At 76.2% G+C, this 55,598-nt stretch carries 50 protein-coding genes, 5 pseudogenes and 1 riboswitch (1 of these 56 running past the window's edge); of the genes and pseudogenes, 26 read left to right on the plus strand and 29 right to left on the minus strand.

Features of this window, described 5'->3' with window-relative positions:
• The first annotated feature begins 157 nt into the window (after positions 1-157).
• From ACIRS1_RS29875 to ACIRS1_RS29900, 6 genes and pseudogenes are all read left to right on the plus strand, one after another.
• Positions 158-481, plus strand: a complete 324-nt coding sequence (locus ACIRS1_RS29875) for an STAS domain-containing protein (RefSeq protein WP_402845130.1) — start codon at positions 158-160, stop codon at positions 479-481.
• 100 nt (positions 482-581) lie between these two features.
• Positions 582-713 (plus strand): annotated as a pseudogene (locus ACIRS1_RS29880) (ANTAR domain-containing protein); the annotation flags it as partial.
• A 191-nt stretch (positions 714-904) separates the two neighbouring features.
• Positions 905-1,306: pseudogene (locus ACIRS1_RS29885) on the plus strand (GAF domain-containing protein); the annotation flags it as partial.
• Positions 1,307-1,480: 174 nt separating this feature from the next.
• Complete coding sequence (locus ACIRS1_RS29890; protein WP_402845277.1) at positions 1,481-2,899, plus strand: PP2C family protein-serine/threonine phosphatase; 1,419 nt, start codon at positions 1,481-1,483, stop codon at positions 2,897-2,899.
• A 75-nt stretch (positions 2,900-2,974) separates the two neighbouring features.
• Positions 2,975-3,322, plus strand: a complete 348-nt coding sequence (locus ACIRS1_RS29895) for a hypothetical protein (RefSeq protein WP_402845132.1) — start codon at positions 2,975-2,977, stop codon at positions 3,320-3,322.
• Entirely contained in the window at positions 3,319-4,359 is a 1,041-nt protein-coding gene (locus ACIRS1_RS29900) for an iron-containing redox enzyme family protein (protein WP_402845134.1), read from the plus strand. Before ACIRS1_RS29895 ends, ACIRS1_RS29900 begins: the two co-directional genes overlap by 4 nt.
• On the opposite strand, the gene ACIRS1_RS29905 is transcribed toward ACIRS1_RS29900, so the two are convergent.
• From ACIRS1_RS29905 to ACIRS1_RS29915, 3 genes are all read right to left on the minus strand, one after another.
• Entirely contained in the window at positions 4,288-4,614 is a 327-nt protein-coding gene (locus ACIRS1_RS29905) for a CDGSH iron-sulfur domain-containing protein (protein WP_402845136.1), read from the minus strand. The genes ACIRS1_RS29900 and ACIRS1_RS29905 overlap by 72 nt on opposite strands.
• Positions 4,598-5,254, minus strand: coding sequence for a HemK2/MTQ2 family protein methyltransferase (locus ACIRS1_RS29910; RefSeq protein ID WP_402845138.1), 657 nt, complete (start codon positions 5,252-5,254; stop codon positions 4,598-4,600). The genes ACIRS1_RS29905 and ACIRS1_RS29910 overlap by 17 nt, the downstream gene beginning before the upstream one ends.
• Positions 5,255-5,332: 78 nt before the next feature.
• A complete protein-coding gene (locus ACIRS1_RS29915; protein WP_402845139.1) occupies positions 5,333-6,220 on the minus strand; it encodes a Rieske 2Fe-2S domain-containing protein in 888 nt (295 codons plus the stop codon).
• Positions 6,221-6,460: 240 nt separating this feature from the next.
• On the opposite strand from ACIRS1_RS29915, the gene ACIRS1_RS29920 reads away from it, so the two are divergent.
• From ACIRS1_RS29920 to ACIRS1_RS29930, 3 genes are all read left to right on the plus strand, one after another.
• Positions 6,461-7,048, plus strand: coding sequence for a GAF domain-containing protein (locus ACIRS1_RS29920; protein WP_402845141.1), 588 nt, complete (start codon positions 6,461-6,463; stop codon positions 7,046-7,048).
• Positions 7,045-7,188 (plus strand): hypothetical protein, encoded by a 144-nt coding sequence (locus ACIRS1_RS29925; protein WP_402845143.1) that lies wholly within the window; start codon positions 7,045-7,047, stop codon positions 7,186-7,188. Before ACIRS1_RS29920 ends, ACIRS1_RS29925 begins: the two co-directional genes overlap by 4 nt.
• 77 nt (positions 7,189-7,265) lie before the next feature.
• Positions 7,266-7,991, plus strand: a complete 726-nt coding sequence (locus ACIRS1_RS29930) for a GAF and ANTAR domain-containing protein (RefSeq protein WP_402845145.1) — start codon at positions 7,266-7,268, stop codon at positions 7,989-7,991.
• 40 nt (positions 7,992-8,031) lie between these two features.
• Here the strand turns inward: ACIRS1_RS29930 and ACIRS1_RS29935 are convergent, their stop codons facing one another.
• The 3 genes from ACIRS1_RS29935 to ACIRS1_RS29945 all read right to left on the minus strand — a co-directional run bounded on the left by ACIRS1_RS29935 (position 8,032) and on the right by ACIRS1_RS29945 (position 10,978).
• Complete coding sequence (locus ACIRS1_RS29935) at positions 8,032-8,676, minus strand: HAD-IIIA family hydrolase (protein WP_402845147.1); 645 nt, start codon at positions 8,674-8,676, stop codon at positions 8,032-8,034.
• Positions 8,677-8,757: 81 nt separating this feature from the next.
• Positions 8,758-9,318, minus strand: a complete 561-nt coding sequence (locus ACIRS1_RS29940) for a hemerythrin domain-containing protein (protein ID WP_402845149.1) — start codon at positions 9,316-9,318, stop codon at positions 8,758-8,760.
• Between the two features lie 115 nt (positions 9,319-9,433).
• Positions 9,434-10,978, minus strand: a complete 1,545-nt coding sequence (locus ACIRS1_RS29945) for a cryptochrome/photolyase family protein (protein ID WP_402845151.1) — start codon at positions 10,976-10,978, stop codon at positions 9,434-9,436.
• A gap of 242 nt (positions 10,979-11,220) precedes the next feature.
• Here ACIRS1_RS29945 and ACIRS1_RS29950 point away from each other — a divergent pair, with 242 nt between their 5' ends.
• Positions 11,221-11,706: a DUF427 domain-containing protein gene (locus ACIRS1_RS29950; RefSeq protein WP_402845152.1), complete on the plus strand. Its 486-nt coding sequence runs from the start codon at positions 11,221-11,223 to the stop codon at positions 11,704-11,706.
• Positions 11,707-11,783: 77 nt separating this feature from the next.
• Here the strand turns inward: ACIRS1_RS29950 and ACIRS1_RS29955 are convergent, their stop codons facing one another.
• Positions 11,784-13,334: an MFS transporter gene (locus ACIRS1_RS29955; RefSeq protein ID WP_402845153.1), complete on the minus strand. Its 1,551-nt coding sequence runs from the start codon at positions 13,332-13,334 to the stop codon at positions 11,784-11,786.
• A 107-nt stretch (positions 13,335-13,441) separates the two neighbouring features.
• On the opposite strand from ACIRS1_RS29955, the gene ACIRS1_RS29960 reads away from it, so the two are divergent.
• From ACIRS1_RS29960 to ACIRS1_RS29970, 3 genes are all read left to right on the plus strand, one after another.
• On the plus strand, positions 13,442-14,107 hold the full coding sequence (locus tag ACIRS1_RS29960) for a TetR/AcrR family transcriptional regulator (RefSeq protein ID WP_402845155.1): 666 nt from the start codon (positions 13,442-13,444) through the stop codon (positions 14,105-14,107).
• A gap of 136 nt (positions 14,108-14,243) precedes the next feature.
• Complete coding sequence (locus tag ACIRS1_RS29965) at positions 14,244-14,906, plus strand: TMEM175 family protein (protein WP_402845157.1); 663 nt, start codon at positions 14,244-14,246, stop codon at positions 14,904-14,906.
• A gap of 186 nt (positions 14,907-15,092) precedes the next feature.
• Complete coding sequence (locus ACIRS1_RS29970) at positions 15,093-18,110, plus strand: hypothetical protein (protein WP_402845159.1); 3,018 nt, start codon at positions 15,093-15,095, stop codon at positions 18,108-18,110.
• A 117-nt stretch (positions 18,111-18,227) separates the two neighbouring features.
• On the opposite strand, the gene ACIRS1_RS29975 is transcribed toward ACIRS1_RS29970, so the two are convergent.
• Positions 18,228-18,992, minus strand: a complete 765-nt coding sequence (locus ACIRS1_RS29975; protein ID WP_402845279.1) for a TioE family transcriptional regulator — start codon at positions 18,990-18,992, stop codon at positions 18,228-18,230.
• 59 nt (positions 18,993-19,051) lie between these two features.
• Here ACIRS1_RS29975 and ACIRS1_RS29980 point away from each other — a divergent pair, with 59 nt between their 5' ends.
• Both ACIRS1_RS29980 and ACIRS1_RS29985 read left to right on the plus strand, forming a co-directional pair.
• Positions 19,052-20,266 (plus strand): erythromycin esterase family protein, encoded by a 1,215-nt coding sequence (locus ACIRS1_RS29980; RefSeq protein WP_402845161.1) that lies wholly within the window; start codon positions 19,052-19,054, stop codon positions 20,264-20,266.
• A gap of 146 nt (positions 20,267-20,412) precedes the next feature.
• On the plus strand, positions 20,413-21,357 hold the full coding sequence (locus ACIRS1_RS29985; protein ID WP_402845162.1) for a GNAT family N-acetyltransferase: 945 nt from the start codon (positions 20,413-20,415) through the stop codon (positions 21,355-21,357).
• Between the two features lie 34 nt (positions 21,358-21,391).
• On the opposite strand, the gene ACIRS1_RS29990 is transcribed toward ACIRS1_RS29985, so the two are convergent.
• The 5 genes and pseudogenes from ACIRS1_RS29990 to ACIRS1_RS30010 all read right to left on the minus strand — a co-directional run bounded on the left by ACIRS1_RS29990 (position 21,392) and on the right by ACIRS1_RS30010 (position 27,734).
• Positions 21,392-21,598 carry a response regulator transcription factor gene (locus tag ACIRS1_RS29990; RefSeq protein ID WP_402845280.1) on the minus strand — a complete coding sequence of 69 codons (207 nt, stop codon included), beginning with the start codon at positions 21,596-21,598 and terminating at the stop codon, positions 21,392-21,394.
• Positions 21,599-21,827: 229 nt separating this feature from the next.
• Positions 21,828-22,280: pseudogene (locus ACIRS1_RS29995) on the minus strand (AAA family ATPase); the annotation flags it as partial.
• A gap of 175 nt (positions 22,281-22,455) precedes the next feature.
• Entirely contained in the window at positions 22,456-24,540 is a 2,085-nt protein-coding gene (locus ACIRS1_RS30000; protein ID WP_402845164.1) for a HelD family protein, read from the minus strand.
• Positions 24,541-24,802: 262 nt separating this feature from the next.
• Positions 24,803-26,122, minus strand: a complete 1,320-nt coding sequence (locus ACIRS1_RS30005) for a lipase family protein (RefSeq protein ID WP_402845166.1) — start codon at positions 26,120-26,122, stop codon at positions 24,803-24,805.
• A 181-nt stretch (positions 26,123-26,303) separates the two neighbouring features.
• Positions 26,304-27,734 carry a condensation domain-containing protein gene (locus ACIRS1_RS30010; RefSeq protein WP_402845168.1) on the minus strand — a complete coding sequence of 477 codons (1,431 nt, stop codon included), beginning with the start codon at positions 27,732-27,734 and terminating at the stop codon, positions 26,304-26,306.
• A 422-nt stretch (positions 27,735-28,156) separates the two neighbouring features.
• Positions 28,157-28,360, plus strand: a riboswitch (cobalamin riboswitch).
• A gap of 178 nt (positions 28,361-28,538) precedes the next feature.
• On the opposite strand from ACIRS1_RS30010, the gene metE reads away from it, so the two are divergent.
• The gene (gene metE / locus ACIRS1_RS30015; RefSeq protein WP_402845170.1) at positions 28,539-30,854 is read left to right on the plus strand and encodes a 5-methyltetrahydropteroyltriglutamate--homocysteine S-methyltransferase; all 2,316 of its coding nucleotides are present in this window, start codon (positions 28,539-28,541) and stop codon (positions 30,852-30,854) included.
• Between the two features lie 274 nt (positions 30,855-31,128).
• Positions 31,129-32,037 (plus strand): hypothetical protein, encoded by a 909-nt coding sequence (locus tag ACIRS1_RS30020; RefSeq protein ID WP_402845171.1) that lies wholly within the window; start codon positions 31,129-31,131, stop codon positions 32,035-32,037.
• 43 nt (positions 32,038-32,080) lie between these two features.
• Here the strand turns inward: ACIRS1_RS30020 and ACIRS1_RS30025 are convergent, their stop codons facing one another.
• The 5 genes from ACIRS1_RS30025 to ACIRS1_RS30045 all read right to left on the minus strand — a co-directional run bounded on the left by ACIRS1_RS30025 (position 32,081) and on the right by ACIRS1_RS30045 (position 36,477).
• The gene (locus ACIRS1_RS30025; protein WP_402845173.1) at positions 32,081-32,701 is read right to left on the minus strand and encodes an L-threonylcarbamoyladenylate synthase; all 621 of its coding nucleotides are present in this window, start codon (positions 32,699-32,701) and stop codon (positions 32,081-32,083) included.
• 72 nt (positions 32,702-32,773) lie between these two features.
• Positions 32,774-33,742 carry an SDR family NAD(P)-dependent oxidoreductase gene (locus ACIRS1_RS30030; RefSeq protein WP_402845174.1) on the minus strand — a complete coding sequence of 323 codons (969 nt, stop codon included), beginning with the start codon at positions 33,740-33,742 and terminating at the stop codon, positions 32,774-32,776.
• Positions 33,743-33,851: 109 nt separating this feature from the next.
• Positions 33,852-34,475: a serine aminopeptidase domain-containing protein gene (locus tag ACIRS1_RS30035; protein WP_402845176.1), complete on the minus strand. Its 624-nt coding sequence runs from the start codon at positions 34,473-34,475 to the stop codon at positions 33,852-33,854.
• 101 nt (positions 34,476-34,576) lie between these two features.
• A complete protein-coding gene (locus ACIRS1_RS30040) occupies positions 34,577-36,184 on the minus strand; it encodes a molybdopterin-dependent oxidoreductase (protein WP_402845178.1) in 1,608 nt (535 codons plus the stop codon).
• Positions 36,185-36,258: 74 nt separating this feature from the next.
• Positions 36,259-36,477 (minus strand): DUF6480 family protein, encoded by a 219-nt coding sequence (locus ACIRS1_RS30045; protein WP_360221128.1) that lies wholly within the window; start codon positions 36,475-36,477, stop codon positions 36,259-36,261.
• A gap of 342 nt (positions 36,478-36,819) precedes the next feature.
• Here ACIRS1_RS30045 and ACIRS1_RS30050 point away from each other — a divergent pair, with 342 nt between their 5' ends.
• A complete protein-coding gene (locus tag ACIRS1_RS30050; protein ID WP_402845180.1) occupies positions 36,820-37,677 on the plus strand; it encodes an S-methyl-5'-thioadenosine phosphorylase in 858 nt (285 codons plus the stop codon).
• On the opposite strand, the gene ACIRS1_RS30055 is transcribed toward ACIRS1_RS30050, so the two are convergent.
• Together ACIRS1_RS30055 and ACIRS1_RS30060 are read right to left on the minus strand one after the other, a co-directional pair.
• Positions 37,643-38,077 carry a hypothetical protein gene (locus tag ACIRS1_RS30055; RefSeq protein WP_402845182.1) on the minus strand — a complete coding sequence of 145 codons (435 nt, stop codon included), beginning with the start codon at positions 38,075-38,077 and terminating at the stop codon, positions 37,643-37,645. The genes ACIRS1_RS30050 and ACIRS1_RS30055 overlap by 35 nt on opposite strands.
• Positions 38,074-39,189 (minus strand): molybdopterin-dependent oxidoreductase, encoded by a 1,116-nt coding sequence (locus ACIRS1_RS30060; protein ID WP_387903130.1) that lies wholly within the window; start codon positions 39,187-39,189, stop codon positions 38,074-38,076. The genes ACIRS1_RS30055 and ACIRS1_RS30060 overlap by 4 nt, the downstream gene beginning before the upstream one ends.
• A gap of 195 nt (positions 39,190-39,384) precedes the next feature.
• On the opposite strand from ACIRS1_RS30060, the gene ACIRS1_RS30065 reads away from it, so the two are divergent.
• The 3 genes from ACIRS1_RS30065 to ACIRS1_RS30075 all read left to right on the plus strand — a co-directional run bounded on the left by ACIRS1_RS30065 (position 39,385) and on the right by ACIRS1_RS30075 (position 42,104).
• Positions 39,385-40,722 carry a glycosyltransferase 87 family protein gene (locus tag ACIRS1_RS30065; RefSeq protein WP_402845184.1) on the plus strand — a complete coding sequence of 446 codons (1,338 nt, stop codon included), beginning with the start codon at positions 39,385-39,387 and terminating at the stop codon, positions 40,720-40,722.
• A 64-nt stretch (positions 40,723-40,786) separates the two neighbouring features.
• Positions 40,787-41,500 (plus strand): molybdopterin-dependent oxidoreductase, encoded by a 714-nt coding sequence (locus ACIRS1_RS30070; protein ID WP_360221140.1) that lies wholly within the window; start codon positions 40,787-40,789, stop codon positions 41,498-41,500.
• Positions 41,484-42,104: a cytochrome b/b6 domain-containing protein gene (locus ACIRS1_RS30075; RefSeq protein WP_402845187.1), complete on the plus strand. Its 621-nt coding sequence runs from the start codon at positions 41,484-41,486 to the stop codon at positions 42,102-42,104. Before ACIRS1_RS30070 ends, ACIRS1_RS30075 begins: the two co-directional genes overlap by 17 nt.
• A gap of 38 nt (positions 42,105-42,142) precedes the next feature.
• On the opposite strand, the gene ACIRS1_RS30080 is transcribed toward ACIRS1_RS30075, so the two are convergent.
• The 3 genes and pseudogenes from ACIRS1_RS30080 to ACIRS1_RS30090 all read right to left on the minus strand — a co-directional run.
• Positions 42,143-42,847 carry an SAM-dependent methyltransferase gene (locus tag ACIRS1_RS30080; RefSeq protein WP_402845188.1) on the minus strand — a complete coding sequence of 235 codons (705 nt, stop codon included), beginning with the start codon at positions 42,845-42,847 and terminating at the stop codon, positions 42,143-42,145.
• Entirely contained in the window at positions 42,844-43,494 is a 651-nt protein-coding gene (locus tag ACIRS1_RS30085; RefSeq protein ID WP_402845283.1) for a DUF2064 domain-containing protein, read from the minus strand. The genes ACIRS1_RS30080 and ACIRS1_RS30085 overlap by 4 nt, the downstream gene beginning before the upstream one ends.
• Positions 43,474-44,178, minus strand: a pseudogene (locus tag ACIRS1_RS30090) (glycosyltransferase family 2 protein); the annotation flags it as partial. The gene ACIRS1_RS30085 and the pseudogene ACIRS1_RS30090, both read right to left, overlap by 21 nt.
• 273 nt (positions 44,179-44,451) lie before the next feature.
• Here ACIRS1_RS30090 and ACIRS1_RS30095 point away from each other — a divergent pair.
• Both ACIRS1_RS30095 and ACIRS1_RS30100 read left to right on the plus strand, forming a co-directional pair.
• Entirely contained in the window at positions 44,452-45,279 is an 828-nt protein-coding gene (locus ACIRS1_RS30095; protein ID WP_402845189.1) for a response regulator transcription factor, read from the plus strand.
• Positions 45,276-46,412: a HAMP domain-containing sensor histidine kinase gene (locus tag ACIRS1_RS30100; RefSeq protein WP_360221149.1), complete on the plus strand. Its 1,137-nt coding sequence runs from the start codon at positions 45,276-45,278 to the stop codon at positions 46,410-46,412. The genes ACIRS1_RS30095 and ACIRS1_RS30100 overlap by 4 nt, the downstream gene beginning before the upstream one ends.
• 70 nt (positions 46,413-46,482) lie before the next feature.
• Here ACIRS1_RS30100 and ACIRS1_RS30105 read toward each other — a convergent pair whose 3' ends face one another.
• Complete coding sequence (locus tag ACIRS1_RS30105; RefSeq protein WP_402845192.1) at positions 46,483-47,538, minus strand: NAD-dependent epimerase/dehydratase family protein; 1,056 nt, start codon at positions 47,536-47,538, stop codon at positions 46,483-46,485.
• Between the two features lie 593 nt (positions 47,539-48,131).
• Here ACIRS1_RS30105 and ACIRS1_RS30110 point away from each other — a divergent pair.
• Positions 48,132-48,716 carry a sigma-70 family RNA polymerase sigma factor gene (locus tag ACIRS1_RS30110; protein WP_402845194.1) on the plus strand — a complete coding sequence of 195 codons (585 nt, stop codon included), beginning with the start codon at positions 48,132-48,134 and terminating at the stop codon, positions 48,714-48,716.
• The gene (locus tag ACIRS1_RS30115; protein ID WP_402845195.1) at positions 48,713-49,462 is read left to right on the plus strand and encodes an anti-sigma factor domain-containing protein; all 750 of its coding nucleotides are present in this window, start codon (positions 48,713-48,715) and stop codon (positions 49,460-49,462) included. Before ACIRS1_RS30110 ends, ACIRS1_RS30115 begins: the two co-directional genes overlap by 4 nt.
• A 95-nt stretch (positions 49,463-49,557) precedes the next feature.
• Here the strand turns inward: ACIRS1_RS30115 and ACIRS1_RS30120 are convergent, their stop codons facing one another.
• The 5 genes and pseudogenes from ACIRS1_RS30120 to ACIRS1_RS30140 form a co-directional block, all read right to left on the minus strand.
• A complete protein-coding gene (locus tag ACIRS1_RS30120; protein ID WP_387902985.1) occupies positions 49,558-50,382 on the minus strand; it encodes a DUF1295 domain-containing protein in 825 nt (274 codons plus the stop codon).
• Complete coding sequence (locus tag ACIRS1_RS30125; RefSeq protein ID WP_402845198.1) at positions 50,379-51,689, minus strand: class I SAM-dependent methyltransferase; 1,311 nt, start codon at positions 51,687-51,689, stop codon at positions 50,379-50,381. Before ACIRS1_RS30125 ends, ACIRS1_RS30120 begins: the two co-directional genes overlap by 4 nt.
• 185 nt (positions 51,690-51,874) lie before the next feature.
• Positions 51,875-52,591 (minus strand): annotated as a pseudogene (locus tag ACIRS1_RS30130) (DUF1365 domain-containing protein); the annotation flags it as partial.
• A gap of 5 nt (positions 52,592-52,596) precedes the next feature.
• On the minus strand, positions 52,597-53,859 hold the full coding sequence (locus ACIRS1_RS30135; RefSeq protein WP_402845284.1) for an NAD(P)/FAD-dependent oxidoreductase: 1,263 nt from the start codon (positions 53,857-53,859) through the stop codon (positions 52,597-52,599).
• Between the two features lie 280 nt (positions 53,860-54,139).
• A complete protein-coding gene (locus ACIRS1_RS30140; protein ID WP_402845199.1) occupies positions 54,140-54,826 on the minus strand; it encodes a fasciclin domain-containing protein in 687 nt (228 codons plus the stop codon).
• Positions 54,827-55,286: 460 nt separating this feature from the next.
• Between ACIRS1_RS30140 and ACIRS1_RS30145 the strand changes: the two genes are divergently transcribed.
• Positions 55,287-55,598, plus strand: partial view of a HAMP domain-containing protein gene (locus tag ACIRS1_RS30145; protein WP_402845201.1) — the 5' portion only. The gene runs 3,993 nt beyond the window's last position; the window shows 312 of its 4,305 coding nt (coding positions 1-312); it begins with the start codon at positions 55,287-55,289; its stop codon lies beyond the right edge, outside the window.

A 55,598-nucleotide genomic window follows, 5' to 3' on the forward strand; every position in this document is an offset into this window, starting at 1 on the left:
TGACCTGCGCAATCTGGCACAACGACCACACTGGTCAGCCCGTCATGCGCTCGCTGACCGCCTACGACCACTAACCCTTCGCATCATTCATCTAGCCTGGAGGGCGGGGGCCGAGAAGCGGCCGGATGCGGCCGGGAACTGAGGACGGTCGGTCCGGATGAAGGACTTCCCGGAGGTCGACGGCTGGACGGTGGTCCCGCTCAGCGGGGACCTCGACGACTACACGGCGCAGGAGGTGCGCCTGCTCCTCGACGCCCTCGTCGCCGACGGCGCGACCAGGGTGGTGATCGACCTCGCCTCCGTGCCCTTCGTCGACTCGACCGGACTCGGGGTCCTCATCGCCGCCGCCCGGCGCGCACGGGAGGACGACGGTGCGATCCGACTCGCCTGCGTCGGCCCCAGGGTGCAGGACGTCATCGAGCTCAGCGGCGTCTCGGCGCTGCTGCGCACCTACCCGGACGTGGCGGCGGCCTGTGCCTGAGCACCGCGACCCCGGCGCAGCGGCCCGGCCCGACGACGGCGCGGTGCTGTGGGAGGCCGTCGAGCGGCTGCGCGCCGAGGCCGACGGGCTGCGCCGGGCGATGCGCACCCGCGGCGTCATCGAGCAGGCCAAGGGGATGCTCACCGAGCGGCTCGGCTGCACCCCCGACGAGGCCTTCGGCCACCTGGTGCAGCTGTCCCAGGACTCCAACCGGCGGCTGGTGGACATCGCCGCCGCCCTGGTGGGCCTGGCCGCACCGATCGCGGACCTCGGCGGGGACGCCCCGGCCCCCGGCTCCGACCCGGTCGCCGCCCGGCCACGGGCGCCCGCCGCGGTCCCACCCGGGCCCGGGCCGCTGACCCCGGTGCCCGGCCTCGCCGCCCGCTACCACCTGGCGGCCTCGGCCGGGCGGACACCCCCGAGGAACTGGCCCGGCTGGTGCACGAGGTGGCCCTGGGGCCGCTCGGCGTCGTCGCGGTGGTGCTGGGCCTGCTGGAGCCGGACGGCGCGCTCGCCCTGGCCGGCAGCCACGGGGTCGAGGCGCGCCGGGTCAGCCAGTGGCGGCGGATCCCGCCGGAGACCGGCGCGCCCCTCGTCACGGCGGCCCACGGCGGCGGCCCGGTCTGGGAGTCCGGCGCCGAGGAGGGCGGCGGGCGGCCGCCCGGGGCGGACGGGACCGTGCGCGGGCGGATCGTGCCCGGACGCACGGTCTGCGCCGTGCCGCTGACGCGCGGGGACCGGACCGTCGGGGCGATGAGCCTCGGCTGGCGGGAGCCGCTCCGCCGGGCCCGCGCGGCCGCCCGCTACGTGGACGCGCTGGCCGGGCTGGTGGCGGAGCACCTGGTGCGGGTGACGGCCACGGACGGTGGCGAGCCGGACCTGGTCGTCCCGGGCGGCGAGTACTGGTTCCGGGCCGTGCTGGACGCCGTGTTCGAGCCCGTCCTGGTGCTCTCCGCCGTCCGCGAGGGCGTCACCGGCGGTGCGGTCGGAGACCTGCGCGTGGGGTTCGCCAACGCCGCGGCCGGCCGGGAGGCCGCGACGGGCCGGCTGGTCGGGCGGCGCCTCAGCGAGCTGCACCCCGGGCTGGTCACCGCGGGCGCCTTCGGCCGGATCCTGGACACCGCCGCGACGGGTGTCGGTTACGAGGGGCGGGTCGAGGGCCTGACGGGCAGCGCCGCGCCGACCGCCCTGCGGGCGGCGCCCTTCCTGGACGGAGTGCTGCTCACCTGGCGGCCCCGCGAGGGCGCCGCGGAGCACGCGGCGGGTCCCGGCGGGGCGCAGCGGCTGGCGGGTCTCGGCTGCTTCGCCTGGTCGGCCGGCTCGCCGGGGATCGACCTGTCCGAGGAGGCCCGGCACCTACTCGGCCTCGACCCCGGCCGCACCGACCCGGCCACGCCTGCCGAGGTGCTGGCGCGGGTGAACCCGGCCGACCGCTCGGCGGTCCGCCTGCTCGCGCGACGCCTGCTCGCCGGCCGGCGGACCGGGGCCCTGGAGTTCGACGCCGGGCCCGTCGGCGGCCCCGTGCGCACCCTGCGGGTGACCGCCGAGGCGGCCTCCGATCCCGCCGACGGCCGCCCGCGCGCCGTGCGGGGCGTGCTGCAGGACGTCACCCAGTGGCACCGGACGGAGCAGGCGCTCACGGGCGTGCGCGCCCGGCTCGCCGAGCAGCGGCGCCGGTCGGCCGCCCAGCACCGGACGACCCGCGCGCTGCAGAACGCGCTGATGGCCCCTCCCGCCGGTTCGGAGCCGCCCGCCGCCGTCGACCACGCGGGCCGCTACCTGCCCGCCGGGGACCGCCCGCGGATCGGTGGTGACTGGTACGACGTGGCCGGCCTGCCCGACGGGCGGGTGCTGCTCGCGGTCGGGGACGTCAACGGCCACGGCCTGCCGGCCGCCGTCGCCATGGCCGAGCTGCGGCACGCGCTGCGCGGTCTCTGCTACACCGGGGACGGGCCGGGCGGCATGCTCGGCCGGCTCAACGCGATGCTCTGCCACCAGGGCGGCCACCGGATCGCCAGCGTGCTGTGCGGCCTCGTCGACCCGGCCGCCCGGACACTCGTCTGGAGCGCGGCCGGTCACAGCCCGCCCGCCGTGATCCGGGACGCCGACGCCGCTCTGGCGGAGGGTCCCACCGGCACCGTGCTCGGTGCTTTGCCCGAGAGCCGGTACCCGGACACCGAGCTGCCCCTGCGGTCCGGCGACACCGTCCTGCTGTGGACCGACGGCCTGCTGAACCGCCGGGACACGGGCAACGGACGGCCGGACCGGCTGCTGCGCGCCGCCGCCGAGTGCGACCGGACCGACCTCGCGAAGTGCCTGGCCCACGTCGCCGCCCGGCTCGGCGGCCCCAACCCCGCCGACGACAGCTGCCTGCTGGCCGCCCGCCTCCCGGGGCGGTCGTGGCTCCAGGGGCGTTAGTTCCCGCGATTCCGGGGCACCCGCCCGCAGGACCCGGGGGGACGCGCCGGGGGACGGCCGTACGAGGAGGACAGGGTGAACGCACAGGAGCGGGACGTGCTGCTCGGGATCGAACGGGAACTGCGCCGGGACCGCGCCCTCGACGCGCGGCTGCGCGGGTTCGGCCTCGGACTGCGCAGCCGGGCCTGGGACATGATGCGGGGCGTGCGGCCGCGGACCGTCCTCGGGCTCGTCCTGCTGTCGCTGGGCCTGCTGACCGCGGGCCTGCGGACCTCGGCGGCACCCGTGCTCTGGGCCTTCACCGGCTGCTGGGCGCTGACCCTCGCGATCGCCTTCGCCGTGCTCTGCGCCTGCGCCGAGGGCCGGGGCACCGGAGCCGGGGGCCGGGTCGATGGAGCGGCGGGCCCGGGGAGCGGGCGATGAGCGGCCCGCTGCGCCCGCGCGGTCCGCTGTCGGCGGCGGTGCTCGGCCTGGTGACCGCCGGGCCGCCCGGCGCCGGGCGGCTGCTCGCCCCGCCCGGGCCGTTCGACGACCCCTGGGGCGAGGACCACCAGCTCGCGCTCTTCCTCTGCTACGAACTCCACGACCGCGGCCTGCCGGGCGTCCACCCCGGGTGGGAGTGGGAGCCCGAACTCCTGACGCTGAGGCGGGCGTTGGAACGCCCCTTCCTCGCGGCGGTGCGCGCCGCGGCGGAGCCCGTACCGCCACTGCCGGAGGCTCTGGAACGGCTGCTGCTGGAGCCCGCCGGAGGTACCGGCCCCTCGCACCACCTGCTGGCCGTGGGCGACCGCACCCAGGCCCGGGAGTACCTGGTGCACCGGTCGCTCTACCACCTCAAGGAGGCCGACCCGCAGCTGTGGCTGCTGCCGAGGATCCACGGCCCGGCGCAGGCGGTGCTGCTGGCGATCACCTTCGACGAGTACGGTGCAGGGCGCCCCGAGCGGGCCCATGCGCTGCTGTTCGCCCGCATGATGGCGGCCTTTGGGCTGGACCCGGCCTACCGGCACTACCTGGACCTCGTCCCCGCGTCCTCGCTGGCGGTGGTCAACCTGATGACGCTGTTCGGTCTGCACCGGGCTCTGCGCGGAGCGGCGGTGGGGCAGTTCGCCGCCATCGAGATCACCTCCTCGCCCGGCGCCGCCCGGCTGGCCGCCGCGCTGGACCGGCTGGGCGGCGGCCCGGACGGCACGCTGTTCTACCGGGAGCACGTCGAGGCGGACGCCGTCCACGAGCAGCTGGTGCGCCGTGGCGTCATCGCGGAACTGGTGTCCGCCGAGCCGGAGACGGCGCAGGACGTCGCGTTCGGCATCGCGGCCGCGGAGGTCGTGGACGGCCGCTTCGCGGAGCACCTGCTCGGGTGCTGGCGGTCCGGGCGGTCGTCGCTGCGTTCACCCCTGCCCGACCTGCCCGACCTGCCCGACCCGGCCACCCTGCCCGGCCCGGCCGCCGCCCGCGACTGAACCGCCACCGCCACCGCCACCGCCACCGCCGCCGTCCGCCGCCGGGTCGCGGTCCGGGCGGCGGTGCCGCCGGTGGCTGGTGTCGCAGAACGGGTAGGTCCGGCTGCGCCGGCAGGCGCACAGCGCCACCACCGGCCGCTCCGAGACCCGGACGGTGCCGTCCGGCAGGACCACCTCCACCGGCCCCTCGACCAGCAGCGGGCCGCCCGGGACCACGACCACCCGGACGGCTTCCCGGTCAGTACCCGCGGACACCGCGCACCACCACCAGCTCCTCCTCGCGTTCGCCCGGCCCGATCAGCCCGAGCCGCTCGAACAACCCGGCCCGGGCCGTCATCACCGGCCCGAAGGGCTGCCACCGCCGGGCCGCCACGTCGGCCCGCAGCCCGGCCGCGCGCAGCACCGCGAGGGTCGCCGGGACGTCGGCCAGCGCGGACTGGACGAGCAGCAGGACGCCGCCGCGGGTCAGTACCCGCGGGGCCGTCCGGCAGATCCGGTCCAGCACCAGCCGGCCGTACGGTCCGGCGTCCCAGGCGAGGGCGGCGCCCCGGCCGGGACCGTCCCGGCCGGGGCCCGCCGGGACGTAGGGCGGGTTGGCGGTGACGAGGTCGAAGCGCTGCCCGGCCACCGGGGCGAGCAGGTCGCCCCGGTGCACCCGGACCCTGCGGTAATGCAGCCGGGTGTTGCACCAGGCGGTGGCCACGGCCCGGGTGGAGACGTCCACCGCGGTGACCCGGGCCCCGCGGCGCGCGGCCGCGAGCGCGACGGCGCCCGTCCCGGTGCACAGGTCGAGCACCCGGCTGGAGCCGTCCAGCGGCTCCCGGCGCACGCAGTGGGCGAGGAGTTCGGTGTCCCCCTGGGGCGGATAGACGCCCGGTGGTGTGATCAGCAACATGCCGGGCGGCTGCCCGGGCGGGCGCGCTTCACACCCGTCGCACCGGCCCCGCAGCCTGACCGTTCCCCCACCCGGCGCTCAGCCGGTGCCGGACCGGCGCACCTCCAGGTGCCCCGAGAGCACCCGGGTCTCCAGCACCGGCTGCGGCGCGGTCGCCGGGCCGCGCACCACCTCGCCGTCGCGCAGCCGGAACTCGCTGCCGTGCCAGGGGCAGCGCAGGCAGCCGTCGGCGACGGTGCCCTCGGCGAGCGGGCCGGACAGGTGGGAGCAGCGCCCCGCGAGCACGTGGAAGTCCCCGCCGTCGCGCACGACGACCACGCCGAGCTCGCCCACCGTCCGCTGCACGGGCCGGCCGGGCGGGAAGTCGTCGACGGGGCCGAGGCCGGTCCAGTCCGCCGGGGCCAGCCCGGGCACCGCGGCGGCCCGGTCCGGGCCCGCGGCCTGGCGGTACGCCAGGTGCCCGCCCAGGGCGCCGCCGACCGACAGCGCGGTCAGCCCGGCCAGGGCGAGCAGCCGGCCGCGGCCGCGCCGCCCGCGGCAGCGGGCCAGCATCGAACCGGCGTACAGCAGCACCCCGGTGGTGTTGCTCAGGGCGTGCACCAGGCCGGTGCGCCGGCGCGGTGGGTCGAGCCGGGACCAGTCCACCCAGCCCGCCAGGGCGGCCGGCCCGGCGGTCAGCAGACCGAGCGCGACGAAGGCGTCCGCGGGCCGGTGCCCGTGCGGCACGAAGTCCAGGACGGCGGCCGAGGACCAGAAGCCGATCGGCAGCTGGATCAGCACGGGGTGCAGCGGGTGGCCGAGCCAGACGCCGTGCAGGGCGTCCCGGTACGGTCCGAGCGGCAGCGCCTCGACCGCCTGGGCGAGCGGCCGGGCCGGGACGTCGAGGATCTCCCAGTGTTCCGGTGCGTCCAGCGCGCCGCGCAGCCGTCGGGACCACCGTCGGGTGTGCAGAGGTGTGGTGTCCATACCGGGCGGTTAGCCGGACTCGGTGCCGCCAAACCCGGTGCGGCGTGTGTGCCGGGTCGATCCGGGTAGACGCGCAGCGACATACGGGCCGGTGCGGCACGTGGGCCGTCACGGCGCGGCCGCCCGGGCCCGGGGCCCCTATGCTGCGGTGATCATGCCGCGGTGAGGAGGCGTGGCCACCGTGACGTCGGCCGCAGCCCCGAGGGCGGCGGATGGGCGACAGAAGAACGAGACGCGGAGATGGCCGATCTGACGCGCATCGCGCAGATCATGGCCGAGGCCGTCAACGGACCGGGCCGGCCGTCGGTGCCGGAGCGGCTCTGCGCCGCCTGCGTCGAGGCCCTGGCCGTGGACTCCGCCGCGATCACCCTGATGGCCGACACCGGCCACCGCGCCGGGATCTGGGCCAGTGACGACCGGGCCCGCCTCCTGGAGGAGCGGCAGTTCAGCCTCGGCGAGGGCCCGGGGGTGGACGCCTTCCGCGGTCGGCGCCCGGTGGTGGTGTCCGACCTCCTGTCGCCCGCGGAGGTCCGTTGGCCGGTACTGGTGGCCGACCTCGCCGCCGCGGCCGCGGGGATCCGAGGGCTACGCGGCGCCTACGCCGCCCCGTTGCACCTGGGCTCCGCCAGCATCGGCGTGCTGAGCCTCTACCGGGCCGCACCAGGGGCCCCGGGCATGGCGGAGATCGCCGACATCCAGGTCGCCGCGACCAGCGTGACCTCGCCATCGTCGGCTCCTTCGTGGCGGCGCCCGACGGCTCGCCGGTGCAGCCCTGGCTCGACGATCCGCCGCTCGACGGGGTCGAGGTGGACCAGGCGGTCGGCATGATCATGGTGCAGCTGAAGGTCTCCGCCGAGGAGGCACTGGACCGCCTGCGCGGGCACGCGTTCGCGCACGGCCGGGACATCGACGGGGTCGCGCACGACGTGGTGCGGAGGCGGCTGCGGTTCACGGAGGAGGACCGATGACGGATGACCGGCGGCAGGACGCGGGCGTAGCCTGGCTTGGGAGGGAAAGGAAGTCGGTCACGACGAGCGAGGCCCGCGTGAACGAGGCGTTCGCCGGGCTCACCGGGACGCTGACCGGGCAGGGCTACGACACCGTCGAGTTCCTGCACCGGGTCACCGAGGTCTGCACGGCGCTGAGCGGGGCCGCGGGCGCCGGCCTGGTCGTCGCCGACCGGCACGGCAGACTGCGCGACATCGCCTACTCCAGCGACCGCGTGCGTAGGCTGGAGGCGCTGCAGATCGCCGCCGACGAGGGCCCCTGCCTGGACTGTCACCGCAGCGGTGAGACGGTCGTCGAACCCGACCTCGACCGCGCCCGGGGCCGCTGGCCCCGGTTCGTCCCGCAGGCGGTCGCCCTCGGCTTCCGCTCGGTGCGCGCGGTGCCGTTGCGCCTCGACGGGCAGACGGTGGGTGCGCTGAACGTCTTCGGCGACCGCCCCGGCACCGAGCCCGGCGAGTACGGCCGGGACGGTCGGGGCGGCCCGGACGTCGTGCAGCCCCTCGCCGACCTCGCCGTGCTCGCCCTCCTCCAGCGCCGCTACGGGCGGGAGCAGACCGCGACCGAGGAGATCAGCGTCGCCCTGGTCGACCGCACCGCCGTCGAGCGGGCCAAGGGCGTGCTCGCGGAGGCCGGCGGACTGGACATGGACACTGCCTTCGAGCTGCTCCGCTCGCACGCCCGGCGCGACGGCACCGGCCTCGCCGACATGGCCCGCGCGGTGGTGGGCGGCCTGCTGGACCCGGCCGTCGTGCTGGCGGGCTGACGGTCTGTTCCGGCCGCGTCGGCCCGCGTGGGTCCCGGGGTCAGCGCTGCAGCAGCAGTTCCGCCGCCTGCTCGGGGCCGTCGGCGGACCGGCAGACGGTCAGGGTGCAGGGCGGGCACGGCACGGCGGGCCGCCGAGGCGCTTCGGGGACCCGGATCGCGTGCGCACCGGCCGCGAGCGCGGCGACCACCACCGCATCGCTGCAGCCGATCACCGTGACGCGGGCCGGTGGCAGACCGAGCGCCCGGGAGGCGGCCGTCACCAGGCCCGGGGAGGGCATCCGGCAGGCGCAGCCCGCGTGCGGGCCGTGCGGGCACACCGCCCAGACGTCGAAGGGGCCCAGCAGTGCCTCGGCCCGGGTCTGGACGGCCTCGACCTGGCCCCGCCCGAGCAGGCCAGCGGCCACGCCCGGTTGGTTGCTCAGCACGCCGAGGGCGTAGCCGGCCCCGCGCAGGGCGGTGAGTGCGGCCCTGATCCCCGCCATCGGGTGGACCATCGCCGGGTCGCCGTTGCGGACGACGTCCTGCAGGAGGGTGCCGTCCCGGCCGAACAGCACGGCGCCCACCGGCCCGTCGGCCGGGGCCGGGCCGGGGCGGGTGAACAGCCACGGCCCCTGCCCGTCCGCGGGCTCGCTCGGGAGACGGGGCTGCGGAACGGTCGGTACGGGTTCTCCGAGGTACGCCATACTCCTGCGGGTTGCCGCCGGGCGGAGTGCCAAACGGCCGGCGCGGGCGGGCTGCCGGGACCCGGTTACGGGCGGCCCGGATCAGGGGGAGTGCCCCCGCTCGGACGTGTCGTGGCCGGTGAGGTGGTCCCGGACGGCGGCGATCGCCCCGGTGCCGGGCGGCAGGCCCCACACGGGCGCGTCCGGCCCCGCCCGGCGGCCGTCGCTCAGTCCGCGGCCGCACCGCCGCAGGTCGCGCGGCGCGGCGCGGGCGCGCAGCGCCGGGAAGAGCCGTTCCTCCTCGCCCCGCAGGTGGGTGCGGAGGACGGTCGACAGCGAGGCTGCTGCCCGCCGCCGCCCGGCGGCGGGCAGCAGCCCGTCCGTCGCCCGCTCCAGCAGCCGGCGGATCGTCGCGTGACTGGTCGCCGCGGCGTCGGCGAGCGCGGCACCGGACGGCAGACAGCGTCGGACCAGCGGGTAGAGGTGGGCGTCCTCGGCGGCCAGGTGCGGCTCCAGCACCCGCCGGAGCGCGTCGAGCAGGTGCAGGTCCTCGTCGGGGGCGGGAGCGCCGCGGTCGCGCTCGCCGTCCAGCCTCCGCAGGAGGGCCTCGATGGCCCGGTGTTCGGTGTGCAGCCTGCCCGGGAATCCGTCCGCGCCGTCCATGGTGGTCTCCGTCCGGCTGGAAAGTGGGGGGACCGGTGGACGGGGCGGCTGCCCGTTCCGCGCCCGGGTCAATCGTCCGGGGCGGTTCGGGTCAGGGCGGGGACCGGCCCACGGATCACGGCGGGGACTGGCCGCGGGTGCGTTCGGCGGCGAGGACGTCGGGCAGGCCGTCCAGGCGGCGCAGTCCGGAGACGGCCCGGGCGGTGCGGTGGTTGGCGGCGAGCAGGTCCCGGTGGCGGTGGACGAAGGCCCAGTAGCCGGTGGTGAACGGGCAGGCGCGGTCGCCGAGCCGCTCGGTGGGGCGGTAGCGGCACGGCCGGCAGTGGTCGCTCATCCGGTTGAGGTAGGCGCCGCCGGCGGCGTACGGCTTGGTGGTGACGAGACCGCCGTCGGCGTACTGGGACATGCCGATGACGTTGGCGGCCATCACCCAGTCGTAGCCGTCGACGAAGCAGCGGTGGAACCAGTCGGTGAGCTCGCGAGGGTCCCACCCGTGCTGCAGGGCCCAGTTGCCGAGCACCATCAGCCGGGGGATGTGGTGCACCCAGCCGTGGTCGCGGACCTCGGTGAGGACGCGGGCCAGGCAGCGGGCGGTGACCGCCCCGGCGTCGAGGTCGCGGAACCAGGCGGGCAGCGGTTCGTGGTGGCCGAGGCGGTTGGCGTCGCGGTAGCCCTCCCCGAAGTGCCAGTACAGCTGCCACACGTACTCGCGCCAGCCGGCGATCTGGCGCACGAAGCCCTCGGCGCTGTTGAGCGGCACCCGCCCGGCCCGGTACGCCTCCTCCGCGGCGCGCACGCACTCGCCGGGGTCGAGGAGGCCGAGGTTGAGCGGGACGGACAGCGCGCTGTGCGCCATCCACGGGTCGGCGTGGAGCATGGCGTCCTCGAACCGGCCGAAGTCGGCGAGGCGGTGGGAGACGAAGTGCGCGAGGGCCTGCTCGGCCTCCGCGCGGGTGGCGGCGAAGCGGCGCGGACCGTCCCGGCCGACGAAGGCGACCTCGCCGGCGCGCTCCCAGCGGTCCAGGTCGGCCCGCACCCGGGCGTCGATCTCGTCCTCCTGCGGCTCGAACGGTGGTGGCAGCGGGAGCGTGGACGCGCCCCTGGGCGGCGGTTCCCGGTTGTCCCGGTCGAGGTTCCAGCGGCCCCCGGCCGGGGTGCCGTCGGGCTCCAGCAGCAGGTGCTCGGCGCGCCGCACGCGGTGGTAGAAGTCCTCCAGCAGCAGGCGTCGCTCCCCGGGCTCGCCCGCCCAGCGGCGGAAGTCGGCGAACGGGACGAGGAAGCCCCGCGGCGGCAGCACGGTGACCCGGGGCAGGCCGTGCACCAGGCCGAGGGCGGCTCGGGAGGTGGGATGGCACACGGTGAGGCGGCGCCGGCCGGCCGCCCTGGCCAGGCCCTCCCGGTAGGTCTCCGCCTGCACGTAGTGCACCCGGTCTCCCAGAGCCTCGGCGGCGTGGCGCATCGCGGACAGCACCAGGTGGGCCTTGGCCCGGTGGAAGCGCCGGCGTCGCAGCACGGAGCGGGCCTCGATCATGAGGACCGGCGCGTCCCGGTCCGGGCCGTCCTCGCCGGTGCCGTCCTCGCCCGTCCCGCCCGCGGCCGGGGCGAGGAAGTGCGGGCCGAGCTGGTCGCCGAAGACCCAGTGCGGTCGCGGGGCGCTCACGCGGGCCGTCCGGGTACGGCGTCCTGCGGTTCCATGGGTGACCCCGCTTCCTCGTCGGGTCCGTGTTCGCTGCCGGTCAGAGCATCGGCTCCCGGCCGGTCCGGTGCCGACTCGCAGCGTTCGCGCAGCGTCCGTGCGGCGTTGTCCTCGGACGCTGCGCGAACGCTGCGAGTGGCTCCCGCCGGTGCGACCGCGGCAGGGTGGACGGTGGGTGGGGGCAGCGCAGGAAGGGAACGGGTGGCATGGCGGCGGCAGGGCGGAGCACCGAGTCCGTGTGGGAGTACCCGCGCCCGCCGGCCGTCGAGCCGGTGCCCGGGCGCCTGGTCGAGGTCCGGTTCGCCGGGATGCTGGTCGCGTCCAGCAGCCGGGCGCTGCGGGTGCTGGAGACCAGTCACCCGCCGGTGTACTACCTGCCGCCCGCCGACGTGGCGACCGGCCTGCTGACGGAGGGCCGGGGAGCCAGCGTGTGCGAGTGGAAGGGGCGCGCCCGGTACTGGGACCTGCGGGTGGGGACCCGGCTGGCGCCCTCGGCTGCCTGGAGCTACCCGGACCCGCTGCCCGGCTACCGGGCGCTGCGCGACTTCCTGGCGTTCTACCCGGGCCGCGTGGACGACTGCACCGTCGACGGGGAGGCCGTGCTGGCCCAGGAGGGGGACTTCTACGGCGGCTGGATCACCAGCGAGATCACCGGCCCGTTCAAGGGCGGCGCGGGCACCGCGGGCTGGTGACGCGAGGGTACGGCGCGCGCGCCCCGGAGCCGCTGCGGCTCCGGACGCGCGTCCGACGTGTGCACCGTGCGCGTCGGCTACCCGTGGTGGGCGGGGACGGGTTGGACCGGTACCACCGGGTGCAGCGGAGCGCGGCCGGGGAGGGCGAGGCGGGCCGCGACCGCGCCGAGCAGGCACACACCGGCGGCGACCAGGCAGGCCACGTGGAACCCGTCCATGAACGCGGCCCGTACCGCGTCCAGCAGCTGCCCGCGCTCCGTCGGGCCGGCGGCCGCCGCGGTGCCCAGGGCGGAGGCCACCGAGTGCCCGGCGTCGGCGGCCACCCGCGGCGGCAGTGCGGCGAAGGCGGTCGTCGTGAGGTGGCTCGCGTAGAGCGAGGTGAAGACCGAGCCGAGGACGGCGACGCCGAGGGTGCCGCCGGCCTCGCGGGTCGCGTCGTTGACCGCGGAGCCGACGCCGGCCTTCGCCGGCGGGAGGACGCTGAGGATCGACTCGGTCGCCGGCGCGGTGGTGAGGCCCAGTCCGAGGCCGATGAGCACCATCTGCCCGACGACCTGCGGGTAGCCCGTGAAGGCCGACGAGGTGGAGATCCAGGCGAAGGACGTGCCCAGCAGTACCAGTCCGGTGGTCACCACGGCCCTGGTGCCGAGCCTGCCGACGAGGGCGACGCCGCCGATCGAGCCCAGGGCGATGGTGAGGGCGACGGGAAGGATCCGTACGCCGGTGGAGAGGGTGCCGTAGCCGCGGATGAACTGGAAGTACTGGGTGACCAGGAAGATGAAGCCGAAGAGGGCGAAGAAGGCGACGGTGACGGATCCGCTCGCGGCGGAGAAGGCCGGGGTGCGGAACAGGGTCAGGTCGATCATCGGGTGGGCGCGACCGCGTTCGATCCGGACGAAGACCGCGGTCAGCGCGATCGCGGCGGCGAAGCCGGCGATGCTGGCCGGGGCGCTCCACCCGCGGTCCGGCGCCTCGATGAGCGTGTAGACCAGGACGCCGATGGCGGCCGAGGAGGCCGCGAGACCGGCCGGGTCGAGGCGGGCCGAGGCGGGGTCGTTCGACTCCGGGACCCACCGCCAGGCCGCGACCAGTGCCAGCAGGGCGACGGGAACCAGGGCGAGGAAGACCGACGGCCAGGAGAAGTGCGCCAGCAGCAGGCCGCCGACGACGGGCCCGACCGCGACGCCGAGGCCGGTGACGGCTCCCCAGACGCCGACGGCCTTCGCGCGCGAGCGGCGGTCGGGGAAGGTGTTGGTGATGATCGACAGGGTGGTCGGGAAGATCACCGCGGCGCAGGCGCCCATCGCGAAGCGCGCCGCGATCAGCGGGCCCGGGGATCCGGCGGCGCTGCCCAGCACGCTGGTGACGGCGAACCCGGCCAGTCCGAGCAGCAGCGCGGGGCGCCGGCCGAAGCGGTCGCCGAGCGAGCCGGCGGTGAGGACCAGGGTGGCGAAGGCGAGGTTGTAGCCGTCGACGACCCACTGGAGGTCGCGGGTGCCGGCGCCGAGCTGCCGGCTCAGGTCGGGCAGGGCGACGTTGACGATGGTCGTGTCGAGGTTGATCGCGAAGGCGGCGAGGCAGACCGTGGCCAGGACGAGCAGCGGCCGTCGCGCGGGGGAGGCGGGCATCGGGGACTCCATCCGCCGTGCATGTTGACATCGGGAACATGCTCTCCTTGCCACCGTGGCACTCGCGGTGGACACTGTCAACATATCGGCGGAAAGGAGTCGGAAAAGTGGAAAAGCGGGCATACCACCACGGGGCGCTGCGCGAGGCGATGGTCGAGGCGGGTGTCGCCCTGGCCCGGACGGGCGGACCCTCGGCCGTCGTCCTGCGCGCCGTCGGCCGGCGGGTCGGCGTCTCCCACAACGCGGCCTACCGGCACTTCGCCGACCGGGAGGACCTCCTGGCCGCCGTCGCGGCCGGCTGCATGACCGAGCTCGGCCGACTGATGCTCCGGCGCACCGCCGAGGTCCGGGAGACCGACCCGGTCCAGCGGGCCTGGTCCAGGCTGGAGGCCATCGGGCGCGCGTACATCGACTTCGCCACCACCGAAAACGGCTGGTTCCGCACGGCCTTCTCCGGCGCCACCGCCCACCCCGGTGCCGCTTCCAAGGCTGACGGACGCTCCGACCCGCCCTCCGGGGCCGGAGCCGGAGCCGAAGCCGGGGCCGGGGCCGACACCACCGACCCGTACGTCCTGCTCGGCCGTCAGCTCGACGAGCTGGTCGCGGTCGGCGCCGTCCCGGCGGAACGCCGCCCCGGCGCGCACTACGCGGCCTGGTCCGCCGTCCACGGCCTCTCCGCCCTGCTCGTCGACGGCCCCCTGCGCGACCTGCCCGAGGACGAACGCCGCCTGGCGGCCGACACCGTCCTCGCCACCGTCGCCCGCGGGCTCTGACCGCGGGCTCCGGCCGCGGGCCGTACACTCCACCCGGGACCCGGGACCCGGGACCCGGGGCCGGCCGGCATCCACGGGTGCGCCGCCTGCCCGCCGGACCGTCCCGAGACCCCGCCCCGGAGACCGTGGAGCCCGCATGACCGACGCCACCGACAGCACGGCCGCACGGCAGCCGGAGGGCTTCAGCACCTCCCGCCTGGAGGCCTTCAGTGACGGCGTCTTCGCGATCGCGATCACCCTGCTCGTCCTGGACCTCCGCGTCCCGGAGCCCGACACGCTCCACGGCGAGTCGCTGGTCGCCGCGCTCGCCTACCAGTGGCCGGCCTACTTCGCCTACCTGGTCAGCTTCCTGGTGATCGGCATCATCTGGATCAACCACCACGGCATGTGCGTCCTCGCCGACCGGGTCGACCGCCGCACCCTGTTCGCCAACCTCTTCCTGCTGCTGACCGTCTCCGTCATCCCGTACCCGACGCGGATGCTCTCGGCGTACCTGACGGCCGGTCACGACGACGCCCACACCGCCGCCGCCCTCTACGCGGCCACCATGCTCGCCATGGGTGTCGCGTTCTCCCTGCTCTTCCTCGCCTTCACGCGGGACGCCCGCACCCTGCACCACCCCATCCCGCCGCAGGCCCTCCGGGCCGCGCTGCGCCGCTTCGGCACCGGCGGCCTCTGCTACGCCGCCACCATCGGGCTCGCCTACGTCAGCCCCGTCGCGATGCTCGCGACCCACGCCGCCCTGGCCGTCTACTACTGCTTCGACCAGCTCGCCCCCGCCCGCGCCGCGAGCGCGTGACGGCCCGGTCCTCCCGAGCCCCGCGGCGGACCGCCGCGTCCGACACCCCGCACGGCCGTTCGTATCCACCCCCTATGATCGCGATCCGGGGGGAAGACCGTTGAGCTGCTCGGGCATTGCCGTGTCCGCTCCCTTCGGCGGCGCACGCCCGCGCCGCCGATTCGACGACCGGGAGACGAAGACTCGGTGATACTCACTCAACGCCTGGGCCGCGGACTGCTGGCCGGCGCCTCGGCGCTCGCGCTGGCGCTGCTGCCCGCAGGCCTCGCCCCCACCACGGCGGCCGCCGCACCGGCCGGCGCACCGGTCGGTGACGGGTCCGGACCGGTGCCGGCGGACCTCGGTTCCACCCGCGCCTTCGCGGACACCTTCCAGCTGGACCCGGCCCAGGACACCGACCCGATGTACGGGCTGAACGTCGGGATCGACGCCCGGCAGTCGCCCCCGGCCGGGCAGCACGGGATCTCCTACACCCGGGTCTCCGGCCGGTGGGACACCACCGCCGCACCCGCCCAGTGGTTCGTCCAGACCAGCCACCCGAACCACCCGAACAAGCTGCTGTTCGCCAAGGGCGTCTCCGCGGTCATGCTCGGCGCGCCGGCCGTCGCGGACGCCACCGGCCACTACACCGTCTCGACGGTGATCGATCCGGTCGTCGGTGACACCGTCGGCAAGGACTGGGGCTCGATCGTGCTGAGCCGCAGCCACCGCAGCACCGGCTACGTCACCGGCGGCGACGTCGACCTCGGCCTGACCGTCACCTCGGGCGGCGAGCTCGCCCTCTTCCACGGCGGCGAGACCCCGTTCTGGACCGGCAGGGTGGCGCCCACGGCGCAGTACGCCGTCTCCCTCGCCGTCTCCACCGGGGCCGACCGCGCCCTCACCCTGACGGTGAACGGCACCCCGTTCACCGTCTCCGCGCCGGCCGGGGTGACCCGCTGGCCGGGCAGCGAGTTCCTCTACCTCGGCGCCTACCTCTCCACCGAGGACCGCGTCACCACCTTCGGCGACGGCGCCGGCCACGGCCTGAACGTCAGCAGGGTGGACACCGGCGCGATCCGCAGCGCCAAGCCGCTGGTCGACACCTTCGACGGCGCGCCCAACGCCACCGCCGACTCCGGGCTCAACCAGGACCTCAGCGCCCGCCAGCCGAGCCTGATCTCCGCCGACTACACCGCCGTCTCGGGCGTCCGGGGCCTGGCCCTCACCCCGCCGGCGGGCTCGGTGCAGGTCAACAGCCCGGCCAACCCGAACGTGCTGTCCTTCCCCAACGGCACCGCGGCCGTCCGCCTGAACAAGCCGGCCACCTCGGACGTCCCGACCGGCGCCTACACGGTGCACGCCGTCCTGACGCCCGTGGTCGGCAGCACCTCCGGCCAGGACTGGGCCTCCCTCGCCGTCAGCAACGCCTCGGGCGGCACGGGTGCCGTGGACGCCGAGGACGTCGCGCTCGGCCTGCGCGTCCAGGCCGACGGCGGGCTGACGCTCCTCCAGGGCGGCGCGCCGACCGCCCTGCCGGCCGTCCCGCCGGCGGGCTCCTACGAGGTGTCGGTCGCGCTGGCGACCGGCGACAAGCAGCGGGCGACCGTGACGGTCAACGGCGCGACGGTCTTCTCCGGCCGCACCGCCGCCCAGTTGCCCCGCGACGGCTACGTCTCGCTCGGCGCCCACCACTCGGCGGCCGGACAGGTCACCACCGTGGACGACCTGCGGGTCTCCATGCTGGGCGGGCTGGGCTACTACGGGTACTTCGACATCCGGGACCCGAACGAGCCGAACCTCGGCGTCAACCACGCGCCGGAGGTGGCGTCGTGGACCAACTTCAACACCTACCTGCGCGACCGGGACCCCCGCCTGGACTTCCTGGACCAGTGCCTGCCGTCCTCCTGCGTGATCGACCTCAACCAGGAGACGGTGCTCCCGCGCTCGGGCGGTTCCTGGAGCTTCGACCCGAACCCGGACGCCGCGCAGAACCTGCTCGACCTGGTGAAGCGCATCGGGCCGAACATCGACAAGATCGCCGCCGTCAACCTCAGCGACGAGGCCTACTCGCACGGGCTGAGCCCCGCGCAGGTCCAGACGCAGGCCGCGCAGATCAAGGCCGCGTTCCCGGACAAGATGCTGATCATGAGCCTCGACCACTGGAACGCCGAGCAGACCGCACCGATCCCGTCCGCCGTCGACATCGTCGGGTTCGACTACTACTGCGTGGGCCGGGGCGAGATCCAGCCGCGGCTGGCGAACCTGAAGACCTTCCTCTCCTCGCCGGACCAGCACCTGATGCTCTTCCCGGAGTCCACCAACGAGGACCGCATCGCCGACAACTGCTACCCGAACCGGACCGACGCCGACGTCGCGGCGTTCAACGCCGAGTACCGCGCGATCGCCGCGCAGGACCCGCGCGTGGTCTACCTGCAGAACTTCCGTTGGCTCGGCCCCGACCAGCCGACCAAGGTGCCGCTGACCGTCGCCGCGCAGCAGCGGATCGGCAGGGCCGTGGTGAACGCGACGCCCAGGCCGGCGCCCGCCTCGGTGGGCGTGTACCGCAAGGCGGACGCCAGCTTCGGCGAGGCCGCCCACAACGGCTGGTTCACCGGCCGGACGGTCTTCGGCGGCGGCGGGAACGCCGTCCCGCTGACCGGCCACTGGAACGGCCCGGGCACCGACACCATCGGCGTCTACCACCCCGAGACCTCGACCTTCCAGCTGTCGAACGACAACGTCACCGTGGCCGCCACCTTCCCGTTCGGCGTCCCCGGTGACATCCCCCTGGTCGGCGACTGGAGCGGGCAGGGGCGGACCACCGTCGGCGTCTACCGGCCCGGCGACCAGACCTTCTACCTCTCCGACGACAACTCCACCGTCAAGTACCGCATCCCGCTGGGCAACGCGGGCTGGAAGCCGCTGGTCGGCGACTGGGACGGCAACGGCACCACCACCGTCGGCGTCTACGACCCGGACACCCAGGTCTTCTACCTGAACGACTCCAACCAGACGGAGCACGTGCGACCGGGCATCAAGTTCGGCAACCCCGGTGACATCCCGGTCAAGGGCGACTGGGACGGCACCGGCAAGGAGACCATCGGCGTCTACCGGCCCGGCGACCAGGGCTTCTACGGCGCCGCGGAGAACTCGGACCTGGTGATCTACAGCAAGAAGTTCGGCAACGCGGGTGACGTCCCGCTGGTCGGCAACTGGGGCTGACGGCACGTCCCACCGGGCGCCCTCCCGACCGCCGCACGGCGATCGGGAGGGCGCCCTTCGCGTCGGCGCGGAGACCGGCCCGGGCGCCCGCGAGCCGGGCCCCAGCCGTGCGTCCCCTCAGCCGTGCGCCCGGAGGTACGCCGACAGTTCGGCGGCGCCGGACAGCAGCGCCCGCCCGCGGGCGGACAGCCGCTCGCGCCAGTCGTGCAGGGCGGCCTCCAGCGGCTCCAGCCCGCCGGCCGCCCGCACCTGGGCGATCAGCGGGGCGATCTGCTCCAGCAGGTAGCCGCCGCGCCGGAGTTGGTGGGCCAGCCGGGCGTCCCGGACGTCGGCCTCGCGGTAGACGCGGTACCCGGTCTGCGGGTCGCGGCGCGGGCGCACCAGCCCGGCGCGCTCCCAGGCGCGCAGGGTCGCGGGCCGGATCCCGAGCCGGCCGGCCAGCGGCCCGATGAACGTGGAGTCGGGTCCGGACACCCGGCCCGGCCCCGCCCCGGGTTCTGCCCCGGGTTCTGCCCCGGGTTCTGCCGCGAGGGGGCCCAGGCGGCGGAGGGCGCTCTCCACCGCCTCAAGGGTCCGGCGGTCCTCGAGGAGCTGGGCGTGGCTCTCGTCGACGAGACGCAGCGCCTCGTCGGCGCCGCCCTCGTTCACGGCCCGCATGATCGCCGCAGCCGTCCGGTGGCCGTGCCCGGGCACCAGGGCGAGGAAGGCGCGCAGGGCCTGCGCGTGCAGCCCGGTGTAGGTGCGGTAGCCGGTGGGCGTGCGACCGGCGGCCGGGAGGATGCCGGCCTCCTCGTAGTTCCTGACCGCCTGCGTCGACAGCCCGTGCGCACGCGCCAGATCGACCGGCCGCAGCCGATCGCCGCTTTGAGGGTTGGAGCCCATCCACCTGGCCGATCTCACCGAGAAGTCTCAACCGAGGCTTCAACGATAGCGTTGAAGCCATGGCCACCGACATCAAGAACGCCGTGCACGCCGTCGATGCCGCCGCCGTCCTGGGGCTGCTCCCCGCCCGGCCGCGGCTGCTCGCCCTGGGCGAGCCCACCCACGGCGAGGACGCGCTGCTCGACCTGCGCAACGAGCTCTTCCGGCAGCTCGTCGAGCAGGAGGGGTACCGGACGATCGCGATCGAGAGCGACTGCCTCGCGGGCCGGCTGGTGGACGACCACGTCACCGGGGGCACCGGCACCCTGGACGAGGTCATGGAGCACGGCTTCAGCCACGAGTGGGGCGCCCTCGCGGGCAACCGCGAGCTGGTGCGCTGGATGCGCGCCCACAACGACGGCCGGCCCGCCGCCGACCGGGTCCGTTTCGCCGGGTTCGACGGCCCGCTGGAGATCGCCGCCGCCGCGAGCCCCCGACAGGCCCTCACCGCGCTGCACGGCCACCTCGCGGCGCACCTCGACGCGGAGCTGCTCCCGTGCACGGCGGAGACGCTCGACCGCCTGCTCGGGCCCGACGGCCGGTGGACCGAACCCGCCGCCATGACGGACCCGGCCCGGTCCACCGGCCGGTCGGCCGAGGCCGACCGGCTCCGGCTGCTCGCCGACGACCTGGGGGCGCTGCTCGACGCGCAGGCGCCGCACCTGCTCGCCGCGACCTCGCCGGAGGAGGTGGAACGGGCCCGCCTGCACGCACGCACCGCCACCGGCCTGCTCCGCTACCACCACGCGATGGCCGACCCGTCGCCAGCCCGGATGAGCCGGCTGTGCGCCCAGCGCGACCTGATGATGGCCGAGAACCTCCTCGCCCTCGCCGACCGGGGCCCGGTCCTCGTCCACGCCCACAACTCCCACCTCCAGCGGCGGAAGAGCTCGATGCGGATGTGGCAGGGCCCGGTGGAGTGGTGGAGCGCCGGTGCGCTGGTCAGTGCCCGGCTCGGCGCGGAGTACGCCGTCGTGGCCACCGCCCTCGGCACGATCCGTCACCGGGGCGTGGACACCCCGCCCGACGACACCCTCGAAGGCCTCCTGTACGCGCTGCCCGGAGACCGCTGCGTGGCGGGCGCCGCCCGCCTGACCACCGCCCTCGGCGATCCGGGACCGGTACCCCGGACGTCCCCCTGGTTCGGCTACGCGCCGTTCGACCCGACCCATCTCGCGGACACCGACGCCCTCGTCTTCGTCCGCGACGTCCGGCAGGTTCCGGCGGACGCCTGAGGCCTGACCCCTGACCCCTGACCCCTGGCCCAGAGGTCAGGGGCCAGGTGACCGGTGACATTACGTCGCGATGACCGATGCCGGTCACGGGGTGGCCCGCATACCGTCGACGACGTCACCCACGCAGCAGCAGAAACGGGCCCCGCATGACGTTCCGTCCCACCACCACCGCCGACCTCGACCTGATCACCGCCGTGACGGTCGACGAGCCCGTCGGCTGGATCGCCGCCGACCGCTACCTCGAGGAACTCAGGGAGGGCATGTACCGGCCCGAGTGGACGTGGGTCGCGGAGGACGGCGAGGGGCGGATCGTGGCCCGTGCCCTGTGGTGGGGGCAGGCCTCCAGCGAGCACCCGATCGCGCTGGACTGCCTGCACGTCGACCCGTCGGTGCCGGACCGCGCGGCGGTGGGCGCCGCCCTGGTCGAGGCCAGCCTGCGGGCCTTCGCCGGGCAGGGCGCGGCCAAGCCCCCGCTGTACAACCTCACGCTGCCGACCGGCTGGCGCGAGGACCCGGCGGCCGTCGCCGCCCTGACCTGGCGGCAGGAGGCCGCGCTGGCCGCCGGGCTGACCGACCGGGTGGAGCGGCTGCGCCTGGAGTGGACCCCCGACGCCGGGCTGCCGGCCTCCGGCGGCCGGCTGGGCTTCACCGAGGGCACGGACGAGGAGTTCCTCGACGTCTTCCGGCGGATCGCGGTGGGCAGCCTGGACGGCGAGACGCGCCGCAACGTGGCGAGCATGGGGGCCGAGGCGGCCGCCCGGGAGGAGGTGGACTTCTACCTGAGCTGCCCGGGCGAGCGCTCCTGGTGGCGGCTGGCCCGCACCCCCGACGGCGCGGTCGCCGGGCTGGCCCTGCCGTCGGCAACGCCGTACAACCGCAACGTCGGCTACCTGGGCGTCGTCCCCGAGCTGCGCGGACACGGGTACGTGGACGACATCCTGGCGGAGATCACGAGGGTGCAGGCGGCGGCGGGCGCCGAGCTGATCACGGCCACCACGGACACCGACAACGCCCCGATGGCCGCGGCCTTCGCCCGGGCCGGCTACCGGGTCGCCCAGACCCGGATGATCTACTCCGCGCCGGAGGCGTAGGACCTGTCCGCGGACGCGACGACGGATCCCGGGTTCACCGGGCCAGCAGGGCGGCGAGTTCGGTCCGCGAACCGACGCCCAGCTTGGGGAACGCCCGGTACAGGTGGTGCCCGACGGTGCGGGGGCTCAGGAACAGCTGCGCGGCGATCTCCCGGTTGCCGGCCCCGGTGGCCGCCAGCCGGACGACCTCGCGCTCCTGCGGGCTCAGCAGCCCGAGCGGCCCGTCGTGGCGGACGGTCAGGACGGTCTCCCCGCCCGCGGCGCCCGAGCGCGGCCGCCAGCTCGATCAGGGCCAGCGGGTTGCCGCCGGACTCCTCGATGACCCGCTCGGCGACGTACGGCGGGAGCCCGGGCAGCAGCTCGGCGGCGGCCTCCCGGCCGAGGGCCTCGACGAGCAGCGCGGGCAACCCCCGGACGGTCGCGCCGGGTGCGCCGTCACGGACGGCGAAGAGCATCACGACGCCCTCCGCCCGCAGCCGGCGCGCGGCGAAGGTCAGCATGTCGACGGAGGGCTGGTCGAGCCACTGCGCGTCGTCGACCAGGCAGAGCAGCGGACCGTCGGCCGCTGCCTCCGCGAGCAGGGCCAGCACCGCCAGACCGACGGTGAAGCGGTCGCGCACGCCGTCTCCGCTCAGCCCGAGGACCGCCCGCAGGGCGGCGGCCCGGGGCGCGGGCAGGGCGTCCACGAGGTCCAGGACGGGCAGGAACAGCTGGTGCAGGCCGCCGTAGGCGAGTTCCATCTCGGACTCGATGCCCTCGACGCGCAGCACCCGCAGGCCGTCCGCCCGCCCGGCGGCGTGGTCGAGCAGCGCGGTCTTGCCGATGCCGGCCTCGCCGTGCAGCAGCAGGACGCCGCTGGTGCCCTGCCGGGCACCCGCGAGCAGCTGCTCGATCCGGCCACGTTCGGTGTCCCGCCCCCGCACGCTGTGCCCCCTGTTCCGTGGTCCGGGCGTCCCTGTTCCCGGGGGATCCTCTCATCGGGCCGACGGGGCCGTCCTCGCAGGTCGGGGGCCGTCCGTCGTGGGCGATCGGCCGGCGGGCGCCGCCGCGCCGACCGGGCCCCGCGGCGCGCGGTCGGCGGGGCCCAGGCCGCGGCTCTCAGGCCGACGGCACGGTGACCGTGCACAGCCGCTTGGTGGCCCGGGTGAGTGCGACGTAGAGGTCGCGCTCACCGCCCGGGCGGGCGGCGGTGATCCCGTCCGGGTCGACGACGACGGCGGCGTCGAACTCCAGGCCGCGCGCCTGCGAGGCCGGGACCAGGACGGCGTGCCGCTCGACGCCCGCGGCCGCGAGCTGCTCCGCCCGGCCGTCGGCGCAGACCACGCCGACCAGCTCGCCGGGGTGCGCGGCGTGCTGCGCCCGCAGCTCCCGCAGCAGGTCGGCGACGAGCGACCCGGGTGCGGTGGCGAGGGTGCGGGGCGTCTCACCGTGCCGGATGGAGCGGATCGCCGGCTGGTCCGGGGCGATCCGGGCGAGCAGTTCCTCCGTGCCGGCGAGGATCTCCTGAGTGGTGCGGTAGCTGACGGTCAGGGTGCGCAGGTCGAAGCGCGGGCCGAGGTGCGGGCCGAGGGCCTCGTGCCAGTCCCGGGCCGTCGTGGCCGGCCCGGCCTGGGCGAAGTCCCCGACCAGGGTCATCGACCTGCCCGGGCAGCGGCGCACCACCATCCGCCACTGCATGGCGGTGAGTTCCTGCGCCTCGTCCACGACGACGTGGCCGAAGACCCGCGCGGGCGGCCCGTCGACCAGGCTCGCGGCCTCGTCGAGGAGCGGCACGTCGGCGTCCGTCCAGGGCGCGTCGGGCGCCCGCCGCAGCAGGGCCCACTGGTCGTCGGTGAATCCGGGCAGGTGCCCGGCCGCCCCGTCGTCGCCCGCCAGCAGGGCGTCGACCACCCCGCTGGGCGTCAGCCGCGGCCAGAGCTCCTCGACGGCGCGGTCGAGCGCGGCGTCCTCCAGCAGCTCGGCGCGCACGGCGTCGGCGTCGAACTCGTCGGCGCCGGTGGTGGGCGCGGCGTCGACGCCGAGGCGGCGCAGGTCCGCCGCCGCGACCCGGTCGAGGTCGAGGCCGGTCAGCTGCGCGACCTCGGCGTCGATCTGCTCCAGGGCGTCGGCGCTGCTGCGGGCGAGCTCCCGCACCAGGGCGTCGACCAGCAGCTCCTTGAACAGCCGGCGCGCCGGGTTGTGCGCGCGGCCGCCGGCCCGCGCCGCCTGCCGGGCCTGGGCGACGTCGCCGTCCGGCAGCCGGATCCACTCCTGCCCGACCCGGACCTCGAAGCCGTCGGCCGGGGCCTGCCGGGCGCGGACCAGGGCGGCCAGCGCGTCGGCGAGTTCGGCGCCGCCCTTCAGCCGCGCCGCCTCGAAGGCGTCCGCCGCGCCGGGTACGACGCCGGCCAGCTCCTCGCAGGTCGCCAGGACGACGTCGTTCTCGCCGAGCGAGGGCAGCACCTGGCCGATGTAGTCCAGGAACCGCGCGTTCGGCCCGAGCACCAGCACGCCGCGCTCGGCCGCCTTCGGGAAGGCGTACAGCACGTACGCGGCGCGGTGCAGCGCCACCACCGTCTTCCCGGTGCCCGGGCCGCCCTGCACGACCGTGACCCCGCGGTGCGGCGAGCGGACGATGGTGTCCTGTTCGGCCTGCAGGGTGGCGACCGCCGTCCCCATCCGGCCCGTCCGCCGCTCCTGGAGCGCGGCCGTCAGCGGGCCGTCGCCGACCACGTCGTGGGCGGTGGGCTCGGAGCCGTCGAGCAGTTCGTCGCTCACCCCGACCACGGTGCGGTCCGCCGTCCGCAGGTGGCGGCGCCGGCGCAGGCGCATGGGGTGGACGGGCGTCGCCTCGTAGAAGGGCCGCGCGGCCTCGGCCCGCCAGTCCACCAGCACCGGCAGCTCGTCGGTGTCCCGGTGCAGACCCAGCCGTCCGATCCGCAGGACGGTGCCGTCCGCCAGGTCGATCCGGCCGAAGACCAGCCCGCCCTCGGCCCCCTCCAGCCGGCGGACCTCCGTCGCCAGGCGCCCGGCCGCCACCTCCCGCTCGTACACCTCGCCCGCGCCGTCGGACGTCGAGGCGAGCACGCGCGCCAGCTCCTCCCGGGTGCCGGCGAGCCGTTCGTCGAACAGCCCGGCTATGACGGCGACCGCGGCCCGCTCGCGTTCCACCTCGCGCGCGCCGGCCTCGTTGATCTGGGACAAGAAAGGGTCCTCCCCGCTCGACCTGCGGATCTGTCGATCCGTCACTGTGTCGACGCGTCACTATGCAGACCGTTTCCGGAAATGTAAACGTTGACCGGACCAGCCGGTGTATGGCCCCGGGGCCCGGCGGACGGCCCGTGGGCAGGCGTTCGCGAGGCCTCGTCGGGCGGGCGGCGGGCGGGTCCGGGCGGCGCCGCGAACGGCCGGGTGCCCCGGCGCGACGGGCCGGGGCACCTCGGTCAGGGGGCGGGGGAGGGGCGGGTCAGCAGTTGCCGGGGGCCGGCCGGTGGGCGAACCGGTCGGCGATCCAGCTCAGGTACTCCTGCTGGGCGACGAAGGGCACGGTGTTGTGGGTGGCGCCCTGGTAGGTCGTGTACTCGACCGGCTGGGAGAAGCCGCAGGCGCGCCTGACGTACTGCTCGGTGGAGTGCGGGTTGATCACGGTGTCGTCGGTGCCCTGCATCACCAGGATCGGTGCGAGGCCGGTGGTGTAGCCGGGCGTGTTCTCGTGGAAGCGGTCGCGCCAGGACCCGGGGACGTCCCTGATCGGCTGGAACAGCGTGTCCAGCTGGTGCGTGTCGCCCACGTTGTTCTGGATGACGTCGGCGAAGTGCTCGATGCAGGCGGTGGCGTCGCCCTGGAGGGCCTCGATCCCGGCCGGCTTGAGGACCCCGGACGCCTGCAGCTCCGGGTAGGCGGCGAGGAAGCCGCGGTAGAGGTTGATCCGCAGGGCCGCGTTGTGGGACTCGGAGGAGTCGCTGCGGGGGCCGGGCAGCACCTGTCCTTCGAGCTCAGGCCCGATGTCGGCGGCGGGGGCCAGCGCGGCGACCCCGACGAGGTCGATCCCCCGGGCGTACCCGGAGGCGTCCTGGCCGACGAACAGCCCGGCGCCGCCGCCCTGCGACCAGCCGAGGACGGCCGTCTGGCTGCCCGCGTGCGCCTCCCGGATCCGGCGGACGGCGAGGACGGAGTCCAGCACGTTGCGGGTCTCCGTCGCGCCCACCACGTACTGGTGCACGCCGGGGGTGCCCAGCCCCTGGTAGTCGGTGGCGACCACGACGTCGCCGGCGGCCAGGAAGCCGGTCAGCGCCGGGATGCCGACGTCGATCGAGTACGGGCTCTGGTAGCTGAAGTAGTCGATCAGGTCGACCGCCGGGTCCGGTGCGGCCGAGGGCGCGCACTGGCGGGGGCCGCCGACGGTGCCGTGCGCCCAGGCCACCACGTTGCGCCCGCCGCGGGGGGAGGAGGGGCCGTCGGGCCAGACCACCAGGCCGGACACCGCCACGGCGGCCCCGTCGTGGAGGGTGGAGCGGTACAGGATCCGGCAGGCGTGCGCGTGCTCCGGGGCGGGGACCTGCCGGGCCCAGATCAGGGTGCCGTGCGGGCCGTCCGGCAGCGGGGACGGCGGCTCGTAGAAGTCCGGGCCGTCCGGACCGAGCGGGACGCCCGGTGCGCACCGGGCGGTGTCGCCGCCGTGGTCGTCGCCGCGCCCCCACGCGCCGCCCGCGGCCGCGGCCGGTTGCCCCGCGGACACCAGGGTGAGCAGAGCGGCCACCGCGCCGGCTCGAAGCCATGCCCTCATTCGTCGATTCCTCTCGCTGCACAGGGTGACGCCGCGTCACCTGATGTGACGATGCTCACTCGGTGCGGAGGGCGGGGCAATCGCTGCGGCCGGATGGCGGACCGGCCCGTCGGTGGCGGGCCGGAGGGGCGGAGGGGCGGAGGGGCGGAGGGGCGGGGCCCGGAGCGGGCGTGCCGGTGCGTCAGGAGGCGTCGGTGAGCACGCGGGTGAAGCCGTCCAGCAGGGCCCGGTTGGTGGCCCGGGCCTGCGGGGTGTCGACGTGGATGGTGTTGACGAACAGACCGTCGTCGGTGCGGTGCAGCCACTGCAGCAGTCCGTTGCAGCCCGAGACCCAGACGTGCAGGCGGGCCCGCTGGGCGGCGTGCCGGTCGGCACCGGGCAGCCGGCGGAAGTCGATGTAGGAGTAGAAGTTCACCGCGTGCGGCCAGTAGTGCAGCCGCGCGTACTCGGCGGGGGCGAGCAGCCGCCAGGCCTTCACGAAGTGCACCCCGGCGTGGGCCTGCAGCTGCCCGTAGGCGTCCTGGGCGGCGGTCAGCACCTCGCCGAAGCCCGCCCGCGGCCCGACCGGGAACTCGATCGGCAGGGTGTTGATGAACCACCCCATCGACTCCGCGTAGACGCCCCGGCCGCGTTCGTTGACCGGCACCAGGCCGCGGTAGACCTCGGGCCCGCCCTCCTGCCGCAGGGCGATCGCCAGCCCGGCGAGCAGCCCCATCGACAGCCGCCCGCCGCGGGCCCGGCAGGCGGTGCCGAAGGCCTCGACCTGGCGGGCGCTGAGCAGGCGCTCGGTGCCGGCGGTCGGCGCGTACAGCCGGCCGGGCCGGACGCCGAGGTCGAGCGGGAAGCGGGGGAAGAGGCCGCCGTTGCGGTCGCGGAACGCCCGCCAGTAGTCCAGCCGCGCGTCGTCGGCGCGCATGGCGCGGTTGGCCCGGCGCTGGCCGCGGCTGAACTCCAGGTAGCTGCCGGGCTGTTGGGCCGCGTCGTCGGTGCGGGCCGGGCGGACCCGGTCGGCCTCGGGTCCGGCAGCGGTTCCGGTGGCGGTTCCGGCCGCGGTGAGGCTCCGGTAGGCCGTGGTGATGTCGTTGACGGCGATCGCGCTGGAGAGGCCGTCGGTGACCAGGTGGTCGCAGGAGAACCAGACGGTGGTCGACTCCGGCCGCACCACCGCGCCCATGGTGATCAGCGGCCAGGAGAGTGTGTCCACCTCCTTGAACGCGTCGTGGAGGTGGCGGTCGACCTCCGCGGGCGTCTCCAACGGGCCGGCGTAGACGTGCTTGAGGGCCACCTCCCCGGGCGACAGGACCTCGCAGCCGAGGTCCCCGCCCAGCGGCTGGTAGACCGCCCGGAGCACCTCGTGACGCCGCACCAGGTGGAGCAGCGCGGCCGCCAGCGCGTCCAGGTCGACCGGGCCCCCCAGTTCGAAGCTGGCCGCGACGTAGGAGCGGATCGGCTCGTCGACGCTCTGGGCGTGCTGGGCCACGGTGAAATGTTTCGCCTGGTTGTAACCGGTCATCCGGCGCGGGGCGGGGTCGCCGCCGGTCAACGGGACCAGGTGCCACCGGTGGGCCTCGCCCGGGCCGATCTCGGAGTCCTCGACTGAGATCTGGAGCATGTCGCCCTCTTCTGCCGCTGTCGTCGTCGGGTGGTACCAGAGCGGTCGGATGTCGGCCCACCAGCTGGTGCCGTACCAACGCGACGGCCCGGCGCTCGGATACGGGCAGCCGCCGTTCGGGTGACGGTGACCGGCCGCCGGGGCCGTGCCCTCCGGCGGGTCCGCGGACCGGGCTCGGCCCGCCGGATCCCCTCACGGCCGGGCCGTCGGCGTACGAGCGCACGCCGGAGCTGCGGGGACCCGCGGTCGAACGGCGGGTCGAGCGCCGCGTCGGAGTGCGGTCGGGCCCGTCGCGGTGGGCGGATTCCACGGCCGCCGCGACGGCCGGTGCCGTCGGGGGACCGGCCACGTCTCACCCCGTGGACACGTGGTGGGATTTCCGCGCCCCCGGCCGCGGGTTCGCACTAGGCTGGCCGGGCAGCTGGTTCGCCCTGTCCGCCAGGCAGGCGCGTCGCAAGAGGGAACCCGGTGACGCCATTCACGTGGCCATTCCGGGACTGCCCCGCAGCGGTGAGTGGGAACGACCGCCGTCATACGCACTGGGCCCGGACGGGCCTGGGAAGCGACGGCCAGTAGGTGACCGCCCTGACCAGGGCAGCCGCGCCCGCGAGTCCGAAGACCTGCCACTGCCCGCACGCGACCGATCGCGCGCGGACATCCCGGTGACCTCGTGGGCGGGTCGGCGTGCACACCAGGCGGGTCCGGCGCATCCCTGCGCCCGCGGCCGCGCCCGGTCGGGCACCCCTTCGCACCCTCGTCCCGTCCCCGGGGACCAGAGGAGACAGACTCGCGAAGGAGAGTCCCTTGACGACGAAGTCCGCAGCCGCGGCAACCCGCGCCACCACCCACGGCTACCCCCGCCAGGGCCGCGACCGGGAGCTCAAGAAGGCGGTCGAGGGGTACTGGAAGGGCGCGGTCACCGCCGACGCCCTGCTCGCCACCGCCGCCGACCTGCGCCGGGAGAACTGGCTGCAGCTCGCCGAGGCCGGCGTCCACGAAGTCCCCACGGGCGACTTCTCGCTCTACGACCACGTGCTGGACACCACCGTCGCCGTCGGCGCCGTCCCCGCCCGCCACCGCGCCGCGGTCGACGCCGACCCCCTCGACGGGTACTTCGCCATGGCGCGCGGCACCCAGGAGGTCGCTCCGCTGGAGATGACCAAGTGGTTCGACACCAACTACCACTACCTGGTGCCCGAACTCGGCCCCGACACCGTCTTCACCGCCGACCCGGACCACCAGGTCGCGCAGCTGCGCGAGGCCCTCGGCCTCGGTCACGACGCCCGCCCGGTGCTGGTCGGCCCCGTCACCTACCTGCTGCTCGCCAAGCCCGCCCCCGGCGTCGCCGAGGACTTCCAGCCGATCACCCTGCTCGACCGGCTGCTGCCCGTCTACGCGCGCCTGCTCGCCGAACTGCAGGCGGCCGGCGCGCAGTGGGTGCAGCTGGACGAACCCGCGCTCGTCCAGGACCGCACCCCGGCCGAGCTGAACGCCGCCGCCCGCGCCTACCGTGAGCTGGGCGCCCTCACCAGCCGGCCCAGGCTGCTCGTCGCGAGCTACTTCGACCGCCTCGGCGCGGCCCTGCCGGTGCTCGCCGCAGCCCCGGTCGAAGGCCTCGCCCTGGACTTCACCGGCCCCGCCGCCGCCAACCTGGACGACCTCGCCGCCGTCGGCGGGCTGCCCGGCAAGCGGCTCGTCGCCGGCGTGGTCGACGGGCGCAACATCTGGATCAACGACCTGGAGAAGTCGCTCGCCACCCTGGCCACCCTGCTCGGCCTCGCCGGCGGCGTCGACGTCGCCACCTCCTGCTCGCTGCTGCACGTCCCCCTCGACGCCACCGCCGAACGGGACCTGGACCCGCAGATCGCCCGCTGGCTCGCCTTCGCCAGGCAGAAGACGGCCGAGACCGCCCTGCTCGCCCGAGGCCTGCGCGAGGGCACCGGCGCGATCGCCGCCGACCTCGCCGCCAACCGCGCCGACCTCGCCTCGCGCGCCGGCTCCCCGATCACCCGGGACCCGGCCGTCCGCGCCCGGGCCGCCGCCGTCACCGCGGCCGACGCCCGCCGCCCGCAGGCCTACCCGCAGCGCGCCGAGGCCCAACGCGCCCGCCTCGGACTGCCGTTGCTGCCCACCACGACGATCGGCTCCTTCCCGCAGACCACCGAGCTGCGCACCGCCCGCGCGGACCTCGCCGCCGGGCGGATCGACGCCGACGGCTACCGCGGGCGCATCGAGGCCGAGGTCCGTGAGGTCATCGCCTTCCAGGAGAAGGCCGGCCTCGACGTCCTCGTCCACGGCGAGCCCGAACGCAACGACATGGTCCAGTACTTCGCCGAACAGCTCACCGGCTACCTCGCCACCCGGCACGGCTGGGTGCAGTCCTACGGCACCCGCTACGTGCGCCCGCCGGTGCTCGCCGGGGACATCTCCCGGCCGCACCCGATGACCGTCGACTGGTTCCGCTACGCCCAGGGCCTCACCGACCGCCCGGTCAAGGGCATGCTCACCGGCCCGGTCACCATGCTCGCCTGGTCCTTCGTCCGCGACGACCAGCCGCTCGCCGACACCGCCCGGCAGGTCGCCCTCGCCCTGCGCGACGAGGTCGTCGACCTGGAGGCCGCCGGCGCCGCCGTCGTCCAGGTCGACGAGCCCGCCCTGCGCGAGACCCTCCCGCTGCGGGCCGCCGACCGCCCGGCGTACCTGGCCTGGGCCACCGAGGCGTTCCGCCTCGCCACCTCCGGGGTGCGCGCCGACACCCAGGTCCACACCCACATGTGCTATGCCGAGTTCGGCGCCGTCATGACGGCCATCGACGACCTCGACGCGGACGTGATCTCCCTGGAGGCCACCCGCTCCCACATGCAGGTCGCCGGTGAGCTCGCCGCCGCCGGCTACCCCCGCGAGGTCGGCCCGGGCGTCTGGGACATCCACTCCCCGCGGGTGCCCGGCACCGAGGAGGCCGTGGAACTGCTGCGCGCCGGGCTGGCGGCGATCCCGGCCGAGCGCCTCTGGGTCAACCCCGACTGCGGCCTGAAGACCCGCGGCTGGCCGGAGACCCGCGCCTCGCTGGACAGGCTGGTCGGCGCGGCCCGCCGCCTCCGGGACGAACTCGCCGGCTGAGCCACGGCCCCGCACCGGGGCGGGCCCGTCGCCCGCCCCGGTGCGGGGACTCCGGCGCGGTCGGGACGGACGGGTGACGGCGACCGACGGCCACGCCCGTGCGGCGGGTTGCCGGGGCCGATCGGGATCCGGGGCGGCAGGATGGCCCCGGCGGGGTGCCGCCGCGCGGACCGGAGGGCCCGCGGGCGCACCCCGCCGACCTCACCCGCTCCCCCGACGACACCTCGTCGCCGCCACCCCGGAGGGTCACACGACACGGATCACCCGCGAGACCGTGCTGCGGACGGCGACCTTCTGGCTCCGCCCGGCGTTCGCGCTGCGCGTGTTCGGCCGGTTCCAGCGGCTCGTGGGCTTCGACCGCTCGATGGCCCTGGCCTCCGCCGCGCTGACCGCGCTGGTGCCGCTGGCCATCGTCTGCAGCTCCCTCGTGGTCCGGCTGGGTGGCAAGGACGTCGCCGAACGCGTCATCGACCGCTACGCCCTCACCCAGGACGGCGCCGAAGCCGTCCGCCACATCCTCTCCTCGTCGGGCGGCTGGAGCAGCGTGGGGCTCTTCGGCCTCGCCTTCCTGCTCGTCTCGGCGCTGAGCTTCGCGCGGGCCGCCCAGCGGCTCTTCGAGCAGGGCTGGGAGCTGCAGCCCCTGAGCGTGCGCAACACGGTGAACGGCCTGAAGTGGATCGCCCTGCTGGCCGGGTACGCGCTGCTGAGCGGCTGGGTCCACGCCGTCCTCGGCCGCAGGACGCTGGAGCTGGGCGCGTCCCTCCTGGTGGCCCCGGTGACGGCGGTCTTCCTCCTCTGGAGCGGCCGGCTGCTGTCCGCCGCCCGGATCAGCAGGGGCGACCTGATGCCGTTCGGCTTCATCGGGGCGGCCCTGCTGGCCGGCTACTCGGTGGCCATGAGCGTCTACCTGCCGTACCTGTTCAACTCCTCCACGAACCGCTACGGGGCGATCGGGGCGGTGTTCGCGATGCTCTCCGCCCTGTTCGGGGCCATGTTCGTGACCGTGTCCTCGGCGGCGCTCGGACGGGAGGTGCAGGAGGAGCTCGACCGGATCGGCCGCGGCGAGCGCCCCCCGGACAACGAGGTCCGCCAGGAGTGGGACACGGTGATCCGCCAGGCGCGGTCACGCTGGCAGACGACCCGCGGTCCGAGCATCCTGGGCCGTCTGACGCGGAAGCACTGAACGGGCCGTCGGGTCCGCGTCCGGGGGCGCCGTCGCGCGGGTGCTACTCGAACCGCGCCGGGTCCCCGGCGCCCTGACGGACGATCTGCGGCGTCCCGTCCGAGAAGTCGACCACGGTGGTGGGCTCGGTGCCGCAGTCGCCGGAGTCGACGACGGCGTCGAGCACGTGGTCGAGGCGCTCCTTGATCTCCCAGCCCTGGGTCATGGGTTCGGCGTCGCCGGGCAGCAGGAGCGTGCTGGACAGGAGCGGTTCGCCGAGTTCGGCGAGCAGGGCGCGGGTGACGGCGTGGTCGGGGATCCTGACCCCGACGGTCTTCTTCTTGGGGTGCATCAGCCGGCGGGGCACCTCCCTGGTGGCCGGGAGGATGAAGGTGTAGCTGCCGGGCGTCGCCGCCTTGACGGCGCGGAAGACGGCGTTGTCGATGTGGACGAACTGCCCGAGCTGGGCGAAGTTCTCGCACATCAGGGTGAAGTGGTGGCGGTCGTCGAGCCGCCGGATGGAGCGGATCCGTTCCAGGCCCTCGTGGTTGCCCATGGCGCAGCCCAGGGCGAAACAGGAGTCCGTCGGGTACGCGATGAGGGCCCCCGCGCGGAGACTGTCGGCCACGGTGCCGATGGTGCGGGCCTGCGGGGTCTCTGGATGCACGTCGAAGTACTTCGCCATTCGCCCGACCCTACGGGATCCGCCCGCCCCGCCGCGCGCAGCCCCGCGGTGCGGACCGGCCGCGGCCCCGGGTCACCGTGGGTGCCGGAGCGGGCCGGCGGCGGGGTCGGCGGCGGGGTCGGCGCCGGTCAGGTCGCGGCTGAGGTCCCACAGGTGCGCCGCGACGGCGGTGTCCGTGAGGGTGCGCCAGAGCGGTTCCGGCCGGGGCCTGCCGCGCAGGCCGGCGACCCGCGGGCCCCACAGCTGGCCGCCGCGCACCGCCGGGTCGAGGACCGCCCGCACGGCGGGCCAGGCGCCGGCGTGCTTGCCCTGGAGGAGGACGGCGGCGGGCGCCCCGCGCAGTGCGGTGCCGGGCGTCCGGGCGTGCACGGGCGGGCGTGCCGGGGTGAGCGAGTCCAGGGCCCCGCCGGGGTGGGCCAGCACGCTCGCCACCGTGCTGCCGGCCGCGCGCAGACGGCGGTCGAGTTCGAGGCCGGCGTGCATCTGCGCCAGCTTGGACCGCGCGTAGGCCCGCTTGGGCACGTAGTCCCGCCGGGACTGCGGGTCGGCGAGGTCCAGGTGTTCGGACTTCGCCGCGAAGCTGCCGATGGTCACCACGCGGGCCGCCGGGGCGGCTGCCAGGAGCGGCATCAGCCACCCGGTCAGCGCGAAGTGCCCGAGGTGGTTGGTGCCGAACATCAGCTCGTGGCCGGCCGCGGTCTCCACCCGCGGCGGATCGTCGAGCGCGACCCCGGCGTTGAGGACCACCGCGTCGAGGCGGGGCGACCCGAGGGCGTCCGGCACGGTGCGCAGCGACGGGAGATCGGCGAGGTCCAGCCGCAGCGTGCGGACCCGGGCGCCCGGCACGCGGTCGCCGATCACGGCCCGGGCGGCCTCGGCGCGCGCCGGACTCCGGCTGCCGAGCACGACGGTGGCTCCGGTGGTGGCCAGCTGCTCCGCGATGAAGTACCCGATCCCGGCGTTGCCGCCGGTGACCAGGACGACCTGCCCGTCGGCGCGGGGCAGTCGGTGCACGTTCCACGGCAGGGGTACGGACGGCATGGGGTGGCTCCTGGGCGTTCGAAGGACCGGCGGTGTCCCCACGGGGAGTGGGTGCGCCAAGCCTCGGCGCGGCCGCTCACAGATCGCCGACAGGTCACCGTCGGCGCGGTCAGCCGGGTGTCAGGCCGGGTGCGGGCGCGTCCGGGGGCGCGCCGGGCAGCGGCCCCGCGGCCAGCAGCGCCGTGACGGCCGAGGCCGCGAGGCGGTGCCAGCCCCCGGCCCCGGCGAGCATGGCGTGGCCGCCGCGCGGCACGTCGAGGTAGCGGACGTCCGCGCCGGCCCGCGCGGCCCGGGTGGCGAAGGCGCGGGACTTGCGGGCGCTGGTGACCCGGTCCGCCGGGTCGTGGAGGACGACGATCCGTCGGCCGCGCAGGTGCTCCACCCCGTCCACGGGCTCGCACCACGGCGCCAGGAGCACCGTGCCCACCACCTGGGGCTCGTCGGCGGCGGCGAGGGCGGCCCGGCCGCCCATCGAGTGGCCGAGGAGGACGATCCGGACGTCGGGCGCGTGCGCGACCAGCTCCCGCACGGCCGCGCGGGCGTCGGCGACCGGGTGCGCCCGCGGGCCGTTCCAGCCGCGGTGGCGGTAGTGCACCTCGGCCGTGGTGAGCGCGGTGTCGCCGACGCGGCGGCGCACGGCCGCGGCGAACACCCGCATCCGGAGCCTGGCCAGGCCCAGTCTGGGCGGTGGGTCGAGGCTCTCGGCGCGGCCCCCGGGCAGGACGAGCAGCACGGCCGGACGCTCCTCGGGGTCCGGGGGCAAGGGGTCCGGAGGCGAGGGGTCCGGGGGCACGCGGTCCGGGGGCGCGGGGTTCGTGGGCATGCCGGGCCCGCTCAGGTGACCGTGACGACGGTGCTGTGCCAGCCGGTGGCGCCCGCCGGGAAGGGGGCGGCCCGCTCCTCGGTCTGGACGGCGCCGGTGGCGTCGGTGGCCCGGGCCTCGATCCGGTGGGTGCCGGGCGTGGCGCCGGCCCAGGTGTGGCTCCACTGCCGCCACAGGTCGGGGCCGCCGTCGGCGGCGAGCAGGGCCTGCCGCCAGGGGCCGCCGTCGACGCGGACCTCGACGGCGGCGACGCCCCGGTGGGTCGCCCAGGCGGTGCCGGCCACCGTGACCTCGCCCGCCGGGACGCGGGCGAACGGCGCCGGCACCTCGATCCGCGCGGCCGTCCGGACGGCTCCGGTGCGGTCCCAGCCGCGGCGTACCCAGTACGGGTCGAACGCGGCGAAGGTGGTGACGTCGAGGTCGACGAGCCACTTGGTGGCGGAGGCGTAGCCGTAGAAGCCCGGGACGATGCTGCGGCAGGGGAAGCCGTGGGCGACGGGCAGCGCCTCGCCGTTCATCGCGACCGCCAGCAGCGCGCGCCGGCCGTCGAGGACCGACTCCAGCGGGGTGCCGATCGTCATCCCGTCCTGGGAGCGGCCGACCAGCTGGTCCGCGCCGGGCCGCACGCCGGCCCGGCGCAGCAGGACGGGCAGGGACGCGCCCAGCCAGCGGGTGGTGCCGACGTAGGGCCCGCCGACCTCGTTGGAGACGCAGGACAGCGTGTGGTCCAGCTCCTCCAGCGGCTCGTGCAGCAGGTCGTCGAAGGTCAGCAGGAGCGGGTGGTCGACCATGCCGTGGATCCGCAGGGCCCACTGCCGCGGGTCGATGCGGGGGAGGGTGAGGGCGGTGTCCACCCGGTAGAAGTCGGCGTTCGGGGTGACGAACGGGGACAGGCCCGCGACCTTGGGCCGCAGTGCGGCCGGGGGCGGCGGCAGCGGGTTCGCGGCGGGCGGGATGCGGACGGCGTCCCGGGCCGCGGCGACGTCGGTGCGGCGGTCCGACAGCGTGCGGCCGCCGACGCCGGCGAGTGCGCCGGCCACGATCGTGCCGCCGGTGGCGGCCAGGACGGTCCGGCGGCTGCTCCCCGCTCGCCCGGCGGGTACGGCCGCCGCGGCGACGGTCACCGACGTGGGCCCGGTGGTCCGCAGCAGGCGCGCCAGCGCGAGCACGGCGGCCGCGCCGACCAGACCCGCCGCCAAGGCGGGCGCGGCAGCCGCCGGGTGCGCGTCCGGGCGGGACAGCGCGGCCCAGGCGCCGGCGAGGGCGAAGACGCCGAAGACCCCGGCGCCGTACGCCGGGCGGCGGGTGGCCAGCAGTCCGGCGAGGGCGGCGAGCAGGGCCGTGGTCAGCAGGATCCCGCCGAGTAGGACCGGCTTGTCGTCGGTGCCGAAGGTCCGGACGGCGTACTCCTTGAGCGGGGTGGGCGTCAGGTCGATCGCCGTCGAGCCGACGGCGATGACGGGCGCCGTGTCCGGGCCGGTGAGGGCGGCGAGCAGCTCGCCGGCTCCGAGGGCGGCGGTGGCCGCGGCCAGCCCGGCCGTCGCGGCCGCGCCGGCCCGCAGCAGGCGGGCGCGGTGCGGTCGGGGGTGCGGAGGGGGCTGGGAGGGGTGGTTGCTCACGCCCGGGATTCGGGGCACCCGGGGCGGCGGATGGGTGGGCGGCCGCGCGGGGGCCGGGCTGTGCACCGGCCGCCTCACCAGCCCGCGATGCGCCCCACCGCGAAGCCGACGCAGCAGATCACCAGCACGGCGATGACGAGCAGCGGGATCCAGCCGGGCCAGGCGGTGTGCAGTTCGACGGCTTCCGGCGTCGAGATGCCCGCGGACGTCGAGCCCTCGCACTCGGGCGTCTCGGTCGGTCGCGGTGCGGCGGCCGGGCGCAGCGGCGGTGTGGCGGCATGGGTGGTGCTCATCGTTTCCTCCCGGGCGCTCGGGGGCCCTGTTCGGCGCCGACCGCCGGGTCCGGGCGGGCCCGCGGTCGCGGGTCACCGGGAAGGCCGGGCGCCTGACTCGATCGTGCGCCGCCCTGGCCCCGGCCGCCACACCGCAGCGCTTCCGCAGCGCGCGGGGGAGGCCACCGGCGGTGCTGCTCCGGGCGGTGGGGCGGGCGGCACCCCGGGGGGCGGGGGCGGGTCGTCGCCGCGCCGGACGTTCGTGAGTCGTAAGGTCCGGTGCCCCGCCCCCGCCCCCGTCCGTTCCTACAGTGGCCGGGAGGTTGTTCCCGAGAAAGACACGACGAAGAGAGGTGGACCGGGATGACGGTCGACCAGAACGCCCTGCCCACGGCCGAGCTGGGCGTGATCGGCGGCTCCGGGCTCTACGAGCTGCTGGAGGACGTGACCGAGGTGCGGGTGGCCACCCCGTACGGCGAACCGAGCGACTCGCTGTTCGTGGGGGAGGTGGCCGGCCGCCGGGTGGCCTTCCTGCCCCGGCACGGGCGCGGCCACCGGCTCCCCCCGCACCGCATCGACTACCGCGCCAACCTGTGGGCGCTGCACTCCCTGGGCGTGCGGCAGGTGCTGGCGCCCTGCGCGGTGGGCGGCCTGCGACCGGAATACGGGCCGGGCACCCTGCTGGTGCCCGACCAGTTCGTGGACCGGACCTCCGGGCGGGTGCAGACGTTCTACGACGGGCTGCCGCTGCCGGACGGCACGGTGCCCGAGGTGGTGCACGTGTCGGTGGCCGACCCGTACTGCCCGGCGGGGCGGCGGGCGGCGATGGAGGCCGCCCGGGAGGCCGCCTGGGAGCCGGTCGACGGCGGCACGCTGGTGGTGATCGAGGGTCCGCGCTTCTCCACCCGCGCGGAGTCCCGGTGGTTCACCGCCAACGGGTGGTCGGTGGTCGGCATGACCGGGCACCCGGAGGCCGTCCTGGCCCGTGAACTCGGGCTCTGCTACACCTCGGTGGCCCTGGTCACGGACCTCGACGCCGGTGTGGAGAGCGGCGAGGGCGTCACCCACGGCGAGGTGCTGGCGGTGTTCGCCCGCAACGTCGACCGGCTGCGCACCGTGCTGTTCAAGGCGCTGGAGGGCCTCCCGGTGGTCCGGGAGTGCCCGTGCGGTCACGCCCTGGACGGTCTCACGACCGGTCTGCCCGGGGTGCCGGGCGCCTGACGGCCCGGCCGCGGCGCCGCCACCGCCCGACGAGCGCGACCAGCAGCGCGACGCCGACGGTGGCGGCCAGCACCAGCAGCCCGTTGCGCAGGTACGGCAGCGGCAGCACCGACGGGTTGCCGTGGTCGTCGTCGGCGCGCAGCACGGCGGGCAGGCCGACGGCGGTGACGGCCGCCGCGACGACCAGCCAGCCGCGCAGCACCGGCCCGCGGACCGCGAACGCGCCCAGCAGGCAGACCAGCGGCACCCACAGCCCGTCGTGGAGCACCAGCCCGCCGATCCCCCAGACCGCGACGTCCAGCGGGTCGGTGATGTACGGGTCTGCGAGCAGCCCGGAGAGGCCGTAGCCGATCACGGCGAGGCCGGCGGCCAGCAGCAGGGCGCGCAGGGCGGCGGTCATGCGATCACCTCGATGCGGGTGACCCACTTGGTCTGCAGGACGCCGGGCCGGTTCGGCGCGATGACGCGGGCGGGGAAGCCGTGGTCCGCGGCCAGGACCTCGCCGTCGACCCGCAGGGCGAGCAGGCTGAGCGGATCGTCGACGTACGGTGCGGGCATCTCCATCACCCGGTACGGCCCGTCGGCCTCCAGCGAGGTGACCCGTACCGCCGAACCGGGCGGAGCGCCGGCCCGTCGGACCAGGTCGGCCATCCGGACCCCCGTCCACCGGGCCGCCGCGCTCCAGCCCTCCACGCAGGAGATCGGCAACTCGGCCGAGTGCTGGGGGAGTTCGCCGAGCTCGGCGAGGGTGAGCTCGAACGGCTGCGGCCCGTCCACCCGCAGCCGCCAGTCCGCGGGCACGGTGACGGTGCCGGCCTGGGCGGCGGTGCGGTTCACCGGCAGGCCCTGCGGGCCGATGTCGGGGCGGCGCGGGGCCAGCAGGTCCAGGGAGCGCAGCCAGGGCACGCTCTGACCGGCGGTCACCAGGGTCACCACACCGGCGGCGGCGGTGGTCGCGGCCAGGAACGCCCGGCGCTGCGCCAGGGCCGGAGCGGCCCGGCGCCACCAGACGGCGGCGATCAGCGGCGCCTTGACCGCGAGGTGCACCAGCAGCCCGCCGGTGGCCAGCCAGCCCAGCCAGAAGTGGGTCTGTCGGAACGGGAACGGCCACGGGTACCACTGCAGGGTGTTCAGCAGGCCGGTGAACAGCTCCAGCAGGACGGCCGCCACCAGGACGGCGATGCCGAGCCGCTCCAGGGCGTGCAGCACGCTGCGCGCCGGCGGCCACTCGAAGAGCCGCGGGTAGACCGCCCAGAGCTTCGCACCGACCAGCGGGATCGCGGCCAGACCACTGATCACGTGCAGCCCCTGGGTGACCCGGTAGCCGTTCACCGGCCGCGCGGGCAGGTGCGGCGCGAGCCACCCGGGCGGGTCCTGGAGCAGATGGCTGGTCAGACCGGTCAGGAAGCAGACCAGGAGGGCGGCGCCCAGCCAGCGGCCGACGACGACCACCGTCCGCGGTTCGTGCAGCGGAGAGCTGAACGCCCCGTCGCGGAAGGGCCCGCGGCGCAGGAACGCCGGGGGAGCGGGCAGCGGCGGGTCGTAGCGGCGGCGGGGGGCCGGGGTGCCGGAGTCGGCGGGTTCGGTGTCCACCCGTCCATCGAAGCGCCCCGCAGCGCCCGACCGGTGGTCCGACGTGCTTACGTGTTTCGAACGGCGGCCTCGCCACCGGTCTCGCAGCGGCGGCCCGGTGGGAGGGTGGCTGGCGTGATCCCCCGTACCCTCCCGCCCTGCCTCCTCGCCCTCGCCGCCCTGGTCACCGCCCTGGCGCTGACCGTCACCGGCGCCGCCGCCCTCCCGCGGCCCGGCTGGTACCTCCTCGACCTCGCCCTCTTCGCCGCCGCCGTGCTGACGCTGCGCAGGGTGCCCGCCGCCCAGGTCGTGCCGCTGGTCCTGGCCGGGGGCGTCGCCGTGGCCGCCGTCGGGCTGCTGGCGCCGCCGCGCAGCAGCGACGACGCCTACCGCTACGTCTGGGACGGCCGGGTCCAGGCCGCCGGGATCTCGCCCTACGCCCGCACGCCGGACGATCCGGCGCTGGCCCCGCTGCGCGACCCGGGGCTCTTCCCGGTCGGCGACGGCTGTACGGGCTGGGACGAGCGGCGCACCACGGCGGGGGACTGCACCCGGATCAACCGGCCGGCCGTGCACACCGTCTACCCGCCGGTGGCCCAGGCGTGGTTTCTCGCGCTGCACCCCTTCGGCGGCGGGGTCCGCGGCGTGCAGGCCGGCGGCGCGGTGCTGGCGGTGGCGACCACCGGGCTCCTGCTGGCGGTCGGGCGGGAGAAGTGGCAGGCCGCACTCTGGGGGTGGTTCCCCGGAGTGACGGTGTGGGCCGTCAACGACGCGCACGTGGACACGCTCGGCGTGCTGCTCACGGTCGGCGGGCTCGCCTGCGCGGCGCGCGGGCGGGCCGTGCGCGGCGGGCTCCTGCTCGGCGGTGCGGTCGCGGCCAAGCTGCTGCCGGCCCTCGCCCTGCCCGGCGCGCTGTCCGGTCTCCTGGCCAGGCGCCCGACCCGCGGCGACGTCCTGCTCGCCGGATCCGCCCTCGGCGCCTTCGCCCTGGCCTACCTGCCGTACGTCCTGGCCTCCGGCACCTCCGTGCTGGGCTACCTGCCGGGCTACCTGCGGGAGGAGGGCTACGAGCAGGGGCACATCGACCGCTTCGGGCTGCTCCGGCTGGTGCTGTCCGACGGCCTCGCGCCGTGGGCGGCGGCGCTGGTCCTCGCGGCCGTGGTGGTCCGGGTCCTGCTCCGGGGCGACCCGCACCGGCCGTGGGCCGGCGCGCTCCTGGTGACGGGCACCGCGCTGCTGCTGGTCGCGCCCTCCTACCCGTGGTACGGGCTGCTCGTGGTCGGCCTGGTCGCCCTCGACGGCCGCTGGGAGTGGCTGGCCGTCCCGGCCGCCGGGCAGGCGCTCTACCTCGCCGGCGGCCAGGCGGCGCAGCAGCTCTCCTACGGGGCGGCGCTGTGCGTCGTCCTCCTCGTCCCGCTGCTGCGGCAGCGCCGCGGGGCACGGCCGGCCGTGGCGGTGGGCGCCGAGAAGTGACGGAAGTCTGACGTCCCGGTGCCGGGCCTGGCGGTTTCGTCCCCCGCCTGGTCGAATCGGCGGCGTGAGCGAACAGATCGAAGAGGGCCGGGGCACCCCGGTGGGCCGCCGCGTGGTGCTGGGCCTGCTGGGGCTCGGCGCGGCGGGAGTCGCGGTCGGCCCGTACCTCCAGAAGGCCCAGGACGCGGTGGCCGGCAAGGACCCGACGGGCCTCACCGGCCTGCTGCCGGGCGGCGGCGGGTTCCGGTACTACTCCGTGGTCCCGTCGGTCCCGACGAAGGGGCCGGACACGTACGCCCTGACGGTGGACGGGCTCGTGGAGCGCCCGGGCAGCTACCGCCTGGCCGACCTCCAGGCGATGCCGCAGCGGCGGATCGTGCGGGACGTGCAGTGCGTGACCGGCTGGCGGGTGCCGAACACCCCGTTCGAGGGCGTGCCGCTGGCGCACCTGCTCGACGCCGCCGGCGTCAGGGCGGGCGCCGGCGCGGTGCGGTTCAGCTGCTTCGACGGCGAGTACACCGAGAGCCTCACCCTGGAGCAGGCCCGGCGGGACGACGTGGTGGTCGCGCTCAAGCTCCAGGACGCCCCGATCTCCCACTCGCACGGCGGGCCGGTGCGCCTGTACGTGGCGCCGATGTACTTCTACAAGTCGGCCAAGTGGCTCTCCGGGATCACCGTGACCGCCGGGGTGGAGCCGGGCTACTGGGAACAGAACGGCTATGACGTCGACGCCTGGGTCGGCCGCTCGAACGGACGTGACGATGCCCCGACCGGCTGACCTCCTGCTGCGCTTCACCCGCGCCGAGCGCTGGGTGCACCGCACCACCGCCGCCCTGATGCTGACCTGTCTGGCGACCGCCGCCTGTCTGTACCTCGCGCCGCTGGCCGAACTGGTCGGCCGCCGGCGCCTCGTCGTCACCGTGCACGTGTGGTGCGGCCTCGCGCTGCCGGTACCGCTGCTGATCGGACTGGCGTGCCGCGCGGTGCGCGCGGACCTGTCGAGGCTGAGCCGCTTCCAGCCCGTGGACCGGGCGTGGCTGCGGGCCACCCGGGCACGTGCCGCGCACCGCCCGGCGGGGAAGTTCAACGCCGGGCAGAAGCTCTACGCCCAGTGGACGCTCGGCGCGATGCTGGTGATCCTCGGTACCGGCCTGCTGATGTGGCTCACCCACCTGGCCCCGGTGGCCTGGCGCACCGGCGCGACCTTCGTCCACGACTGGCTGGCGGTGGCCATCGCCGTGGTGACCGCCGGCCACGTCCGGATGGCCCTGCGGGACCCGGAGGCCCGGCGCGGGATGCGCACCGGGCTGGTCGACCGGCGCTGGGCCGAGCGGGAGCACCCGCAGTGGCGGGGCGGGAGCCCCGCGGGCACGCCGGAGTAGCGTTCGCGGCGTGCCCGCGGGGTCCCCGCCAGGTTCCGTCAGCGGGGGCGGGCCGCCCGGCGGAAGGCGAGGAAGCGGCGGCCGTGGGAGGACCAGCGCTCCGTCTCGACGAGGCCGGCCCGCCCGGCCCGCCGGGCGGTGGCCGCCGCACCGCAGCGGGCCCAGCGGAACGGCGGGCCGAGCCGCCCGTGGCGCCCCTCGACCCGGACGGTGATCCGCTCGTCGATCTCCCGCGGGTCCACCTCGACCAGCAACACGCCGCCCGGAGCGAGGAGTTCGGCACTGCGGCCGAGCAGCAACCCAGGGTCGCCGCCGATGCCGAGATTGCCGTCGGCCAGCAGCGCGCCGCCCCAGCGGCCCTCCGCGGGCAGCCGGTCGAACACCGACCGGCACAGGGCGGGCCCGCCGAGCCTCCTGGTCCGGGCGACGGCGGCCCGGGTGATGTCGACGCCGAGCGCCGGCACCCCGAGGCCCAGCAGGGCCGCGACCAGGCGGCCGGGGCCGCAGCCGAGGTCCACCACCGGCGCGGCCAGCCCGGTGCAGCGCTCCAGCAGCCCGTGGTCCGCCCCGGCGGCGGGCGCGCACCAGCGCTCCACGTCGAGCGGGATCCGGCCGCCGTCCTCGCGGCGCAGCCACAGCGGGCCCCGGCCGGCGCGGACGGCCTCGGCGAACGGGTCGTCCGTCCACGCTGCGGCCCGCGGGGTCGGCTCCACCTGCGTGGTCGGCCCGGTCTCCGTGGTCACCCCGTCACCTCCCGGGCGCCCTCGATCGCCTGCAGGCAGGCCGCGAACCTGCCGCCCGGAGCCTCGGCGGCGACGTTGCGGGCGTCGCTGATGGTGTCCACGTCGGCGACCACCGGGAGGTGCTCGGTCACCAGGCCCTCCGCGGCCAGCCGGTCGAGCAGGCCCCTTCCGGTGTCCGCGGTCGACATCGGCAGGCCGAGGAGCAGCCGCCGGGCGAGTCGCTCGCCGGGCCGGGCCAGGCCGAGCGCCCAGAAGCCGCCGTCGCCGGCCGGGCCGTACCAGGCGTCGACGCCGGCGCGCCGGGCGGGCGACAGGGCCCCGGCGAGGAGCGCGGCGTCCAGCTGCGGGGTGTCCATGCCGACCAGCAGGGCCGGCGCCTCCGGGGCGATCCGGCCAGCGTGCGCGAACGAGGCGGCGAGCCGGGCGTCCAGTCCGCCGGCCACCTGCGGCACGACCTGCCAGCCGGGCGGCAGCCAGTCGCCGACGGCGCCGTCCAGGACGAGCAGCCGCCGGCCGGCCGGCACCCGGGAGAGGACGGCGAGGGTGTCGGTGAGGGCCGCCTCGGCCAGCGCCGCCGCCTGCTCGGGCGTGCAGGGCGGCGTGAGCCGGGTCTTCACCCGGCCCGGGACGGGCGACTTGGCGATCACCAGCAGGGTCGGCGGCGGCGCGGCCAGCACGGCCCGCATGTCGCGGACGGCCTGCCGGGTGCCGCGCACCGTCCCGGTGACCTTGGAGCGGCCCGTCCGCGGCAGGTAGTCGACGGAGGTCTCGGCGATCCGCATTCCGGCCGCCGACGCCGAGAGCACCATCTCCAGCGGGTAGCCGGAGCGGCGGTCGCCCAGGCCGAGCGCCAGCAGCCGGTCACGGCGGGCAGCCCGCATCGGGCCGAGGTCGTGCAGCGGTGCGCCCGTCCGGGCCCGGAGCCGGCGGGCCAGGGCCGCGTTGGCCAGGCGGGCGTGCAGCGGCCACGCCCCGGCGGCGGCGGGGCGGCGCCGGCCGAGCACCAGGTCCGCCGAGCCGGCGAGGACGGGTGCGGCGACCCGCGGCAGCTGGGCCGGGTCCAGCGAGCCGTCGCAGTCCATGAAGCAGACCAGCTCGGCGCTCGCGGCGAGCAGCCCGGCGTGGCACGCGGCGCCGAAGCCGCGCCGCGGCTCCACGACGACCGTCGCGCCCAGCGAGCGCGCCACCTCTGCGGAGCCGTCCCGCGAGCCGTTGTCGACGACGATCGCCCGCCAGCCCGGGGGCACCCGCCGCAGCACCCAGGGCAGGGCCGCGGCCTCGTCGAGGCAGGGCAGGATCACGTCGGCGCGCAGCGGCTCGGCGCGCAGCAGTTCGGCTCGTGGCGCTTCGGCGCTCGGCGGTTCGGCACTCGGCCAGGAAGGAGTCGGAGGGATCACGTCGGCCACGCTAGGCGCGGGCGGGCCCGCGGCGGCCGAACGGCGCCCTTACGAAAGTCCTACGTCGGCCTGGCGGAGGTGCGGCGCTAGGACGGGACCCCGGAGCGGCCGGAGCCGCCAGAGCCGCCGAAGCCGTGATCTTACGGAAGACGAACGCCGCCCCGGAGGCGGCCCCCGGCCACGGCCGGGGCTCGTATCCTCGGCGAGGTGAACGACAGCGCCGCCTCCGCGGTACCACCGGACCCCGCCCGCATCCTGGTCATCGACGACGACCTCACCGTGGGGGAGGTCGTCGCCGGCTACCTCGCCCGGGCCGGCCACCACGTCGACCGGGCCACCGACGGCGACCAGGGCCTCGCGCTGGCCCGCAGCCACCGCCCCGACCTGCTGGTCCTGGACCTCATGCTCCCCGGCATCGACGGCCTGGAGATCCTGCGCAGGCTGCGCGCGACCGCGGACGGCGCGGACCTCCCGGTGGTCATGCTCACCGCCAAGGGCGACGAGGCGGACCGCATCCTCGGCCTGGAACTGGGCGCGGACGACTACGTCACCAAACCCTTCAGTCCGCGGGAGCTCGTCCTGCGCGTGCAGTCCGTGCTGCGCCGTTCCCGTTCCGCCGCGCCCACGACGCCACCCCCCGGTTTGCTGGCGTCCGGGGACATCACGCTCGACCCGCAGGCCCGCCGGGCCCGCCGCCGGGGGAACGAACTCACGCTGACGCTGAGGGAGTTCGACCTGCTGGCGTTCCTCCTCCGGCACCCCGGGACGGTCTTCCCCCGCCAGGAGCTGATGCAGCGGGTCTGGGGCTGGGACTTCGGCGACCTCTCCACCGTCACCGTCCACGTCCGCCGACTGCGCGAGAAGATCGAGGACGACCCGGCCGCTCCGACACTGATCAGCACGGTCTGGGGCGTCGGCTACCGCTACGACCCCGCGACGGGCACCCGGGCGGCCGACCCGATGCCCGGCGACCTCGCGGCGGGCACCCCCGCGGCGGGCACCCCCGCGGCGGACGAGAAGGGCGGACCGGCGTGAAGGACCTGCTGCTCATCGCCCTGTTCGCAGGGCTCGGCGCCGCCGGGGCCGGTCTGCTCGGCTGGCCCGCCGTGCGCCTGCTGCGCCGCCGCTCGATGGCGCTCTCGCTCCTCTGCGTCGCCGCCGTCACCGTCCTCGCCGTCACCTCCGGGACGTTCGCCGTCGCCCAGGCGATGTTCCTGTCCCGGCACGACCTCGGCGTGGTGATCACGGTCCTCGGCATGGCGTCCGTGGTCTCGCTGCTCACGGCAGCCCTGCTCGGACGCCAGGTCGTGGCGGGCAGCCGGGCCCTGACCGCCGCCGCCCGCACCGTCGGGAGCGACACCGGCTTCACCGCGCCGGAGCACCCCCTGGCCCGGGAACTCGCCCAGCTCAGCGCGGAACTCGCCGCCACCAGCGCCCGCCTCGCCGAGTCCCGGGCCCGGGCGCAGGCGCTGGACGCCTCGCGGCGCGAGCTGATCGCCTGGATCTCCCACGACCTGCGCACCCCGCTCGCCGGGCTCCGGGCCATGGCCGAGGCCCTGGAGGACGGCGTGGCCGACGAACCGGAGCGCTACCTCAGCCGGATCCGCACCGAGGTGGAGCGGCTCACCGGGATGGTCGACGACCTCTTCGAGCTCTCCCGCATCCAGGCCGGCGCCCTCGCCCTCTCGGTGTCCCGGGTGTCCGTCTACGACCTGGTCGACGACGCGCTGGCCGGCGCCCACCCGCTCGCCCGCCAGCGCGGCGTCCGGCTGGAGGGCCGGCAGGTCGCCGCCGAGCCGGTCGAGGTGGACAGCCGCGAGATCACCCGGGTGCTGGGCAACCTCCTCGTCAACGCGATCCGCTCGACGCCGGAGGACGGCGTGGTCGCGGTCTCGGCCCGCCGGGAGGTGGACGAGGTCGTCCTCTCGGTCACCGACGGCTGCGGGGGCATCCCGGAACAGGACCTCTCCCGGGTGTTCGAGACCGGCTGGCGCGGCAGCACCGCCCGGACCCCGCTGCGCGATCCCGGGGAGGGCGGCGACAGCGGGGCCGGGCTCGGACTGGCCATCGTCCGCGGCATCGTCGAGGCGCACGCGGGCCGCGCCCGGGTGCGCAACGTCAGCGGGGGCTGCTGCTTCGAGATCGCGCTCCCGGCGGCGCGCGGGTAGTGGCGCGCGGGTAACGGCTGGCGGCCGGCCCGGCGGGCCCCGGCGGGCGGGTGGTCCCGCCCTCCGGTGGTCAGGCCCGCAGGGGCGCGGCGGCGAACTCGGCCATCCCCGCGCCGAACGGCACCCGGGCCCGCCAGCCCAGCTCCGCCCGCAGCCGGGAGGAGTCGGCGGTGATGTGCCGGACGTCCCCGAGCCGGTACTGAGCGGTCACCACCGGGGCCGGGCCGCCGAAGGCCTCGGCCAGCGCCCGGGCCATCTCGCCGACCGTGCGCACCTCCCCGCTGCCGACGTTGTACGCCCGCGCCGTGCCCGGCGGCCGGCCGCCGACGTCCGCCAGCGCGGCCAGGTTCGCCGCCGCGACGTCGTCGACGTGGACGAAGTCCCGGCGCTGGCCGCCGTCCTCGAACACCCGGGGGGCCTCGCCGCGGGCGAGCGCCGAACGGAACAGCGAGGCCACCCCGGCGTACGGGGTGTCGCGCGGCATGCCCGGGCCGTAGACGTTGTGGTAGCGCAGTGCCAGGACCGACCCGCCGCAGGCGCGGGCCCAGGCGGCGGCCAGGTGCTCCTGGGCGAGCTTGGTCGCGGCGTACACGTTCCTCGGGTCCCCCGGCGCGTCCTCCGTGACCAGGCCCGGCCGGAGCGGGGCCGCGCACACGGGGCACGGCGGTTCGAACCGGCCGGCGTCGAGGTCGCCCGGGCGCCGCGGCCCGGGTGCCACGCTCCCGTGCTCCGGACACGCGTACCGGCCCTCGCCGTAGACCACCATCGACCCGGCCAGCACCAGCTGCCGCACCCCGGTGCGGGCCATCGCGGCCAGCAGCACCGCGGTGCCGAGGTCGTTGCAGCCGACGTACTCGGGCGCGTCGTCGAGGTCCAGGCCGAGGCCGACCATCGCCGCCTGGTGGCAGACCGCGTCCACCCCGGCCACGGCGCCCGCCACCGCCGCGGCGTCCCGGACGTCGCCGTGCCGGAAGTCGACGCCGGCCGGCAGGTCGGGGGCCGCCCCCGAGGGGTGGACCGCGGGCAGCAGGGCGTCCAGCACGCGGACCTCGTGGCCCGCGCCGACCAGGGCCCGCACGACCGCCGAACCGATGAAACCGGCGCCGCCGGTGACCAGGATCCTCATGACCGGTGACGCTACCGGCCGGCCGGCGCACCGGGCCGCCGCCGCGGGGCGGGGTCAGCAATCCGTAAGGTCGCCGGACACGCCCCCGTGGTCCCGCCGCGCGCTGCGGCGGGACCACGGACGGGAGTCCGGTCGGGTGGGCGTGACGGTCAGTCGAGGGGGCCGCACAGGGCCGGTGCGGTGGCCTCCTGGGGCAGGGCGGAGTTCAGCTCGCTGGGCCCGAGGACGCCGTCGTACCTGCCGTTGTGGTTGTCCCCGGTGCTGTGGGCCCCGGGGCCGGGCCGTGCTTCCTGTCTGGAATTCGTCCCCCGGTCCTGGGCGGATTGGTGTGATGGGCGGATCGCCCGCCGGGGCGCCCCCGCGCGGGGCCCGTCCGGTCCGCCGCCGGGGCGCCCCGGCGGTGCCCGTCCGGGCGGCGGACCGCGGGGTTCACCGGGCCGGCCAATCCGGTGGGCCGTCCGCTCCGAAGAGCGGGTGTCAGCCGTTTCCGGTTCGTCCGGCGCGCCGAGCGCCGCCGTGGTCGTGGGAGGCCCGTTGTCCATCGCCCGTCCCTGGGGCCCACCGCCCGCCCGCCGTACGGCAGGTGTCGCCGGATGAGCGCCGTCGTCCACCTGTCCGGCCCCGGGCGGCCGGGGCCCGACCTGAAGGAACTGGTCGGGCTGGTCGCCCGTGGTGACCAGGACGCCTTCTCGCGGCTGTACGACGCGGTGGCCGGCCCCGTCCTGGGGCTGGTGCGAAGGGTCCTGCGCGACCCGGCGCAGTCCGAGGAGGTCGCCCAGGAGGTGCTGCTGGAGGTGTGGCGCACCGCCGCCCGCTACCGCGCCGACCGCGGCGAGGTGATGGCCTGGGTGCTGACGATCGCCCACCGGCGCGCCGTGGACCGGGTCCGGTCCGCACAGGCGGCCGCCGACCGGGACCAGCGCGCGGCCGCAGTCTCCCACACCACGGTGTTCGACGAGGTCGCCGAACAGGTCGAGGGGCGGCTGGAACGCGAACAGGTGCGGCGGTGCATGAGGACGCTGACCGAGTTGCAGCGGGAGGCCTTGACCCTGGCGTACTACCGCGGCTACACCTACCCGCAGGTCGCCGAGGTCCTCGGCGCGCCGCTGGGCACGATCAAGACCCGCATGCGCGACGGACTGATCCGGCTGCGCGACTGCCTGGGGGTATCCGCATGAGCGCCGCCGATCTGCACACCCTGACCGGAGCCTACGCCGCGCACGCCCTCGACCCCGCCGAGAGCGCCGAGTTCGAACGGCACCTCGACAGCTGCCCGGCCTGCGCCCAGGAGGTGGCCGAGTTCGCCGCCACCCTGGCCCGGCTCGGGGCCTCCGAGCCCGTGACGCCCCCGCCGGCCCTCAAGACGCGCGTGCTGGCCGCGCTGCCGACCGTACGGCAGGACGCCCCGCGCACCACCCCCGCCGTCCTTCCCGGGCGCCGGCACGGCCGACCCGCCCGCCGCTGGCCGAAGTTCGTGCTCGCCGCCTGCCTCGCGGTGGCCGTCGGCGCCGGCGGCGTCGCCGTCCAGCAGCACCGCCAGGCCGACCGGGCCGAGGCCCGGGCGGTCGCCCTCCAGCAGCAGCAGAACCACTTCGCCGACCTGCTCACCGCCCCCGACGCGCGCACCGTCACCGCCACCGCCTCGGGCGGGGCGGGCGTCGGCACCGTGGTGTGGTCGCAGAGCCGCGGTCAGGCCGGGTTCCTGGCCTCCGGGATGCCCGTGCCGGGCGCCGGCAGCACGTACGAGCTGTGGTTCAACGACTCCGGGACGATGCGCCCGGCCGGGTTGCTGCCCACCGGCGACGGGGCGATGCTGCTCTCCGGCCCGCTGGACGGCGCTGTCGGCGTGGGCCTCACGGTCGAGCCCGCCGGCGGCTCCGCGCACCCCACCGGAACACCGGTCATGCTGCTGCCGCTCACCTGAGGGAGCGGAACCTGCCGCCGTCCGCCTCCCGGCTGCCAGCCGGGAGGCGGACGGCGTTACCGGATCCCGTCGCCCGCCGTCGGCACCGGCGGTCGTTACCGGCCTTCGCCGACGGGCTTCGGACCGCGGCGCGGGGGCAGCGGGAGGAAGCCGCTGGTGCGGGCCGCGTAGTCGGCCCAACCGGGGCGTTCCGCGCCGAGCTGCCGCTCCAGCATCGGCTTGCCGCTGCCGAAGGCGAGCAGGTACGTCATCAGGAGCGGGCTGAGGACGAACGCCCAGCCGACCGGGGCGTCGGCGGCCAGCAGGAACAGGCCCCACCAGACGCACGCGTCGCCGAAGTAGTTGGGGTGGCGGGTGTACCGCCACAGACCGCGGTCCATCACCCGGCCCCGGTTCGCCGGGTCGGCCTTGAACCGGGTGAGCTGGTGGTCGCCCACCGTCTCGAAGGCCAGCCCGAGCGCCCAGAGGGCCGCCCCGGCCCAGGCGAGCGCGCCGGGCGGGGAGGGCAGGTACTGGGCGGCCTGGACGGGCAGCGAGACGAACCAGACGATGGCGGCCTGCAGCAGGTAGACGATGCGCAGCGCGTACCGGGTGCGGGCCGGGCCGGCCGGGGCGCGGGAGAGCATCCGGGCGTAGCGCCGGTCCTCCGGGGCGCCCCGGGCCCGCCACCACAGGTGTGCGGACAGCCGCAGGCCCCAGACCGTGACCAGCGCGGTGGCGAGCAGCCGGCGCCCTTCGTCGCCGTGTCCGGCGGACAGCGCGTAGCCGGTCAGGGCCACCGCGGCGAAGGCCAGCCCCCACGCGACGTCCACGCCCCGGTGGCGTCCGGTGCGCACCCCGACGGCGAAGGCCGCGAGCAGCACGGCGAGGGTGACCGCTGCGGTGACGCCGAGGTTGACCGCGAAGGCGCCGGCGTTCACCCGGCCACCTCCTCGCGGCTGAGCAGCACGTGGTGGACGTCCAGATAGCCGGTGCGGAAACCGGCCTCGGAGTAGGCGAGGTAGAGCTCCCACATGCGGCGGAAGACCTCGTCGAAGCCGAGGCCGGCGACCTCCTCGGCCCGGGCGTGGAAGCGCTCGCGCCACAGCCGCAGCGTCTCGGCGTAGTGCGGCCCGTGGGCGTCGGCGGCCGTGACGCGCAGGGTGGTGTGCCGGGCGGCCGTCTCCCGGATCGCCTGCAGGGAGGGGATCAGGCCGCCGGGGAAGACGTACTTGAGGATCCAGGTGTAGGTGCGGCTGGACGCGAGCATCCGCTCGTGCGGCATGGTGATCGCCTGCAGGGCGGCCCGCCCGCCGGGGGCCAGGACGCGGTCGAGGGTGCGGAAGTAGTCCGGCCAGAAGGGGCGGCCGACGGCTTCGATCATCTCGACGCTGACGACGGCGTCGTACCGGCCCTCGACGGCGCGGTAGTCGCAGAGCCGGACTTCGGCGCGGTCGGCCAGCCCGGCGGCGGCGATCCGGTGGCGGGCGAGGGCCAACTGCTCCTGGGAGAGGGTGAGGCTGACGACGCGGGCGCCGCGGGCGGCGGCGCGCAGGGCGAGTTCGCCCCAGCCGGTGCCGATCTCCAGCAGCCGGGTGCCCTCGCCGACGCCGGCCAGGTCGAGCAGCCGGTCGATCTTGCGGTGCTGGGCGGCGGGCAGCTCCTCCCAGGTCGCGACCGGGAGCGGGCCGGGCCCGGTGGGGAAGAGCGCGGAGGAGTACGTCATCGTGGGGTCGAGGAAGAGCGCGAACAGCTCGTTCGACAGGTCGTAGTGCCGGCCGATGTTGCGCCGGGCGTTGGCGCTGGTGGACAGCTCCGTCTCGGGCGGGCGCTTGACGTAGAAGCGGCGCAGCCACCGGGTGCCGCCGGGGACCAGGGTCTCCGGGGCGGCGGCCAGCGCGGTCAGCAGCGCGACCAGGTCGGGGCTGTCCCAGTCGCCGGCCTGGTACGCCTCGCCGAAGCCGATCAGGCCGCTCTCCCCGACGCGGTGCAGGAAGTCCTGCGGGCGGTGCAGGCGCAGGACGGGCGCGTCCGGGGCGGCGGGCACCGTGCCTGCGGCGGTGGCGGCGTTCAGGGTGCGGCCGTCGGGGAGTTCGACGCGCACGCCGCGCCGGGCGGCGGCCCGGGCCAGCAGCCGCCCGGCGACGGCGGCCCGCAGCGGCGCGTACGGGACGCGGGCGACGTCCGGCCAGCGGTCGGGGTCCACGGCGGGTGCCGGCGGGGCGCTCACGGGAGCGGTGGTGGTCATCTGCTGGGTACCTCTTCCGTGGGCGTGGCGTGCGGTGGTGCGGGGGTCTCGGGTGCCTGCCCGCCGGGCCCGGGGGCGGCGGGCGTGCTCCTGTCGGGCGTGCTCGTGCCGGCCTCGGGCCCGGCCGGGGCCGAGGACCCGTCGGCCACGGGTATCCCGGTCGGCCGGGGCGGGCCGGTGGCCGCTGGGCAGGGGTGCACGGGCAGTCCCCGTGCCCAGAGGCGGATGCCCTGGTAGCGGATGTGTACACTCGCCGCCCAGGTGGCGAAGGGGTGCCCGAGTGCGGCCCGGAGCAGGGCGGCGGGGCCGGCCGGGCGGCCGGTGCCGTGCACGGTGGCGGTGAACGCCCGCCCGCCGGCACGTTCCAGGTGGATGCTGAGGTCGAGCCGCTCGCCCGGCTCGGGCAGCGACATCCGGTAGTGGCCGTCGACCGGGAAGAACGGGGAGACGTGGAACTCCTTCGGCGCGACGGCTCGCCCGGCCGCGTCCGGGTGCAGCAGGTAGCGGTGCCGGCCGCCGTAGGTGTTGTGGACCTCGGCGACGGTGCACAGCGGGCGGCCCGCCTCGTCGTGGCACCAGTACACCGTCAGCGGGTTGAACACGTACCCGAGCGAGCGCGCCTGGGTGAGCATCAGCACCCGGCCGCGGCCGAGCCGGACGCCGTGCGCGGCCAGGAAGTCTTCGAGGTCCTGACGGATCGTCAACTCTCCCGAAGCGGGGTCGAGACGGTGGTCGCGCGACCGGAAGGAGGCCAGCGGGCGCAGCGCGCGGGGCACCCGGGGGAGGCGGTCCGGGTCCACCAGCCACAGGTAGCCGCGGTGCCGGAAGGCGTTGCGCAGCGGCGCGGTGCGCACGTGGGTGGTGCGGGTGTCGTAGAGGACGGCACCCCAGGGCCCCGGCAGGGTGGTCACGGGGCTCCCACCCCCAGCAGGAATCGGGCCGCCTCGACGCCGGAGCGGCAGCCGTCCTCGTGGAAGCCCCAGCCGTGGTAGGCGCCGGCGAACGCCGTCCGGCCGGTGGCGAGTTCGGGCAGTCGGCGCTGCGCGGCCACGGAGTGCGCGGTGTACACCGGGTGCTGGTACTCCGTGCGGGAGACCACCAGGTCCTCGGGCACCGGGTGCTGGCGGTCCTCGTTGAGGGTGACCAGGTAGTCCTCGGTGGTGTCCAGGTGCAGCAGCCGGTTCAGGTGGTAGCTCACCCGCACCCGGTCGGAGGAGGCGGTGCAGTGCGGCATCCGGTAGTTCCACGAGCCGCGCGCCCAGCGGGCGGCGGGCAGGACGGCCGGGTCGCGGTGCAGCACCGTCGGGTTGCGCGAGTAGGTGAACGCGCTCAGGACCTCGAGCTCGGCGTCGGTGGGGTCGGCGAGCAGTCGCAGCGCCTGGTCGGCGTGGGTGGCGATGACCACGGCGTCGGCCCCGGTGCGGCGCCCGTCCTCGGTCACCACGGTGACGCCGTCCGGGTGGCGGCGCACGGCGCGCACGGGGGTGGAGCGGTGCACCGCGGTCAGCCGCTCGGCGATCTTCTCGACGTACGTGCGCGAGCCGCCCACCACCGTGCGCCAGGTCGGCGAGCCCGTCACGCCCAGCATGCCGTGGTTGTGGAGGAACGCGAACAGGTAGCGCGCCGGGTAGTCGCCCGCCAGGTCGGGGGCGCAGGACCACACGGCGGAGACCACCGGGGTCATGAAGTGGCTCACGAAGTACGGCGAGAAGCCCTCGGCGGCGAGGAACTCGCCCAGGCTCGGGTCACCGGCGGCCGGGGTGGCGAGCAGCCGGCGCGCCCTCCGGTGGAAGCGCGGCACCTCGGCGAGCATCCGCAGGTACCGGCCGCGCACCAGGGCCTCGGGCCGGGCGAGCAGGCCGGCCGGGCCGCGGGCCCCCGCGTACTCCAGGCCGCAGCCGTCGCAGCGTACGGACATGCTCATCTCGCTGTCCCGGGTGCGGACGCCGAGCTCGGCGAACAGGCGCACCAGGTGCGGGTAGGTCCGCTCGTTGTGGACCAGGAAGCCGGTGTCCAGGGCCAGCGTCCGGCCGTCCGGGGCGGTCGCCTCCTGGGTGTGGGCGTGGCCGCCTAGCCGGCCGTCGGCCTCGAAGAGCTCGACCTCGGCCCCGGCCCGGGACAGCTCGTACGCCGCGGTGAGACCGGCCACGCCGGCGCCCACCACCGCCACCCGCCGGACGGGCGGGCCGCCGCGGCCACGGGGGACGGTTCCGGTGGTGGGGGTGGTGGCGGATGTCGTCACGAAGGCCCCTGCCCTGCTCGGGGGCCGCGCCGGCGGCCCGCTCCGTTGTCTACAGCACTGGTTCGGAGCCGATCGCGTCGCGGATTGCCGGTGGGCGGGGCGGCGCGGGTTCCGGTGCGGGTGCCCCCCGGCCGCCGGCGCGCCCGGGGGGTGCGGTCCCCGGCCGGGGGCGTTGGCCGGGGACCGCGCTCGGTGACCTGACGCGGCCTCAGGAGGTGGGCATCAGAACGGTGTCGACGATGTAGACGGTGGCGTTGGCGGTCTGGACGTCGCCGCACAGCACCTTGGCGGCGGAGTTGACGGTGAAGTCGGGGGACGCGCCGGTGACGGTGACGTCGCCGGTGGCGAGCGTCTTGTGCGCGCCGGTGAGAGCGCTCGGGTCCAGGCGCTGGGGGACGACGTGGTAGGTGAGGATCTTGGTGAGCTTCTCCTTGTCCGCGAGGACGGCGTCGAGGTCCTTCTTCGGGAGCTTGGCGAAGGCGTCGTTGGTGGGCGCGAAGACGGTGATGTTCTGCGCGGAGTTGAGGGTGTCGACCAGTCCGGCCTGCTTGACGGCGGTCACCAGGGTCGACAGCAGCGGGTTGTTGGACGCGGCGGTGGCGACCGGGTCCTTGGCCATCCCGCTGAACGAACCGGCGCCGTCCTTCGGCACGGCCGAACAGGCGGTCCCGAACGGCTGCCCGGACATTGCCTGCGCCGCGCCACCCCCGGTCATCGGCGCGGAGGAGGCCGAACCGGCGGCCGCGGCCGGGGCCGAGGAGGCGGTCGTCGCCTTGGCCGCATCACCGGCCTTCGAGCCGTCGCCACCGCTGCTGCACGCGCTGAGGGAGGCGGCCAGCACGCCGGCGGCGAGGACGGCGGCGAAGGAGGTGCGCAGCGAAGGTGTCGTGTTCATCAGGTGAGGCTCCTGTAGCGGTCGCCGGGCGGATCCCGGACGCGGAACGTGACCGACCTGCCCGGGCCCGCGGGTGCCCGGTCGACGGCCGGCTCCCGCGGTGGTCCGGCGGATCCGGCCCGCCGTGCGGCCCGGCTCATCGGTCACGCCTCTCATTCGGCCGCCCACCGCCACCGGATGGGTGCCGTTTTCCGGATCCCCCGATCGGGTGACGGCCCCCGGGCCGTCCGCCCCGGCGGCGTGCGCCGCTCCGCTGCGCGCCGGGATGTCTCCGGCCACGGGAGGAGCAAGCCCCGGACGGGCTCGGGACGGTGATCCGGCGCACTTCCTGATCTTGGCGGGGTGACGGTAGCCTCCCAGCGGTGCGTGTGCGCCTGAGCTCGCCCGTTCCGCGCCGGCCCGCCCGGGCCCGGTGGACCGGCGGCAGGCCGTAACCGCGCACCGGAGAGGCGATGTTTCGATGGCTGGCTCGACACCGACCAACGGTTCCCACCGGGCGGACGGACCGGGCCCGCTGCCCGCGCCCGCCGCCGAGGCGGAACTGCGGCTGCTGCTGGCCGGTCTGACGGCGGTGCGGGACGGCGACTTCAGCACCAAGCTGCCGGGTGACGCGGACGGGCTGCTCGGTGAGATCGCCACCGTGTTCAACGGCATGGTCGACCAACTGTCGCACTTCACCTCGGAAGTGACCAGGGTGGCCCGGGAGGTCGGCACCGAGGGCCGGCTGGGCGGCCAGGCGCAGGTGCCGGGCGTGTCGGGCACCTGGGAGGAC

The organism is Kitasatospora sp. NPDC101176, assembly GCF_044768035.1.
In the GTDB taxonomy this organism is placed as follows: Bacteria; Actinomycetota; Actinomycetes; order Streptomycetales; family Streptomycetaceae; genus Kitasatospora.

Coding starts and splice junctions, on each gene's coding strand:
- ACIRS1_RS29875 (WP_402845130.1), top strand. CDS start 158: ATGAAGGACTTCCCGGAGGTCGACGGCTGGACGGTGGTCCCGCTCAGC.
- ACIRS1_RS29900 (WP_402845134.1), top strand. CDS start 3,319: ATGAGCGGCCCGCTGCGCCCGCGCGGTCCGCTGTCGGCGGCGGTGCTC.
- ACIRS1_RS29910 (WP_402845138.1), bottom strand. CDS start 5,254: ATGTTGCTGATCACACCACCGGGCGTCTATCCGCCCCAGGGGGACACC.
- ACIRS1_RS29915 (WP_402845139.1), bottom strand. CDS start 6,220: ATGGACACCACACCTCTGCACACCCGACGGTGGTCCCGACGGCTGCGC.
- ACIRS1_RS29920 (WP_402845141.1), top strand. CDS start 6,461: ATGGCCGATCTGACGCGCATCGCGCAGATCATGGCCGAGGCCGTCAAC.
- ACIRS1_RS29925 (WP_402845143.1), top strand. CDS start 7,045: ATGATCATGGTGCAGCTGAAGGTCTCCGCCGAGGAGGCACTGGACCGC.
- ACIRS1_RS29935 (WP_402845147.1), bottom strand. CDS start 8,676: ATGGCGTACCTCGGAGAACCCGTACCGACCGTTCCGCAGCCCCGTCTC.
- ACIRS1_RS29940 (WP_402845149.1), bottom strand. CDS start 9,318: ATGGACGGCGCGGACGGATTCCCGGGCAGGCTGCACACCGAACACCGG.
- ACIRS1_RS29950 (WP_402845152.1), top strand. CDS start 11,221: ATGGCGGCGGCAGGGCGGAGCACCGAGTCCGTGTGGGAGTACCCGCGC.
- ACIRS1_RS29955 (WP_402845153.1), bottom strand. CDS start 13,334: ATGCCCGCCTCCCCCGCGCGACGGCCGCTGCTCGTCCTGGCCACGGTC.
- ACIRS1_RS29965 (WP_402845157.1), top strand. CDS start 14,244: ATGACCGACGCCACCGACAGCACGGCCGCACGGCAGCCGGAGGGCTTC.
- ACIRS1_RS29975 (WP_402845279.1), bottom strand. CDS start 18,992: ATGGGCTCCAACCCTCAAAGCGGCGATCGGCTGCGGCCGGTCGATCTG.
- ACIRS1_RS29980 (WP_402845161.1), top strand. CDS start 19,052: ATGGCCACCGACATCAAGAACGCCGTGCACGCCGTCGATGCCGCCGCC.
- ACIRS1_RS29985 (WP_402845162.1), top strand. CDS start 20,413: ATGACGTTCCGTCCCACCACCACCGCCGACCTCGACCTGATCACCGCC.
- ACIRS1_RS30005 (WP_402845166.1), bottom strand. CDS start 26,122: ATGAGGGCATGGCTTCGAGCCGGCGCGGTGGCCGCTCTGCTCACCCTG.
- ACIRS1_RS30010 (WP_402845168.1), bottom strand. CDS start 27,734: ATGCTCCAGATCTCAGTCGAGGACTCCGAGATCGGCCCGGGCGAGGCC.
- ACIRS1_RS30025 (WP_402845173.1), bottom strand. CDS start 32,701: ATGGCGAAGTACTTCGACGTGCATCCAGAGACCCCGCAGGCCCGCACC.
- ACIRS1_RS30030 (WP_402845174.1), bottom strand. CDS start 33,742: ATGCCGTCCGTACCCCTGCCGTGGAACGTGCACCGACTGCCCCGCGCC.
- ACIRS1_RS30045 (WP_360221128.1), bottom strand. CDS start 36,477: ATGAGCACCACCCATGCCGCCACACCGCCGCTGCGCCCGGCCGCCGCA.
- ACIRS1_RS30050 (WP_402845180.1), top strand. CDS start 36,820: ATGACGGTCGACCAGAACGCCCTGCCCACGGCCGAGCTGGGCGTGATC.
- ACIRS1_RS30055 (WP_402845182.1), bottom strand. CDS start 38,077: ATGACCGCCGCCCTGCGCGCCCTGCTGCTGGCCGCCGGCCTCGCCGTG.
- ACIRS1_RS30075 (WP_402845187.1), top strand. CDS start 41,484: ATGCCCCGACCGGCTGACCTCCTGCTGCGCTTCACCCGCGCCGAGCGC.
- ACIRS1_RS30105 (WP_402845192.1), bottom strand. CDS start 47,538: ATGAGGATCCTGGTCACCGGCGGCGCCGGTTTCATCGGTTCGGCGGTC.
- ACIRS1_RS30110 (WP_402845194.1), top strand. CDS start 48,132: ATGAGCGCCGTCGTCCACCTGTCCGGCCCCGGGCGGCCGGGGCCCGAC.
- ACIRS1_RS30115 (WP_402845195.1), top strand. CDS start 48,713: ATGAGCGCCGCCGATCTGCACACCCTGACCGGAGCCTACGCCGCGCAC.
- ACIRS1_RS30125 (WP_402845198.1), bottom strand. CDS start 51,689: ATGACCACCACCGCTCCCGTGAGCGCCCCGCCGGCACCCGCCGTGGAC.
- ACIRS1_RS30140 (WP_402845199.1), bottom strand. CDS start 54,826: ATGAACACGACACCTTCGCTGCGCACCTCCTTCGCCGCCGTCCTCGCC.